Source organism: Pseudomonas sp. HB05 (assembly GCF_016756915.1).
In the GTDB taxonomy this organism is placed as follows: Bacteria; Pseudomonadota; Gammaproteobacteria; order Pseudomonadales; family Pseudomonadaceae; genus Aquipseudomonas; species Aquipseudomonas alvandae.
Genome location: NZ_JAESPG010000019.1, coordinates 1 through 56,173 on the forward strand (window position 1 = coordinate 1; position 56,173 = coordinate 56,173).

At 60.6% G+C, this 56,173-nt stretch carries 54 protein-coding genes, 2 tRNA genes and 1 riboswitch (1 of these 57 cut by a window edge); of the genes, 25 read left to right on the forward strand and 31 right to left on the reverse strand.

The features are described from left to right. On the reverse strand, window positions 1–616 hold a 616-nt coding region (locus tag JMN22_RS17290), incomplete at its 3' end, for a helix-turn-helix transcriptional regulator (RefSeq protein WP_237403213.1). A 125-nt stretch (window positions 617–741) separates the two neighbouring features. Here JMN22_RS17290 and JMN22_RS17295 point away from each other — a divergent pair. Next, on the forward strand, window positions 742–1,563 hold the full coding sequence (locus JMN22_RS17295; RefSeq protein ID WP_198796233.1) for a carbon-nitrogen hydrolase family protein: 822 nt from the start codon (window positions 742–744) through the stop codon (window positions 1,561–1,563). A 221-nt stretch (window positions 1,564–1,784) separates the two neighbouring features. Then, a complete protein-coding gene (locus JMN22_RS17300; RefSeq protein ID WP_198796234.1) occupies window positions 1,785–3,110 on the forward strand; it encodes an APC family permease in 1,326 nt (441 codons plus the stop codon). Between the two features lie 128 nt (window positions 3,111–3,238). On the opposite strand, the gene JMN22_RS17305 is transcribed toward JMN22_RS17300, so the two are convergent. After that, window positions 3,239–3,315, reverse strand: a tRNA-Met gene (locus JMN22_RS17305). Between the two features lie 103 nt (window positions 3,316–3,418). Continuing rightward, window positions 3,419–5,476: a methyl-accepting chemotaxis protein gene (locus JMN22_RS17310; protein WP_198796235.1), complete on the reverse strand. Its 2,058-nt coding sequence runs from the start codon at window positions 5,474–5,476 to the stop codon at window positions 3,419–3,421. Between the two features lie 322 nt (window positions 5,477–5,798). Here JMN22_RS17310 and JMN22_RS17315 point away from each other — a divergent pair, with 322 nt between their 5' ends. From JMN22_RS17315 to JMN22_RS17330, 4 genes are all read left to right on the forward strand, one after another. Continuing rightward, entirely contained in the window at window positions 5,799–7,016 is a 1,218-nt protein-coding gene (locus JMN22_RS17315; RefSeq protein ID WP_198796236.1) for an MFS transporter, read from the forward strand. Window positions 7,017–7,494: 478 nt separating this feature from the next. Beyond that, a complete protein-coding gene (locus tag JMN22_RS17320) occupies window positions 7,495–9,660 on the forward strand; it encodes a methyl-accepting chemotaxis protein (RefSeq protein ID WP_198796237.1) in 2,166 nt (721 codons plus the stop codon). 70 nt (window positions 9,661–9,730) lie between these two features. After that, window positions 9,731–10,174, forward strand: a complete 444-nt coding sequence (locus JMN22_RS17325) for a DUF3592 domain-containing protein (protein WP_198796238.1) — start codon at window positions 9,731–9,733, stop codon at window positions 10,172–10,174. 4 nt (window positions 10,175–10,178) lie between these two features. Further along, window positions 10,179–10,766 carry a hypothetical protein gene (locus JMN22_RS17330; protein ID WP_181289747.1) on the forward strand — a complete coding sequence of 196 codons (588 nt, stop codon included), beginning with the start codon at window positions 10,179–10,181 and terminating at the stop codon, window positions 10,764–10,766. Window positions 10,767–11,078: 312 nt separating this feature from the next. Here the strand turns inward: JMN22_RS17330 and JMN22_RS17335 are convergent, their stop codons facing one another. From JMN22_RS17335 to JMN22_RS17355, 5 genes are all read right to left on the reverse strand, one after another. Beyond that, window positions 11,079–13,460: a T6SS phospholipase effector Tle1-like catalytic domain-containing protein gene (locus JMN22_RS17335; protein WP_198796239.1), complete on the reverse strand. Its 2,382-nt coding sequence runs from the start codon at window positions 13,458–13,460 to the stop codon at window positions 11,079–11,081. Beyond that, window positions 13,448–13,945 (reverse strand): DUF3304 domain-containing protein, encoded by a 498-nt coding sequence (locus tag JMN22_RS17340; RefSeq protein WP_030138676.1) that lies wholly within the window; start codon window positions 13,943–13,945, stop codon window positions 13,448–13,450. Before JMN22_RS17340 ends, JMN22_RS17335 begins: the two co-directional genes overlap by 13 nt. 38 nt (window positions 13,946–13,983) lie before the next feature. Next, a complete protein-coding gene (locus JMN22_RS17345) occupies window positions 13,984–14,496 on the reverse strand; it encodes a DUF3304 domain-containing protein (RefSeq protein ID WP_198796381.1) in 513 nt (170 codons plus the stop codon). 123 nt (window positions 14,497–14,619) lie between these two features. After that, on the reverse strand, window positions 14,620–15,378 hold the full coding sequence (locus JMN22_RS17350) for a DUF4123 domain-containing protein (protein ID WP_198796240.1): 759 nt from the start codon (window positions 15,376–15,378) through the stop codon (window positions 14,620–14,622). An 18-nt stretch (window positions 15,379–15,396) separates the two neighbouring features. Next, a complete protein-coding gene (locus tag JMN22_RS17355; protein ID WP_198796241.1) occupies window positions 15,397–17,787 on the reverse strand; it encodes a type VI secretion system Vgr family protein in 2,391 nt (796 codons plus the stop codon). Window positions 17,788–18,175: 388 nt separating this feature from the next. Between JMN22_RS17355 and JMN22_RS17360 the strand changes: the two genes are divergently transcribed. Beyond that, a complete protein-coding gene (locus tag JMN22_RS17360) occupies window positions 18,176–20,251 on the forward strand; it encodes a calcium-binding protein (RefSeq protein ID WP_198796242.1) in 2,076 nt (691 codons plus the stop codon). Window positions 20,252–20,305: 54 nt separating this feature from the next. Here the strand turns inward: JMN22_RS17360 and ychF are convergent, their stop codons facing one another. The 8 genes from ychF to JMN22_RS17400 all read right to left on the reverse strand — a co-directional run bounded on the left by ychF (window position 20,306) and on the right by JMN22_RS17400 (window position 27,222). Continuing rightward, window positions 20,306–21,406 (reverse strand): redox-regulated ATPase YchF, encoded by a 1,101-nt coding sequence (ychF, locus tag JMN22_RS17365; protein ID WP_198796243.1) that lies wholly within the window; start codon window positions 21,404–21,406, stop codon window positions 20,306–20,308. A 22-nt stretch (window positions 21,407–21,428) separates the two neighbouring features. Next, window positions 21,429–22,013: an aminoacyl-tRNA hydrolase gene (pth, locus tag JMN22_RS17370; protein ID WP_030138575.1), complete on the reverse strand. Its 585-nt coding sequence runs from the start codon at window positions 22,011–22,013 to the stop codon at window positions 21,429–21,431. A 165-nt stretch (window positions 22,014–22,178) separates the two neighbouring features. Beyond that, window positions 22,179–22,781 (reverse strand): 50S ribosomal protein L25/general stress protein Ctc, encoded by a 603-nt coding sequence (locus JMN22_RS17375; RefSeq protein ID WP_030138576.1) that lies wholly within the window; start codon window positions 22,779–22,781, stop codon window positions 22,179–22,181. Window positions 22,782–22,921: 140 nt separating this feature from the next. Then, window positions 22,922–23,863: a ribose-phosphate pyrophosphokinase gene (locus tag JMN22_RS17380; RefSeq protein ID WP_003171603.1), complete on the reverse strand. Its 942-nt coding sequence runs from the start codon at window positions 23,861–23,863 to the stop codon at window positions 22,922–22,924. A gap of 47 nt (window positions 23,864–23,910) precedes the next feature. Beyond that, a tRNA-Gln gene (locus JMN22_RS17385) sits at window positions 23,911–23,985 on the reverse strand. A gap of 37 nt (window positions 23,986–24,022) precedes the next feature. After that, entirely contained in the window at window positions 24,023–24,874 is an 852-nt protein-coding gene (ispE, locus tag JMN22_RS17390) for a 4-(cytidine 5'-diphospho)-2-C-methyl-D-erythritol kinase (RefSeq protein ID WP_198796244.1), read from the reverse strand. Window position 24,875: 1 nt separating this feature from the next. Beyond that, complete coding sequence (gene lolB, locus JMN22_RS17395; RefSeq protein WP_030138578.1) at window positions 24,876–25,493, reverse strand: lipoprotein insertase outer membrane protein LolB; 618 nt, start codon at window positions 25,491–25,493, stop codon at window positions 24,876–24,878. A 4-nt stretch (window positions 25,494–25,497) separates the two neighbouring features. Further along, window positions 25,498–27,222 carry a tetratricopeptide repeat protein gene (locus tag JMN22_RS17400; RefSeq protein ID WP_198796245.1) on the reverse strand — a complete coding sequence of 575 codons (1,725 nt, stop codon included), beginning with the start codon at window positions 27,220–27,222 and terminating at the stop codon, window positions 25,498–25,500. A gap of 181 nt (window positions 27,223–27,403) precedes the next feature. Between JMN22_RS17400 and hemA the strand changes: the two genes are divergently transcribed. From hemA to JMN22_RS17430, 6 genes are all read left to right on the forward strand, one after another. Beyond that, window positions 27,404–28,693, forward strand: coding sequence for a glutamyl-tRNA reductase (gene hemA, locus JMN22_RS17405; RefSeq protein ID WP_030138580.1), 1,290 nt, complete (start codon window positions 27,404–27,406; stop codon window positions 28,691–28,693). After that, a complete protein-coding gene (gene prfA / locus JMN22_RS17410) occupies window positions 28,690–29,772 on the forward strand; it encodes a peptide chain release factor 1 (protein ID WP_198796246.1) in 1,083 nt (360 codons plus the stop codon). Before hemA ends, prfA begins: the two co-directional genes overlap by 4 nt. A 14-nt stretch (window positions 29,773–29,786) precedes the next feature. Continuing rightward, on the forward strand, window positions 29,787–30,617 hold the full coding sequence (gene prmC, locus JMN22_RS17415; protein ID WP_198796247.1) for a peptide chain release factor N(5)-glutamine methyltransferase: 831 nt from the start codon (window positions 29,787–29,789) through the stop codon (window positions 30,615–30,617). Next, window positions 30,611–31,363 (forward strand): molybdopterin-synthase adenylyltransferase MoeB, encoded by a 753-nt coding sequence (locus JMN22_RS17420; RefSeq protein ID WP_030138583.1) that lies wholly within the window; start codon window positions 30,611–30,613, stop codon window positions 31,361–31,363. Before prmC ends, JMN22_RS17420 begins: the two co-directional genes overlap by 7 nt. After that, complete coding sequence (gene murI / locus JMN22_RS17425; RefSeq protein ID WP_030138584.1) at window positions 31,360–32,151, forward strand: glutamate racemase; 792 nt, start codon at window positions 31,360–31,362, stop codon at window positions 32,149–32,151. Before JMN22_RS17420 ends, murI begins: the two co-directional genes overlap by 4 nt. Before the next feature lie 113 nt (window positions 32,152–32,264). Continuing rightward, window positions 32,265–32,783 carry an acyloxyacyl hydrolase gene (locus JMN22_RS17430; RefSeq protein WP_030138585.1) on the forward strand — a complete coding sequence of 173 codons (519 nt, stop codon included), beginning with the start codon at window positions 32,265–32,267 and terminating at the stop codon, window positions 32,781–32,783. 114 nt (window positions 32,784–32,897) lie between these two features. On the opposite strand, the gene JMN22_RS17435 is transcribed toward JMN22_RS17430, so the two are convergent. The 6 genes from JMN22_RS17435 to JMN22_RS17460 all read right to left on the reverse strand — a co-directional run bounded on the left by JMN22_RS17435 (window position 32,898) and on the right by JMN22_RS17460 (window position 38,670). Further along, window positions 32,898–33,203 (reverse strand): YkgJ family cysteine cluster protein, encoded by a 306-nt coding sequence (locus JMN22_RS17435; RefSeq protein ID WP_030138586.1) that lies wholly within the window; start codon window positions 33,201–33,203, stop codon window positions 32,898–32,900. Window positions 33,204–33,231: 28 nt separating this feature from the next. Then, window positions 33,232–33,993, reverse strand: a complete 762-nt coding sequence (locus tag JMN22_RS17440) for an SDR family NAD(P)-dependent oxidoreductase (RefSeq protein ID WP_030138587.1) — start codon at window positions 33,991–33,993, stop codon at window positions 33,232–33,234. A 167-nt stretch (window positions 33,994–34,160) separates the two neighbouring features. Further along, a complete protein-coding gene (phrB, locus tag JMN22_RS17445; RefSeq protein ID WP_030138588.1) occupies window positions 34,161–35,594 on the reverse strand; it encodes a deoxyribodipyrimidine photo-lyase in 1,434 nt (477 codons plus the stop codon). Window positions 35,595–35,606: 12 nt separating this feature from the next. Continuing rightward, the gene (locus tag JMN22_RS17450; RefSeq protein WP_198796248.1) at window positions 35,607–36,545 is read right to left on the reverse strand and encodes a MerR family transcriptional regulator; all 939 of its coding nucleotides are present in this window, start codon (window positions 36,543–36,545) and stop codon (window positions 35,607–35,609) included. Beyond that, window positions 36,545–37,507, reverse strand: a complete 963-nt coding sequence (locus JMN22_RS17455) for a YbgA family protein (RefSeq protein ID WP_198796249.1) — start codon at window positions 37,505–37,507, stop codon at window positions 36,545–36,547. Before JMN22_RS17455 ends, JMN22_RS17450 begins: the two co-directional genes overlap by 1 nt. A 176-nt stretch (window positions 37,508–37,683) precedes the next feature. Next, window positions 37,684–38,670 carry an NAD(P)/FAD-dependent oxidoreductase gene (locus JMN22_RS17460; RefSeq protein WP_198796250.1) on the reverse strand — a complete coding sequence of 329 codons (987 nt, stop codon included), beginning with the start codon at window positions 38,668–38,670 and terminating at the stop codon, window positions 37,684–37,686. A gap of 196 nt (window positions 38,671–38,866) precedes the next feature. Between JMN22_RS17460 and JMN22_RS17465 the strand changes: the two genes are divergently transcribed. Together JMN22_RS17465 and hemH are read left to right on the forward strand one after the other, a co-directional pair. Further along, the gene (locus tag JMN22_RS17465) at window positions 38,867–39,766 is read left to right on the forward strand and encodes a TIGR01777 family oxidoreductase (protein WP_198796251.1); all 900 of its coding nucleotides are present in this window, start codon (window positions 38,867–38,869) and stop codon (window positions 39,764–39,766) included. A gap of 13 nt (window positions 39,767–39,779) precedes the next feature. Further along, the gene (gene hemH / locus JMN22_RS17470) at window positions 39,780–40,805 is read left to right on the forward strand and encodes a ferrochelatase (protein ID WP_030138592.1); all 1,026 of its coding nucleotides are present in this window, start codon (window positions 39,780–39,782) and stop codon (window positions 40,803–40,805) included. 142 nt (window positions 40,806–40,947) lie between these two features. Here hemH and JMN22_RS17475 read toward each other — a convergent pair whose 3' ends face one another. Both JMN22_RS17475 and upp read right to left on the reverse strand, forming a co-directional pair. Next, window positions 40,948–42,222: a uracil-xanthine permease family protein gene (locus JMN22_RS17475; protein ID WP_198796252.1), complete on the reverse strand. Its 1,275-nt coding sequence runs from the start codon at window positions 42,220–42,222 to the stop codon at window positions 40,948–40,950. 2 nt (window positions 42,223–42,224) lie between these two features. After that, window positions 42,225–42,863 (reverse strand): uracil phosphoribosyltransferase, encoded by a 639-nt coding sequence (gene upp / locus JMN22_RS17480; protein WP_003185330.1) that lies wholly within the window; start codon window positions 42,861–42,863, stop codon window positions 42,225–42,227. 162 nt (window positions 42,864–43,025) lie between these two features. Here upp and JMN22_RS17485 point away from each other — a divergent pair, with 162 nt between their 5' ends. Beyond that, window positions 43,026–43,583: a hypoxanthine-guanine phosphoribosyltransferase gene (locus tag JMN22_RS17485; RefSeq protein ID WP_030138595.1), complete on the forward strand. Its 558-nt coding sequence runs from the start codon at window positions 43,026–43,028 to the stop codon at window positions 43,581–43,583. A gap of 3 nt (window positions 43,584–43,586) precedes the next feature. Then, entirely contained in the window at window positions 43,587–44,060 is a 474-nt protein-coding gene (locus JMN22_RS17490) for a WbuC family cupin fold metalloprotein (protein WP_198796253.1), read from the forward strand. Window positions 44,061–44,229: 169 nt separating this feature from the next. Here JMN22_RS17490 and dauA read toward each other — a convergent pair whose 3' ends face one another. Next, window positions 44,230–45,957 (reverse strand): C4-dicarboxylic acid transporter DauA, encoded by a 1,728-nt coding sequence (gene dauA, locus JMN22_RS17495; protein WP_198796254.1) that lies wholly within the window; start codon window positions 45,955–45,957, stop codon window positions 44,230–44,232. Window positions 45,958–46,250: 293 nt separating this feature from the next. On the opposite strand from dauA, the gene JMN22_RS17500 reads away from it, so the two are divergent. Both JMN22_RS17500 and JMN22_RS17505 read left to right on the forward strand, forming a co-directional pair. Beyond that, complete coding sequence (locus JMN22_RS17500) at window positions 46,251–46,736, forward strand: hypothetical protein (RefSeq protein WP_198796255.1); 486 nt, start codon at window positions 46,251–46,253, stop codon at window positions 46,734–46,736. A gap of 61 nt (window positions 46,737–46,797) precedes the next feature. Beyond that, window positions 46,798–47,085 (forward strand): PA4642 family protein, encoded by a 288-nt coding sequence (locus JMN22_RS17505; protein ID WP_030138598.1) that lies wholly within the window; start codon window positions 46,798–46,800, stop codon window positions 47,083–47,085. Between the two features lie 111 nt (window positions 47,086–47,196). On the opposite strand, the gene mqo is transcribed toward JMN22_RS17505, so the two are convergent. Beyond that, window positions 47,197–48,705 (reverse strand): malate dehydrogenase (quinone), encoded by a 1,509-nt coding sequence (gene mqo, locus JMN22_RS17510; protein WP_198796256.1) that lies wholly within the window; start codon window positions 48,703–48,705, stop codon window positions 47,197–47,199. Between the two features lie 736 nt (window positions 48,706–49,441). Then, window positions 49,442–49,675, reverse strand: coding sequence for a hypothetical protein (locus JMN22_RS17515; RefSeq protein ID WP_030138600.1), 234 nt, complete (start codon window positions 49,673–49,675; stop codon window positions 49,442–49,444). A gap of 206 nt (window positions 49,676–49,881) precedes the next feature. Here JMN22_RS17515 and JMN22_RS17520 point away from each other — a divergent pair, with 206 nt between their 5' ends. Continuing rightward, a complete protein-coding gene (locus tag JMN22_RS17520) occupies window positions 49,882–50,466 on the forward strand; it encodes a YajG family lipoprotein (RefSeq protein ID WP_030138601.1) in 585 nt (194 codons plus the stop codon). 130 nt (window positions 50,467–50,596) lie between these two features. Here JMN22_RS17520 and JMN22_RS17525 read toward each other — a convergent pair whose 3' ends face one another. Continuing rightward, entirely contained in the window at window positions 50,597–50,803 is a 207-nt protein-coding gene (locus JMN22_RS17525) for a hypothetical protein (protein WP_030138602.1), read from the reverse strand. A gap of 215 nt (window positions 50,804–51,018) precedes the next feature. Here JMN22_RS17525 and JMN22_RS17530 point away from each other — a divergent pair, with 215 nt between their 5' ends. Continuing rightward, window positions 51,019–51,300: a hypothetical protein gene (locus tag JMN22_RS17530; RefSeq protein WP_030138603.1), complete on the forward strand. Its 282-nt coding sequence runs from the start codon at window positions 51,019–51,021 to the stop codon at window positions 51,298–51,300. A gap of 162 nt (window positions 51,301–51,462) precedes the next feature. On the opposite strand, the gene JMN22_RS17535 is transcribed toward JMN22_RS17530, so the two are convergent. Continuing rightward, window positions 51,463–52,629 (reverse strand): 1-acyl-sn-glycerol-3-phosphate acyltransferase, encoded by a 1,167-nt coding sequence (locus tag JMN22_RS17535; protein ID WP_033864426.1) that lies wholly within the window; start codon window positions 52,627–52,629, stop codon window positions 51,463–51,465. 139 nt (window positions 52,630–52,768) lie between these two features. Between JMN22_RS17535 and JMN22_RS17540 the strand changes: the two genes are divergently transcribed. From JMN22_RS17540 to JMN22_RS17555, 4 genes are all read left to right on the forward strand, one after another. Further along, entirely contained in the window at window positions 52,769–52,951 is a 183-nt protein-coding gene (locus JMN22_RS17540) for a CPXCG motif-containing cysteine-rich protein (protein ID WP_030138605.1), read from the forward strand. A gap of 10 nt (window positions 52,952–52,961) precedes the next feature. After that, window positions 52,962–53,222 (forward strand): putative signal transducing protein, encoded by a 261-nt coding sequence (locus JMN22_RS17545; RefSeq protein WP_030138606.1) that lies wholly within the window; start codon window positions 52,962–52,964, stop codon window positions 53,220–53,222. 36 nt (window positions 53,223–53,258) lie between these two features. Beyond that, entirely contained in the window at window positions 53,259–53,882 is a 624-nt protein-coding gene (locus JMN22_RS17550) for an SOS response-associated peptidase (RefSeq protein WP_030138607.1), read from the forward strand. A 153-nt stretch (window positions 53,883–54,035) separates the two neighbouring features. Then, complete coding sequence (locus JMN22_RS17555) at window positions 54,036–54,851, forward strand: M48 family metallopeptidase (protein WP_030138608.1); 816 nt, start codon at window positions 54,036–54,038, stop codon at window positions 54,849–54,851. A gap of 128 nt (window positions 54,852–54,979) precedes the next feature. Here the strand turns inward: JMN22_RS17555 and JMN22_RS17560 are convergent, their stop codons facing one another. Both JMN22_RS17560 and JMN22_RS17565 read right to left on the reverse strand, forming a co-directional pair. After that, on the reverse strand, window positions 54,980–55,564 hold the full coding sequence (locus JMN22_RS17560) for a TMEM165/GDT1 family protein (RefSeq protein WP_030138609.1): 585 nt from the start codon (window positions 55,562–55,564) through the stop codon (window positions 54,980–54,982). Window positions 55,565–55,654: 90 nt separating this feature from the next. Continuing rightward, window positions 55,655–55,776, reverse strand: a riboswitch (yybP-ykoY riboswitch). A 51-nt stretch (window positions 55,777–55,827) separates the two neighbouring features. Then, window positions 55,828–56,173 carry the final stretch of a class I SAM-dependent methyltransferase gene (locus JMN22_RS17565; RefSeq protein WP_030138610.1) on the reverse strand. The gene runs 653 nt beyond the window's last position, so the window shows 346 of its 999 coding nt (coding positions 654–999); the start codon falls outside the window, past its right edge — the gene reads right to left on this strand; its stop codon occupies window positions 55,828–55,830.

A 56,173-nucleotide genomic window follows, 5' to 3' on the forward strand; every position in this document is an offset into this window, starting at 1 on the left:
TTTGTGTTTGTTTGTGCGGTGTCCCCGCGGCGCCCCCCGGGGGGGGGGGGGGGGGGGGGGGGGCCCCCCCCCCCCCCCCCACCACTTCGTTGATTTCGTAAGGCAGGCGCTGGCGCAACAGGCCGAGCACCCAAGGCTGGATCAGCGACAGCAAGGCAAGCTGCTGGCCACTGAACCGCTGCTTGCTGCCCAACGACAGGCACAGCGTGCGATCGCCTTCGAGCTGGCAATTGAACTGGACTTCGTCGGATACAACGTTCAGGCGAAAGTAACGCTGGTAATACTCGGTCAACTCGAAATGTTCCGGTGCCACTTCCGACAGGCGATACAGCCCGGTGCGCGACTGCTCGCGACAAGCGATGTAGAACGGATCGAGCAGGTACAACCCGCGCAGATAGTCCTGGAACAACTGATCGGGGCTGCCATCCGCGCCCGGGCATTCGGCAAAAACCTGCGGGCGTTGATCGGCGCTGAAAAGCAGTGCCACCCAACTGTCGAAGGGTACGTACTGATCCAGCAAACGGACCAGCTGCGTCCAGAAATTGGGCTTGTCCAAGGCGTCGATCAGTTGCCCGACCGAGCGGTGCCACGCGATGTCGTCTAATGAAAGTGTCATGCCTCTACCCCTATCGGGTTACCCCAGCGGCGTGATTTCCCGGCCCTGGGCTTGCTGCGCATACTGGCGCACAGACACCGTCCGGGCAATCTTTCCGCCAGCCTGGTCAAGAACAAGGAATACCCATGAAAGTCGAACTCGCCCAATTGGCGGGCCGTGATAACGACACGACCTACAACCTGGAACGCGCGCTTGCGGCGATTGCCGCCTGTGCTGCCGACACGCAAATGATCGTGTTTCCCGAAACCCACCTGATGGGCTTTCCGTCGGTCGAGACGTTGGCCGAAACCGCCGAGCCGCTGGACGGACCGACCGTCAGTGCGGTGCTTGCTGCGGCCCGGGAACGTGATATTGCCGTGGTGATCGGCGTGGCCGAGAACGATCGCGGCCGTTTCTACAACACCACGCTGTTGATCACACCAGAGGGCATTGCCCTGAAATATCGCAAGACGCATCTCTGGGCGTCGGATCGCGGAGTATTCGAGGCCGGTGACCGTTACGCGACATGCGAGTGGAATGGTGTGCGGGTCGGCCTGCTGATCTGCTACGACATCGAATTCCCGGAAACTGCCCGCGCCCTGGCGCAATTGGGGGCCGAGCTGCTGATCGTCACCAACGGCAACATGGACCCCTATGGCCCGACTCACCGCACCGCGATCATGGCCCGCGCCCAGGAAAACCAAGCGTTTGCGCTGATGGTCAATCGCGTGGAAGAGGGTGATGGCGGGTTGGTGTTTGCAGGCGGCAGTGCGTTGGTCGACCCGCTCGGCACCTTATTGTTCGAGGCGGGGCGTGATCAAGGCCAGTTCTCGGTGGAACTGGACCTGAACCAGCTGACGGCGGCGCGGCGTGATTACCGGTACCTCGATGATCAGCGGCTGAAGATGCCAGGGGAGATTGTCGAGCATGCCTGCGGAGTGCGGGAGCTACTGATTCCTTCGCGTTGATCCTGATCCTGTGTTGCCGGGGCTGACGCCTTCGCGGGCAAGCCCGCTCCCACCCGGTTGTAAGAATGCCCGAGATCCAATGTGGGAGCGGGCTTGCCCGCGAAGAGGCCCTGACAAGCAACACATTCCTGTTGGCCAAAACCAGAACAACAACGTAACACCCGAAAACCTTGTGCCGAACTCGGCTCTGCCATAAATCTAATAATTCGGAGTAGTCGCTCATGGCTCATTTGCAACGCACCCTGTCACTGGGGTCGGTGGTGCTGTTCGGCATCGCTTACATGACACCGATCATTGTTCTCGGTACCTTCGGCATCCTCGCGCAATCCACTACAGGCATGGTCCCCGCCGCTTACCTGGCGGCATTGGTGGCGATGTTTTTCACCGCGATGAGCTACGGCCGAATGGCTGCGGCGTTCCCCGTCGCCGGTTCGGCCTATAGCTACGTGCGCAAGGCGATCAGCCCGAAACTGGGTTTCATCGCCGGTTGGGCGGTATTGCTCGATTACCTGTTCCTGCCCATGGCGATCTGGCTGATCGGCGCGGCCTACCTGCACTCCGCGTTCCCGGCCTTGCCACAGTGGCTCTGGGTGCTGGTGTTCATCGGCGTTACGAGCGCGATCAATATTGTCGGTCTGAAATTGGCCAATGGCATCAACGCGCTGTTGATGCTGGTGCAGTTCCTGGTCCTGGTCGCCTTCGTTGCGCTGTGCGTCCATTACGTCGCAGGGGACGCGAGCACACCGTTGTGGTCGATCAAGCCGTTCTTCAACGGTGACATGCAGATGCCGCTGATCATGAGCGGTGCAGCTATCGCTTGTTATTCGTTCCTCGGGTTTGACGCGGTCAGTACCTTGACCGAGGAAACCCGCGACCCGCGCCGTACCATCCCGCGAGCGATCATGCTGATTACCCTGATCGGCGGATTGATCTTCGTCAGCGTGTCGTACTTCGTGCAGATCGCGCACCCGTCGTTCCAGTTCGACAGCGTCGACGCGGCGGCCTACGAAATTGCCCGCAACATCGGTGGCGACCTGTTCGTGTCGATCTTCCTGATCGGCCTGATCGTCGGCCAGTTCGCGTCGGGGCTGTCAGCCCAGGCCAGCGGCTCGCGGCTGTTGTTCGCCATGGGCCGTGATGGCGTGCTGCCAAAATCGTTCTTCGGTACCTTGCATGAGCGCTTTGGTACGCCGGTCAACAGCATTCTTTTATGCGCCGTGGTCGCTTTGCTGGCGCTGAAACTGGACGTCACTACATCAACCTCATTCATCAACTTTGGCGCGTTCCTCGCGTTCAGTCTGGTGAACCTGTCAGTGATTTTTCATTACTGGATTGGAGCAGAGAGGAAGGGGCTGCGTGAACTCGTGCTGTTCCTGCTGTTCCCGTTTATCGGCCTGGCGGCGGATGTATGGCTGATGGTCAGCCTCGATCACTCAGCAATCTACCTGGGCCTGAGCTGGCTGGCGATTGGCGTGGTGTACCTGGCGGTGCTGACCGGAGGCTTCCGTCGCCAGCCACCGGAGATGGATTTCCAGGAAGCCGCGTAACTCCTTGCGCCCCGTGGGATCAGTTGAAATCTTGCGGGGGCATTCAGGGAACCCCAGAAACAAGAAAGCCCGCACTAGGCGGGCTTCTTGTTGTTCAAAGACATTCAAGAATGTCTTTGAACAGGACTTGGTGGCTACACAGGGACTTGAACCCCGGACCCCAGCATTATGAATGCTATGCTCTAACCAACTGAGCTATGTAGCCAAGTGGCGCGCATTATTCCCTTGCGGTGGAGATGTGTCAAGCGCAAATCAAAAATATTTCTCTGCACTTTCAACCGCTTATCCATCCCTGCGACAAACGCCCATCAACCGAGTTGAAATCTCCCTGTGTTTGCACTCAAGGCCTGGCTGCCTTGGCTCAAGGTATCCGCCGCCAGGTTCACGGCGCGGGCGCCTTCGAGCAGGCGCATGGCGGCCTGGTCGACCTGCTGGATATTGCCGCTGACTTCGTCAGCCGTGCTGGCTTGCTCATCAACCGCAGTGGCGATTTGCGCCAGGGTATCGGTCACGCTTTGCACGGCGCTGGCAATTTCGCCGAGGCGTTCGCCAAGGCCGGTGACCGCTTGGGCGTCGGTCTGGGCCTGGCCGCAGGCCGCTTCCATCAGGCTGACGGCTTCGTTGACCGTCGCGCGCAGGCTGTCGACGGTGCCGGCGATCTGCTGCGTGGAGGACTGGGTGCGTTGCGACAGGCTGCGCACTTCGTCGGCCACGACGGCGAAGCCGCGGCCCTGTTCTCCGGCGCGAGCGGCTTCGATGGCGGCGTTGAGCGCCAGCAGGTTGGTCTGCTCGGCCACGCCACGAATGGTGTCGACCACCAGTTGGATCTGCTGGCCCTGTTCGCTGACCCGGCCCAGCGCGGCGGCGGTCTCGTTGAGCCGCTGGTTGAGCTGCTGGATGCTCGCCGTGGTGCGTTGGCTGTCGCGGCTGCTGTCGGCCGCGATGCGGCGGGTCTGCTGGGCGCTGTCTGACGCCTGTTCACAACTTTTCGCGACGCCTTGGGAGGTCGCGGCCAGTTGTGTCGCGGCGGCGGCAATCTGGCTGATCTGCATCTGCTGCGCCTCGACTTCACCCAGGGCGCCGCTGGAATGCGTGTTGAGGGTGCGCACGGCGTCGCTCAGTTGCAGTGTTTCGTGATCCACGCCCAACAGGCTGTTGCGCAACTGGACCACGGCGACATTGAGGGCGGTGCTGATCGCTGCCAGTTCGTCCCGGCCCTGCACCGGCACTTGCAGGCTCAGGTTGCCATCGCGCAAGGCTTCGGCCAGCAGGGTGATGCCACTGGCGCTGCGGCGGATAGAGGCTTGCAGGCAAACGAAGAGATACAGCGCGGCCAGCAGCAGGCAGCCGAGCACAATGGCCACCAGAGTGAACTGACGGATGGCCGAGCCATGGTATTGGTCCAGGCGGGTATCCAGCGCGACCAATGATTGTTGGCGCAAGGTCGCCAGATCGACGAGGAGGGCGTCCATGTGTTTCTCGAAGCCTTCCGGCTTGAGGTTGATGGAACCGCCGAACACGCCGTCATCCAAGACTTTCAAACCGCTGTCGAGATTCTTGAGGCTGCCTTGGAATTGACCAGCCCAGCTTTGCAATTCGCTCGGCAGGCGGGTTTCCAGAAGTGCACCGGTCTTGACCAGTTGGTCCCGTGCGTCGCCAATGCGGCTGCGCAGGTCACGCAGTTGCAAGCGGCTCTGCAGCGTGAATTGGCCTGACACCACCGAGGCTTGGCCAACGCTGGCCAGGCGCCCGACACGTTCGATCAGGTCGGGTGTCTGCTGGGTCGAGATTTGTGTCAGCAGGTAGGTTTCCAGCCAGGACGCGAGCGTCAGGCGATTGTCCATGACGATCTGTTCGCGCAGGGCTTGCAACGCGCCCAGGGCGGCGGTGAAACGGTCATAGCCGTCCGGCCACCAGCCCACGCTGCCCAGGCTTTTGGAATCCAGGCCGTTGAGGCAGGTTTGCAAAGCCTGGTAGCGGGCGAGGGTGTCGGCTTCGGCGCCTTCGGTTTGCAAAGTGGCGCCCAGGTCGGTGGCGGCCTGGTTGAGCGCCGGCTGCACGGCGTCGAACGCCGCCATGGCGGCCAGCGTCGCGGGAGTGGGTTGTCGATTGGTTTCGGTGGCGCGCCAACGGGCCGCGCGATTGCGCTGGGCGGTCAGCAGATTGTCCAGGTTATCCAGCGCCAGCAATTGACGCACCCCGGCGCGCTCCCCGGAAATCAGGCTGAGCTTGTCGCGGTAATCCTGGCCGATGAGCCACAAGCTGCCCATGAGCGGCAGGATGAATAACAGGAACAACAGCTGGAATTTACGGGCGAAACCAAAATGCCCCAGCAACCGGATCCCCGGTGATAGAAAAGCCTGCATGCCCATACTCCCCTGAACACCCTTGCACCGAATTTGTGCGTTTTTACACAGGTGCTGAAACAGGTGTTCTCTTAAAAGGCCTCGAAAGCTTGTCCAGGCCGGCTCTGTAGGCCTGCTCTGTAGCGAAACTTCCCATTCTCGATCCCCTTTGTAAGGGGATCACGTCTTAGAGCATTAGCAAGGCAAGATTCAGACCATGGCGTTGCGCTATCACCTTGTTTTTTATAGGTCGATAGCAAGCTAAGGGGATAGCCTTGCCATGGTGAAAAATGGCACATTGATGCGCCTGCCTTGTGCACCCACCCGCCGTATGGAAACTCCCATGGCTATCAGCAATACCCAGGCCGACATGACGTCGGCAGCCGCGACGCCCCAAAGCAGCCCACTGGTCATGCGCATCATTGGTGCGGTGGCGCTGGCGCATCTGATCAACGACCTGATCCAGGCGGTCTTGCCGTCGATCTATCCGATGCTCAAGGACAGCTACGGCCTGACATTTACCCAGGTTGGCCTGATCACGTTGACCTTTCAGCTCACCGCTTCGCTGCTGCAACCCTGGGTGGGTTATCACACCGATCGGCATCCCAAGCCATGGCTCCTGCCGGCGGGAACGGTATGCACATTGGTCGGCATCGTGATGATGTCGATGGTCGGCAGTTTTGCCTTGATCCTGCTGGCCGCCGCGTTGATCGGCATCGGCTCGTCGACCTTCCACCCCGAAGCGTCGCGGGTGGCCCGGCTGGCTTCCGGGGGCCGCTATGGCTTGGCCCAGTCGACTTTCCAGGTGGGCGGTAACGCCGGCTCTGCCTTCGGCCCGCTGTTGGCGGCGGCGATCATCATCCCTTACGGGCAAGGCAACGTGGCCTGGTTCGGCCTGTTCGCGCTGTTTGCCTTGTTCGTGCTGTACCGCATCAGCCGCTGGTACGCCAATCACCTGAACCTGTTCAAGCTCAAGCAAGGCCAGGCAGCGACCCACGGGTTATCCAAGGGGCGCGTCCTCGGTGCGCTCGTGGTGCTCGGGCTGTTGGTGTTTTCCAAGTACTTCTACATGGCCAGTTTCACCAGCTACTTCACGTTCTACCTGATCGAGAAGTTCGACCTGTCGGTGGCCTCTTCGCAGTTGCACCTGTTTCTGTTCCTGGGCGCGGTGGCGGCGGGAACGTTCTTTGGCGGCCCGATCGGCGACAGGATAGGGCGTAAGGCGGTGATCTGGTTCTCGATCCTCGGCGTGGCGCCATTCACCCTGATCCTGCCTCACGTCGACCTGCTGTGGACCAGCATTCTCAGCATAGTAATCGGCTTCATCCTGGCCTCGGCGTTCTCCGCGATCGTGGTGTATGCCCAGGAACTGGTGCCAGGCAACGTCGGGATGATCGCAGGCGTATTCTTCGGCCTGATGTTCGGCTTCGGCGGGATTGGCGCCGCGCTGCTGGGGCATCTGGCAGATATTCGTGGCATTGAATACGTGTACTGGCTGTGCTCGTTCCTGCCGTTGTTTGGGGTGTTGGCGATCTTTTTGCCCAGGACAAAAAAAGCCTGAGCAATCTCCAGCCAGACGGCTCGGTGTTCCTGGGGAAACACCGAGCTCTTGGCGGCCCGAGTCATGAATAACCGGTACTAAAGTCTCGATCTGTATGAGCCTTAAGTTGGCTCTTGTACAAATACCGCTCGTGCTAATTTGCCTGCGTGGCAAATGGTTGGAATGGACTCTGCGGCAAATATCCAGGGGTCGCTTTACGGTGACTGGATAGCGGATTCACATTCTTTCCGCGAAGGCCTTCGTTTCCGGAGGTCTTCGGCTCCTGACGTTGAATGTCCTTTATCGTCCCTCGGACGCATAGAGTGAATCTGCGCGCCATCTCCCCACGTTCAACCAATAACCAGCTGTATCGCCATGCCCGGCCATCCACTTCGGTGCATGACGTAAGCAGCGTCAGTCGTATTCGCCGAGTCGTGCACGCGGTGGCTGCCGGCGTTCTTCATGGCGGCGCGAAAAATAGAATCGGGTGGGGAATGATATGAAGTTCACGTCGTTGCAGGCACGCATTTGTGTCACGGCGGGCGCATGCCTGTTTGTTTCGTCTGTCAGCCTGGTTGTCTACGGGCTCTTTACTGCCCGGTCGAATGAGCAATATGTCGCGAGCGAGGTCAGTGCGCTGGTTGAAAAATCAACCATCCGGGAAATCCAGAACCTGGCCGAATCCCGTGCCAACGCCATCCAGGCCAAGCTGCAGAATGCATTGGATGCAGCACGCACAATGGCCAATACTTTTGCCGCCAGCAAGGCTTCGCAAAGCCCCCTGGCATTGGGCCGTGAACAGATCAACAGCGTGCTGCTCAATGTGCTCAAGGACAACCCTGACTTCAACGGCACCTATTCCTGCTGGGAGCCAAATGCGCTGGACGGGCAGGACCCCGGGTTCCGCAACGCACAAGACGGCAACAACCCCGTGACCGGACGTTTTACGCCTTACTGGACGCGCAGCGCCGATGGTCATGTCGCGGTGCAACCGTTGGTCGAGTATGACTCGGCCGACCGCCATGCCAATGGTGTGCTCAAGGGCGGGTGGTACAGCGGCCCGCGCGACACCCTGAAGGAAAGCGTGTTGGACCCCATTCCCTACGTGGTGCAGGGGAAAAATGTCTGGCTGACCACCTTGTCGGTGCCCATCGTCTCCGAAGGGAAATTCTACGGGGTGGTTGGCGCTGACTTCGACATCGCCTTCATCCAGAAACTCAGCGAGCAGATGTCTGCCGACCTCTATGGCGGCAAAGGCACGGTATCGATCCTGAGCAACCAGGGGCTGGTGGTCGCGGACAGCCAGCGTACCGACTTGATCGGCCAGCCTATCAAGGCCCTCTTGCCCGATTCCTGGGAAAAGGTGCTGGGCGATATCCAGGGCGGTCGAGGGGATGGCCTGCTGAATGCGCAAACCCAGAATATCGAAGTGCTGATGCCGATTGTGCTCGGCCGTACCGGCAAACCCTGGGCGGTGTTGATTCGCCTGCCCAAGGCCGTGGTCATGAGCCAGGCCATCGCCTTGGAGCAGGAGCTGCAGGCGCGCAGCCTCGACAACAGTATCTGGCAGGTGTCGGTAGGGTTGGTCATTTCATTGTTGGCCCTGGCCGCCCTGTGGTATGCCGCCGCCAAGATCGTCGGGCCGATTCGCGAGGCGGCTGCCTTGGCCGCGACCATCAGCCTCGGGGATTTTTCGCGCCGACTGGTGCAGCAGTCCGAAGATGAAGTCGGGCAGTTGTCGGCCGCCCTGAACGATATGTCCGAGAGTCTGCAACGGCAGGTGAGGGTGGCGGAGCGCATTTCCGAAGGTGACCTGGATCTGCAGGTCCGGCTGTCTTCGCCCCAGGACACGTTGGGCAAGTCGCTGGAGAAAATGGTCAGCAACCTGAACCAGTTGATTTCCGAAGTTCAGGCCAGCGCCACCCAGATCACCGGCAGCTCGACGCAGGTGACCGACCTGAGCCAGTCACTGTCCGAGGGCGCCTCCAATTCCGCCTCGTCCATCACCGAGATCAGTGCGGTGATGACGCAAATGGCCGCCCAGACCCGGGACAACGCCGCCAATGCCAAGAAAGCCGATGAGCAATCCCAGGCTTCACGCGCCGATGCGGGGGAGAGCGATAAGCTGATGAGTGAGCTGATCGCCGCCATGGCCGAAATCGATAACTCGGGCAAGGACATCACGGCCATCATCACCACCATCGATAACATTGCCGCGCAAACCAACCTCCTCGCGCTCAATGCGGCGATCGAGGCTGCGCGGGCAGGTGAACTCGGCCGTGGTTTCGCGGTGGTGGCGGACGAAGTGCGCAGCCTGGCCGCCCGCAGCGCCGAGGCGGCCCAGCAGACAGCTGCGCTGATCGCCGATTCCTCGAGCAAGACCCAGCGCGGCATGATCATCGCCGGCCGTACCGCCGAATCGCTGAAGAATATCGTCAGCGGGACCAGCGAAGTCTCCAGCCTGGTTTCGCTGATCTACCAGGCCTCCAGCGAGCAGGCTTCAGGCTTGCAACAGGCGAGCATCGGGCTCGAACAGATCGACGAGGTGACCCAGAAGAACCAGTCGAACTCCCACGAATGTGCCATCGCCGCCAAGGATCTCTCCGAGCGAGCCTCGTTGATGCAGCGTGTGCTTGGGCGGTTCAAGGTGAAAGTTTCAAGGTAAAAAAAGGTCAGCGGGGAGGCTTTTTGCTATCCTGCGGGCCCTTCTTCACGGACGAATACCGAGACCTGCCATGGCTAACGACACGCCGTCACGCATCGGACAGACACTGCTGGGATTGCTTTTCGCGCTGATTGGCATTGGTTTGTTGGGCGCCGCCTTCAATCTGGCGCTCGATCGGCGCGAGTTTCTTGCTCGCGCCGAAATGGCTGATGGCATTGTCAGCCACTTGAATGCCGGTGGTTCGCATCCCGAGATCGCCTTCACCACCGCAAGCGGCGAAAAGATTTCCTACCCTCAGGGCGGCTTTATCTTCGGTTATCAGAAAGACCAGCCGGTGCGGGTGCACTATTCGCCCGAGCAGCCGGCCGGCAGCGCCATCGTCGATGATCGGGGTGCCTTGTGGGGGACCTCGGCATTATTGGGCGGCATCGGTTTGGTATTCACTCTGGTAGGACTATTGAAAGTCACCCGCCAGCGCGGTCGCGGCGCGGCTCATTCACTTAAAGGACTTTGAACGCATGAGCTACAACATCCCTATTCCGGTCAATGAAAGTCGTTGGCAATACCAGACCGCCAGCGGTGGCGGTCTGACCGTGGTCATGGTGGCGGGCAGCGGCGGGTCGATCATCCTGCGTTCGCCCCAAGGCGAGGACGTCAGCTACCGCTATGGCGGCGTCGGCGTGGGTGTCGGATTTGGTGCGCGGCTGCCGCGTTTCGGCAAGATCAATATCCAGATCAAAGGCAAGGGCGTAAGTGGGGCGGGTGCGGCAGAGGCGTTCCCCAGCACCGGCAAGGTGTTTGTCAGCGATGCCCTGGTCGATCGCGACCTGACCAGCGACGACATCACCGGCCCTTGCATGTACACCGAAGTGGGCGTGGGCCTGGTGGTCGGTGGTTCGGCCACAGCGCTGCTGTTCGGACTCGATCCCAAGCTGTTGGCACTGTCGGTGGCCTTGAGCTCCAATCCGGCGACCTCGCTCATCGCGTCGACCACGGTCAACCGGCAACTGGCACGTTCGGCCAAGGGCGCGGTGGTCATGGCCGGCGTGAACGCCGGTTTGCAGGCCGGTGGCGGCGCGGCGATCTACATGGGCTATCTGTTCTAGTTGCGGCTGGGCGCAGGTAACGTTTGGAGAGGACTCAGTGCGTCTGATTAGAGCACTGAGTCTTGGTGCTCGGCCTAGCCGTTCATAACGGATCGTTGTGCACGGCGGGCAGAGCTGCGGGGTCTGGCGTGGGCAAGTCCTCGCCGACGAATGTCGGCCTATCCCTCTGCGTCCCTCCAGGAATATGCGCACGCCGCACCTGCAGCGACGCGTCCCCTGCGCAGGACAGCCGTTTGCCGAAGGCCAGGAAGCGGCCTTCGAGCACTTCGCCGCCGAAGGGACGCAGGGGGGCGCCCAGGCGTATCAAGGGCATCATGAGGCGACCTCCCCATCAAACTCCACCAGCACGCCGGCCAGCCGCAGTATTTCGTCGGTCCGCTCGAGGCGCCGCAGATGGTCGTCCAAGGCGATCTGTTTCTTCTGCTCGATCACCACTTCGCCAATATGACGCGTCGGCTGCAGGATCTTTTCCGCGCCCGGCAGGAACGGCACCACCGCACCGCTGACCTTGTCGATCACCTGATAACCAATGGTCGCCGCACCCATGCCGGCGGCCAGCCCGCCCACGGCGCCCAGCGTGCCGCTGCGCTTGATGCCATACACCGTGGCGCCCGCCAGCACCGCCACGCCCAGCATCCGCCCGGCGACCACCACCGGCGACAGGGCACGGCTGTTCTCGTTGCCGAAATAGGTCATTCGATAGAAAAAGTAACCGGCCCACAGCTCTCGGGACGCCAACTTGTCGTGCATGAACCAGGCCCGCGAGTCGTGGATGTGGTCATCGAACAACGCCACCAGCAGCGCCAGGCCCGGCTTCCGGCTGGGCAAACCGAACCTGTCCAGGAACAGCTGCTCCTTGCGCAGCTCGCCCGCCGCCTTGATGCTCGCGTGGTCACGCACCTCATCGTTCTCGTTGAGCAGGTACATCGTGTCGCGCAGAACCACGTCCAGGACAGAGCCCTTCCAACTGGTCTGCTCGCGACCGATGTCCAGGTAGTCGTGCTTGAATTCAGTGGCAGCCTGGCTGAGCTGGGTCTGATCGATCTGCGGCTCGTAGATCGGCGGGCCGGGATGATTCATCGCTGCGGTGGGTGCTTTCTGGCGGTTTTTCAGCGCGGCCCGTTTCTGGTCTTCATATTCGCGACGCTGTTCGGCCGTATCGTAGGCGGTGGCTTCGTTGGCCTCGGTGAAGAAAGGTTGATGCTTGTAGCTGTCGTTGTATTGATAGCGGTCGCCGATCTTGTTGAGGTCGTTGGCAAAACGGCCGATGCGCCAGCCGGTGATCCAGCCCAATTGATCGGCCAGGGTGTCTTCGACGGTGGTGGTGAGGAGCAGAGGGTGGTAGCCGTCGGTGGAGGGGCTGCTGTTCTGATCTTCGGGTGGAACGGTATGCAGGGTTTGGTGGTGCCAGGCGTTGAAGCGTTCGATGACTAGAGGGCTTATATCGAATTCTTCTGTCACGTCCAGCCCCAGGACCCGCCAATTTTTCTGACTTTTCAGGCTGTCCGGCAATACTGCCTCCGGTACCTTTAATGGCGCTCCGGCAGCGAAGGCTGCGGCATACAGATCGTGCAGGACGATCTGCGACACCAGTTCATTCGTACCGCCACGTGCCTTGCCCTGATCATTTTTCGGGTAGCCACCGCCCACGTCGGAGTGCACGCCGGGGTACACCACTTCATAAGTATTGGGCGGGTACTTGCCATCCTCGTTACGGACCGAGTCCAGCGGGAAACAGGCACGTTGTTCGAACGCCGCGACAAAATGCCGACAGCATTTGACGAAGTCGGGAAACGTTTTTGCGTCCGGCAATAGCTGGGTGTCATCCGCCCAATCCATGTGCCCGGCAAAAAACGGCGTGACATGGGCAATACCTACCGACGCCACGGTGTCCAGCAGGCCGAGGAACTCGATGCTTACCGGCAGCCCCAACAGTGTCTGTTCCGGGTTTTCGGCCCCGTCCGGCGTGTCGAACAACTGGCTCAACCAGCTCACGAAAGTGCGTGCTTCCGCCGCGCCGCGGGAAAAACCATAGACGAAGAGCTTGACGCCCAGCACTTCAGGTCTGGTTTTGGGGACGTAGGGCCTCAATGGTTCCAGCAGGCCCTTCATGACTTGGCGCCGCCGACCGGCGCCGAAAATGCTCATCATCGGAGCTTTGTACGTATCCATGGATTCGACGGCTTTCGCCCGTCGATCTTGTGACAAAGGCGTTTTGATCAGGGCTGTGTGCAAGGCATCAGCCAAAGAGACCAAGGCCCAATTGATACGGTCTTCGCCACCCGTGGCGAACTTCAATCCATCCTCGCTGTAATCCAGTTCGCCAATTTCTGGAAAGGGAGTGCCGACACCGGGCATGTAGTACGAAAAGTAGCCACGCTCTTTTGCTAACGTACCTCTAAGTGAGGCGTGGAACAGCTTCGCAATATTGCTTGGATGCTCTTTCTTGGTATCGTTGTCCTCGTTGTTGTTGGTCCCGTCAAAAAAGAGGCTGATATGCAAACTGTGGCAGCACGCAGAGTGCCGTTTTTGCCCTCGGGCGTTGAACGTTTGACGAAATAGATTCTTTTCCTCAAGCTGCTTATTGTAGTTTGCGGTCACCTTCCGTATGTCTGTGGGCAAGCGTCCACCGACGGGAAAGATAGGTGGTGCCCAGGCCTTGCTCTTCGAATTAGTATCTTTTATTTCGGACATACAACAGGCTCCTTCGCTTCCAAGGGATCATTTATCGGATAATTGGGCTGACCGTATACCGCGCACGCAGTAGTAACCTTCACCTGGTTACAAGTCAGAAAATGCACTTTCAAATCGCAGGACTCCGTTCCCGGCCATTGTGGAATTTCTACCGTAGCGTGATGCTGTTGATAATTAGTTTTATGCTTAACCATAAAGGCTCGGAACTCATCCGTTCCTAATGGTGGTGCATCCGCGAAAGGATCGGGATCCACCTCCCATTCGATATGAGCGATCAGACCGGGGCGCCATTTGGTCGGCATAATGATGCAACAGGAACTTCCTCCCCCTCCGTCAGCCCGATATCCGTTCACCGACAACCAATTAATCGCATTCAACGTATGATTAACGGCCTCTATGTTTCCTCCCGCCATTTCACTTTCCGCAGAAGAGCAGCCATACAACATCAATCCCAGCAATGCATATAGCCCCCGTTTCCTTAGCATCGACAACCCTAGGTCCTTGTCCGCCTTCGAGTTGTTTTCTATTTCGGGCATATGGCGGGCTCCTTCATTTCCAAGCGTTCTTTAATGGGGTTGTGAGGTGAACCGTACCCCCAACAAGAAGTAGTGACCTTGATTTGATTACAAACAAGGAAATGGACTTTCAAACCGCAGGAGTCCGTTCCTGACCACTCCGGAATTTCCACCGTGGCGCTGTGGTGCTGATAATTGGCTTTATGCTTTATCTGAGCCGCTCGATAACCGTCACTCCCCAACGGAGGCCATTTCGAATATGCGTAAGGATCTGTATCAACCTCCCATTCGACATCAGCCATCAAGCCGGGACGCCACTTCGTCGGCATGATGACGCAACAGGAACTTCCTCCCCCTCCGTCAGCCCGATATCCGTTGACCGACAACCAATTAATTGCATTCAACGTATGATTGACGGCTTCTATATTCCCTCCCGCCATTTCATTTTCCGCAGAAGAGCAGCCAGACACCATCAACCCCAGCAAGGCATAAGAGCCTCGCGCCATCGACTTACAGAACATCAACTGCCTCATGGCAAAGTCCTTTTCATTTGCATTTCAAACGCGGAACCGTCTCGTCCGCACGGTTCCTTCCATGCGATCTGTTACGCAGCAATATCTCTCGCTATCAACACCGAGCCGCCCTTAAGAGTTAACAAGCGAAGTTCCCTTCACGTAATCATCGAGTTTCCCGAAGTAATTCTCTTTGCCTGCCTGCACAGCCAACCGATATAACAAGGCGAAACGCTCTTCCTTACTGTCCTCAAGATGGTCAAATTCGCCGCCATTCAACATCTGCTGCGCATCGGAAATGCAGCCAATCAGGTCGCATTGTTCATCGCTCAGTTCGACAAAGGGCGGCACTTCGATGCTGCCCCGTGCCTGACCGGCGCCCCGTCGCCATTGCGGCTGGTCATCCCGGTCCAGCCAAGTCCAATAGCTGACGGGGAGCAGGTACTGAATCCGTTGCTCCTCGCTCAAGATGGAGGAAATCAGCAGAGGAAAGATTCGGGGGTCGTAGTACCGCAACAAACCGGGTTGCCCGCCCCACTTCATTTGGGACAGGGCTTGCAGGGCGTGGCTGAGCGCATCGAAGGGCAATGGCGAGATCGCGACCAGCAACCGTGCATCGGTTGCACAGTGAGTCATGAGTTGTTCCAGCCAGGCGCGATGTTGCCAATGCGCCAGATTCAACCGAATCAATAGCGGCGCCTGCTCCAGCAGGTTTTCCTCCGGCGTACCGGTAAACAACGAGTGCCATGGAATCTCTGGGCTTATTTGCTTCAGGGCCGGGATGGCGCAATGGCCCCAATCAGACTGATCCAGCAGAAGGTCCACTCGCGGTATGTCCGAAGCCATACAGACGTGTTCAATCTGTTTTTGCCATTCGCTTGGCGTTGCCATATGCGTGTACTCCTTTTCTTAACTTTCGCGCGGAAGAATTCCAACAGCGTTTTCGCGGGCCACCTTGAGGCAGTCCTCACACACCGACTGCGGCAACTCCGGCAACGCAAAACTCTGCCCGGCCGGGAGTTCCCAGACATGCTGCCCCTTGAGGTTCAGCTTGCCGGGGCTGTGGATGTCGATCGCGCCGCTCGGGTTGATCCGGATGAACCCACCGCCACAGGCCAGGGTGATGCCGTTCTTGGCTGTCACCTGCACGTGCCCCTGCACCGACTGCACGCTGATGTCCTGCTGGGCTTTCATGGCCAGCACGTCGCCGTGGGATTCGATTTCCAGCGGGCCTTTGCCCGAGACGAGGCGCAGGCCTTCCTGTTGGGCGAGCAGCGAAATGGCCTGGTTGGCGTGGGCCGACAGGCGCTTGGCGGCCGCGAGGTTGATGTCGTCGTGGCTTTGCAGGTAGAGCGCGTCGCCGCTTTTGAGCAGCAGGCTGGCCGGGGTGACGGCGCCGATGCCCTGGGGGGCGCTGAGCAGGATGGCCGCGGCCTTGAGGTCCTTTGCGTTGGCCTGGAGTTGCTGCAAACCGTCGAGGTCAGGCGTGCGGCTGTGATGGGCCTGGGCGATGTGTTGCCACTCAGCCATCTGGCGCTTGGCGCCTTCGATCTGGGCGGTGGCCGGGTCCATGCTGAGGACGTCACCCTTAGCCTTGACCTGCTCATCCGCACTGATAAACACCCCCCTGCCACCCCGAATCGCCCCCCAGCCATCGGTGCGCAACTCAAACCCTTCCCCACGTTTCTTGCGCGCGGCGTCCACCAGATGCCCCAGGTTCAACTGGCTCTTGCCACTGTGTTCAGTGCTGAGCTTGATGTGCTCCTGCCCCCGCGTGTCGTCCAGGCGCAGTTTGTTGTTGGTCGGGGTGCGCAGGACGTTGCGGCGTTCGTTGCGGGCGGTGACCGGGTCGGGGTGGCGGTCATCGTGCAGGGCGTGGGCGATGTAGGGGCGGTCGGGGTCGCCGTGTTCGAAGGCGATGGCCACTTCGGTGCCGGCCTGCAGCGGGAGGTGCAGGCCGTGGGTGTCGCCGCCGTAGGGTCGGGCCAGGCGCAGCCAGGCGCTTTCGCGGCCGGGTTGCCAGGTGTCACGGTCGAACAGGAAGCGCACTTTGTAGCGGCCTTCGAAGTCGAGGTCGGCGTACGGCGGGTTGACGACCGGGTGGCTGACGCGGGCGGGGATGGTGCCGCTCATGCGCGGCTTGGGCAGCAGCGCTGGGCGAAAGCACACGGTTTCCGAGTAGGGAATGGCTTGGAAGTGGGCGACGAAGCTGCGGTCGCGGGCCGCTTCGGTGCGCAGGCTGACGATCACCGCGCCGGGCCCGAAGGCCTTCGGCGGGCCGCCGGTGATGTCGAGGCGCTGCGCCGGGGCCAGGATGGCGCTGCTGGTGGTGCCGCTGAGGCGGGTCTGGTCGTTGAGGTAGAGCTCATGGCGCAGACGGGCGTAGAAGAAACCGCTTTCGCTTTGCAGGTCTTCGTCCAGGGCGTAGCGCTCGCCCAGCACCGTGTAGGGTTCGCCGTAGTGATAGGCCTCGCCGTAGGTGCCCTTGGCACCTCGGGTGTGGTCGACTTCACCGTCCAGGAAGGCGTGGGCCTCGCGGTGATGGTAGGCGCGAAAGTTGATCCTTTGCTCGACCATCCGGTGGGCGGTCTGCAGGTTCCAGACGGCGTCCTGGCCATCGGCGGACAAGCCCGACGGCGGGCGGCACGGCAACGTGACGCCGCGCTGGTAGTGCCGCTGGTCGTCGTGAAATTCCACCACGTCGATGTTCAGGCGATCGTCGCTGGTGACGCGGTACCAGATGCCGACCTCGGCCAGCAGGCGCTCGACGAAGGCCAGGTCGCTCTCGTCGTATTGCATGACCTGTTCGCGCCGGGGGTACTGGCGCACCAGGTTGAAATAGAACTCCTCGCCACGAAAATCGTGGCGCGTGCGCAGGATGTGCTCGACGATCTCCGGCACCGACTGCTGCTGGTAGATGCGAAACTGCTTGCCGCGCCCAAGCCGCGCGAAACGCGGTTGCAAGGTGATTTCATAGCGGGCTTCGTCGTTGGAGCCGGACAGGCGCTTGAAGCCTGAGATCACCCCATGAAAGGCGCGCAACGGCTTGATCACCGGCGGCGTGAAACCCTTGGGCGTCGGCGGTGGCGGCACGGCGTACAGGTTGAAATAACCCCACCGGTTGAGCACGTCGGTGGCCGCCAGGTCGCGCTCGGTGCAGGTGAATTCGATGCGGTAGAGGTAGGGACGACTCAGGTGTTCTTCGCCGGTGAAGGCCAGGACGTCGAGGTGAGTGTCGACGCCGGAGATTCGCAGGGTGTGGCGGCTGTGGTCGAAGAAGGTCGGGAGTGGGTTAGTCATGGATGCCCCTGGAAAACCACGCTCATGGCGCGTGGTTTTTTGTTGTCGAGGGGACCAGATTGGCTCACGGCGAAGGGCAGATACCATAGGCAAACCGCCCGTTCTGAAAATTCAGAAACGTCCTATAAAGGCGCGTTCCTCTTCCTTAGGAAGTTGCCTACATATGGCCGATTACCTAGGCAAATAAGTGGGAAGGGGAGGGTTATTGTCCATCTGTCGTCATCCCCCAGCCAGAAGTGAACTTGCCGCTCGTTGATGCCTCCGAGCAAAAGGGCCATCCAGCCTGCTGACGGCTGCAAGCCACCGGTCAAGCCAATGATCGGAAGCGTGCAAAGCGTTGTGGCTCTTCCAGAGTGACGAATCCGGCATTTATTTAAAGGACTAAACCATGACAACCTTCGATAGTACGAAAGTGGATTCCCATACCGTGAGAACCGGCCCGGGCACTGTCCAGGTCGACCTCACCGGCCAGTTCGATGATGCCCAGAGCATCACTGTCCAGTCGGACGGCAAGATATTGATTGGCGGCTATACCGAGTACCTGGCATGGGGATACCCCGGGGCGCCAGGTGAGGAAAGCTACGGTTACGAACAGAACCATTCCGTTATCCGCCTGAATGCGGATGGAAGCCTGGATACCGGCTTTCATGACGGTGGCGTCGACATGGTACCGGCCACGACAGCGCCAGCGTCCCGCTATGAGCTGACGGCGGTGCAGTTCGATGGCAAGGTGCTTGTCGCTGTGGCGCTGAACACCGGCATACAGGTGGAGCGCTATAACAGCGACGGGACGCGCGATGCTGGCTTTGGTCAGAACGGCGTCATGACGGTCGACGTCGGCCATGACTTCAAGGATATCGACCTGACGGCCAATACGGACGGCACCTTTCAGGTCAGTGCCCGCGGGTTTGACCAGGCGACCGTGACCAAGGTTGGCAATGACGGCAGCTTGTTCGACGGCTTTGGCAACCATGGCGTGCTGACCGTCGATATTTCCGAAGATCCGTTCTTCAACGGCGGGATCTCCACTGCCGTGCTGGCGGATGGAAGCGTCGTGGTCGGGGCTGCCTACAACGCCGCTGGTGTGGGCGATCCGACGTTCGCGTTGCAGCGTTTCAACGCCGACGGTCAGTTGGATACCCGTTTCGGTGACGATGGCGTCCTGCATTTGAGCGCCGCCATGGGGTTTGGCGAAGACTCGGTGGTCACCGTGCAGGCTGACGGCAAGATTATCGTGATGGGCCATGGCGAGGGCGATAGCTTGGCTACCGTGGCGCGGCTCAACGCTGACGGATCCTTCGACAGCAGCTTTGGCAGCAATGGCTCGGTGACCTTCGAGGCCGACACGCCGGTGGCTTTGACGGTACAAGCGGATGGCCGGATTTTGGCTGCCGGCACGAACAGCGGAGATTTCAATGTCATCCGCCTGAACGCCGACGGCAGCCTGGACACCAGCTTCGGCAGCCAGGATGGCAAGCTCCACGTGGATGGGTACGCTGGCGAGGAAATCCTGCGCGGCACCGATGCCGCCGAAATCATCCATGGCCTGGCGGGCGACGATGTGCTCCAGGGCGACGGCGGACGTGACGTGTTGCAAGGTGGCGCAGGCGCGGACATTTTCCGTTTTGCCGAATTGGGCGACAGTTTCCGCACCGCCACATTGAACAACAGCGACCGCATCCAGGACTTCGATGTCTCTGAGGACCGCATTGACCTGATCGGCTTGGGCTTCACCGGGATTGGCGACGGGCATGACGGTACGTTGGCCATCCAGGCGAGCGCGGACGGCACTCGCACGTACCTCAAGAGCTTCGACGCCGATGCCGCCGGGCAACGTTTTGAACTGGCCCTGGACGGTAATCTGGTCGGGCAGTTGAACAGCACCAACCTGGTGTTTACCGCGCCCACCGTCGAAGGGACGTCTGCCAACGATACGATCAACGGTTCTGCCCTGTCGGAGATCATCCGTGGCCTCGACGGCAATGACCGTATCAACGGCGGCGCCGGAGCGGATGTCATCATCGGCGGCGCGGGCGCCGACCGTCTCAACGGCGGAGACCGGGCCGACATTTCGTTGTGGACGGACAACCGTGAAAACGCCGACGTATTCCGCTATCTCTCCACCGACGACAGCTACCGGACTGACAGCCAGAGCTTTGCCGACCTGATCGAAGGCTTCACGGTTGACGACAAGATCGATGTGTCGGCGCTGGGCTACACCGGTTTCGGAGAGGGTACGGACACTACGCTGAAGTTGGTTTACAACGAGGCACTGGACCGCACTTACCTGAAGGATGCGGAAGCGGACGCCCAAGGCCATTCGTTCCAGATCGCACTGGCTGGGGACTGGCGGGAAAGCCTTGGCGAAGACAACATGGTCTTTGCTCCCGCAGCGGCGCCCGACGCCGAATTAGGCCTGATCGGGGTGGCGCCAGATGTCGATCAATGGCATTTGCTGAGTTGACGGGCACAAAAAAACCGCGTGGCAGACAGACGCTGCCACGCGGTTTTTTTCACTTCAGACGTTAAAGCGGAAGTGCATCACGTCGCCGTCCTTGACGATGTATTCCTTGCCTTCCAGACGCCATTTGCCGGCTTCCTTGGCGCCCGCTTCGCCCTTGTACTGGATGAAATCCGAGTAGGCGATGACTTCGGCGCGGATGAAGCCTTTCTCGAAGTCGGTGTGGATGACGCCGGCGGCTTGCGGGGCGGTAGCGCCCACGCGAACGGTCCAGGCGCGGACTTCTTCGACACCGGCGGTGAAGTAGGTCTGCAGGTGGAGCATTTCGTAGCCGGCGCGAATCACGCGGTTCAGGCCAGGCTCTTCCAGGCCCAGGGCCTCGAGGAACATGTCTTTCTCTTCACCGTCGTCCAGCTCGGCGATTTCCGCTTCGATCTTGTTGCAGACCGGAACGACCATGGCGCCTTCTTCTTCGGCAATGGCCTTGACCACGTCCAGGTGCGGGTTGTTCTCGAAACCGTCTTCAGCGACGTTGGCGATGTACATGACCGGCTTGGTGGTCAGCAGGTGGAAGCCCTTGATCACCTGTTTCTCGTCGGTGCTCATGTTCTTCATCAGGCTGCGCGCAGGCTTGCCTTCGGTGAAGTGGGCGATCAACTGTTCCAACAGGCTTTTCTGGACGACGGCGTCCTTGTCGCCACCCTTGGCGTTGCGAGCGACTTTCTGCAGTTGCTTCTCGCAGCTGTCGAGGTCGGCGAAAATCAGTTCCAGGTCGATGATTTCGATGTCGCGTTTCGGGTCGACGCTGTTGGAAACGTGAATCACGTTCTCGTCTTCGAAGCAGCGCACCACGTGGGCGATGGCATCGGTCTCACGGATGTTGGCCAGGAACTTGTTACCCAGGCCTTCGCCTTTCGACGCACCGGCCACCAAGCCAGCGATGTCGACGAATTCCATGGTGGTCGGCAGGATACGCTTGGGATTGACGATCGCCGCCAAGGCTTCCAGGCGTGGATCGGGCATCGGCACGATGCCGCTGTTCGGCTCGATGGTGCAGAAGGGGAAGTTCTCGGCCGCGATCCCGGATTTGGTCAGGGCGTTGAACAGGGTGGACTTGCCGACGTTAGGCAGGCCGACGATGCCGCAATTGAATCCCATGGTGTTTCCCCTCGGATAAGTGTCAGGCCTTCTGGCTGTGCAGGTTTTTCATCGCGCGGTTCCATTCACCGGCGAGGATATCCGGCAGCACGCCGAGGGCGAAGTCGATGCTGGCATCGAGTTTTTCCTGTTCGGCGCGAGGCGCACGACCCAGGACAAAGTTTGAAACCATACTGGCAACGCCCGGGTGGCCTATGCCGAGCCGCAGGCGGTGAAAGGTATTCTGATTACCCAGTTGCGCGATGATGTCGCGCAACCCGTTGTGACCGCCATGGCCGCCGCCCTGCTTGAGCTTGGCGACGCCCGGAGGCAGATCGAGTTCGTCGTGGGCCACCAGGATTTCTTCCGGCTTGATGCGAAAGAAACCGGCCAATGCCGCCACGGCCTGGCCGCTGCGGTTCATGTAGGTGGTGGGAATCAACAGGCGAACATCCTGACCCTGGTGCGAAAAGCGCCCGGTCAAGCCGAAATATTTGCGATCGGCGGCCAGGCTGACGCCTTGGGCGTGCGCGATGCGCTCAACAAAAAGGGCCCCTGCGTTATGCCGGGTCTGTTCGTATTCGGTGCCTGGATTACCCAGGCCAACGATCAGTTTGATGGCAGTCACGATAGGGGCCCTTCCTGGAGTGGTGGATAACATGTCGCGTCAGACGGTGTGGCGACAACGAACGAAAATTGCGGATCTACCGTTAAGTAAACTTCGCGTTCTTGCCCGTTGTCTCGCTACGTTCCAGTCCGCGATGTTTCCGGTCACTCCGGCGACAGAGTGAAATTACTCTGCAGCGCCTTCTTCAGTAGCTTCTGGAGCAACACGTGGAGCGTGGACGTTGGCAACAGCCTTGTCATCACCGTGAGCCAGGGCAACAAACTCAACGCCTTTAGGAGCCTTGAGGTCGGACAGGTGAATGATCGTGCCGACTTCGGCGTCAGCCAGGTCGACTTCGATGAATTCAGGCAGGTCTTTCGGCAGGCAAGAAACTTCGATTTCCGAAGTCACGTGCGAGATCTCGCCGCCTTTCTTGACCGGGGCAGCTTCGTTGATGAAGTGCACTGGAACAACAGCAGTCAGCTTCTGACCGGCAACAACGCGGACGAAGTCAGCGTGCATCACGTGGCCTTTGGCCGGGTGACGCTGCAGGGCTTTGATCACGACGTTTTGCTTGGTGCCGCCAATGTTCAGCTCGATGATGTGGCTGTAGGCCGCTTCGTTTTCGAGCAGTTTGGCAACTTCCTTGGCCAGCATGCTGATGGACTCAGGGGCTTTTTCGCCACCGTAGACTACAGCTGGAACCAGGCTTGCGAGACGACGCAGGCGGCGGCTCGCACCTTTCCCCAGGTCGGAACGCACTTCAGCATTCAGAGTAAAATCGTTCATGTTGTATCTCCAAAATAGCCATTTCCGAATGACGTCTGCGACCGACGCCAAAGCGGTATGGGCAAAAAAGCCCCGCCCCAACATGAGTGTTGGGGCGGGGCGCTTTTCGTCAACGAGACATTCAGGAAAGGGCAGGGCCCTTAGCGGAACATCGCACTGATCGATTCTTCATTGCTGATGCGGCGAACCGCCTCGGCAACCACCGGTGCGATATCCAGTTGACGGATACGCGCACAGGCTTGTGCTGCAGCGGACAACGGGATGGTGTTGGTCACCACCAGCTCGTCCAGCACGGAATTTTCAATGTTTTCGATCGCCCGACCGGACAGCACTGGGTGTGTGCAGTAGGCAAAGACCTTGGCAGCGCCATGCTCTTTCAGGGCCTTGGCCGCGTGGCACAGGGTGCCGGCGGTATCGACCATGTCATCGACCAGAATGCAGGTACGCCCTTCGACGTCACCAATGATATGCATCACTTCGGAGTGATTGGCTTTCTCACGGCGTTTGTCGATGATACCCAGATCAACGCCCAGGGATTTGGCAACGGCCCGTGCACGCACGACGCCGCCGATATCCGGGGACACGATCATGAGGTTTTCGAAGCGCTGATCTTCAATGTCATCCACCAGGACTGGGGAGCCGTAGATGTTATCCACGGGAATATCGAAGAAGCCCTGAATCTGGTCAGCATGCAGATCGACCGTGAGTACACGATCGATGCCGACTACGGTCAGCATATCGGCGACGACTTTCGCGCTGATAGCCACACGTGCGGAACGCGGACGGCGATCCTGGCGGGCATAACCAAAGTAAGGAATAACAGCAGTGATACGAGTAGCCGAGGAGCGGCGGAAGGCATCAGCCATCACGACGAGTTCCATCAGGTTATCGTTGGTCGGAGCGCAAGTCGGCTGAATAATGAAGACGTCTTTACCGCGAACGTTTTCATTGATCTCGGCAGTGATTTCGCCGTCGGAGAACTTACCGACAGAAATGTCACCGAGAGGGATATGCAGCTGACGTACGACACGCCGAGCCAGATCGGGGTTGGCGTTCCCCGTAAAGACCATCATCTTGGACACGCGCAGTACCTGAAGGCTGAGGGTATACCTGGATGAGTATAGGAAAATGGCAGGGGCGGCTGGATTCGAACCAACGCATGGCAGGATCAAAACCTGCTGCCTTACCGCTTGGCGACGCCCCTGTATCTGTTGCTGCGAGTGCCCAGCACTCGATTCCTTTTAGAGCAGGCTTTGCAGCTTGCGATGCAACATCGAAACGTTGCTTCCTTTTGCTACAAACCCTGTAAGGGTCTCTGTCAGAAGGGCCGAGACTTTATCAGCTTCAGCTTTGCTTGGGAAGCCCCCAAACACACAACTTCCAGTTCCGGTGAGTTTTGCTTCGGTAAAATTACCTAACAAATTCAATGCGTTACGAACATCTGGATAACGCCTTGCTACCACCGGTAAGCAGTCATTTCGACTGTTTCCCTTGGGAACGGGGCGCACTTTAATGGGAGGAGAGTTACGTGTCAACAGTGGATCTGAAAAAATTTCTGCTGTACTTACAGATACTTGCGGCACCAGCACCAAGTACCAGGGTTCTTCGGGTTCTACCGGCGTGAGTTTTTCCCCCACACCCTCGGCAAAAGCCGCGTGGCCACGCACGAAAACCGGTACGTCGGCGCCCAGCGTCAGGCCCAAGGCCGCCAAGCGATCCATGTCCCAGCCCAGTTGCCACAAATGATTCAGGCCCAGCAAAGTCGTCGCCGCATTCGAACTGCCACCACCGATGCCGCCGCCCATGGGCAGGATTTTTTCGATCCAGATATCGATGCCCAGCGAACAACCGGATTGTTCCTGGAGTTTTTTCGCGGCCTTGACGATCAGGTTGCTGTCGTGGGGAACGCCAGCGAATTCGGTGTGCAAGCGGATCACGCCATCGTCGCGCACGGCGAAAGTGATCTCGTCGCCGTAGTCCAGGAACTGAAAGATTGTCTGCAGCTCGTGGTAGCCGTCCGGTCGCCGGCCGAGGATGTGCAGCATCAGGTTGAGCTTGGCCGGGGAGGGCAGCGTCAAGCGTGTTGCGCTCATGTCATTGCCCCAGCTTGCGCGGCTGCCATTGCTTGATGACCAGCGTGACGTCGAGGTTGCTGCCGTGCAGCTTGATGCGCTCGGGCAACCAATAGCCGTTCTGCTGGGCATAGCTGAGGTATTCGATCTGCCAGTCGTCCTGCTCCAGGTTGGACAGGCGACTGTCCGCGTCGAGGGTCAAGCGGCTTTTGCTGTCCGGTGCCGGCAGGCCGCGAACCCACCAGGTCAGGTGCGACACCGGCAGTTTCCAGCCCAATTGCTCTTCCAGCAGCGCTTCAGGCGTCGGCGCCTCGTAGCGCCCCTGGTTGGCGACTTCCAGCGAAACCTGGCCCGGCCGGCCGGTCAAGCGTGCGGCGCCACGGCCCAGCGGCCCGGAGAGGCGAATGTCGTAGTAATCCTGGCGCTGCAGCCAGAACAAGGTGCCGCTGCCCGAATCCTTCGGCGCGCGAATACCGATCTTGCCGTCGATCTGCCAGCCATCGAGGCCACTCAATTGTTGCTTGTGCTCGCGCCACTGGGCCTGGTTGCCCTGGCCCTGGACGGATTCACGGGCGCCGAAGCCCGCGCAACCGGCGAGCAGGGCGATGAAACTGAAAACGATGAAATGGCGCAAAAACATAATCTTAAAGAGTCTCTGATCCGGTCAGGCGTTTGATGGTGCTGCGCAGGATGGGGCTGTCGGGCTGTTCCTTGAGGAACTTGTCCCAGATCTGCCGGGCTTCGCGTTGCTTGCCGTTGGCCCACAACACTTCACCCAGGTGAGCGGCGACTTCCTGATCGGGAAAGCGCTCCAGGGCCTGGCGCAACAGGCGTTCGGCTTCGTCGAGATTGCCCAGGCGGAAGTTCACCCAGCCGAGGCTGTCGAGTACCGCCGGGTCTTCCGGGTTGATCTGGTGGGCCTGCTCGATCAGCACCTTGGCTTCATCGTAGCGGGTGGTGCGATCCGACAGGGTGTAGCCAAGGGCGTTGAGGGCCATGGCGTTGTCCGGGTCGCGCTGGATGATCAGGCGCAGGTCTTTCTCCATCTGGGCCAGGTCATTGCGTTTTTCCGCCAGCATGGCGCGGGTATACAGCAGGTTCAGATCGTCCGGGTATTGCTTCAAGGCTTGTTGCAACACGCCCCAGGCCTTGTCGCCCTGGTTGTTGGCCGACAGGGTCTCGGCCTCGATCAGGAAAAGCTGGATGCCATAATCCGGCTGGGTGTCGCGCTGGATGGCCAGGCGACTCTGGGCCTCGGCCGTCCTGCCGTTGCCCATCAGGATGTCGGCCTGGCGCAACTGCGCCGGGAGATAATCATTGCCCGGGCCGACCTGGGCGTATTCGATCAGGGCACTCTCGGGGTCGTTGCGCTCCTCGGCGATGCGACCGAGGTTCAGGTGAGCCGAATCGACATGGCTTTCCCGCGCGATCAGGTCTTCCAGGTAGCCCTTGGCCTCTTCCCAGGCCTTGGCTTCCAGGCAGACCAGCGCCAGGGAATAACGCAGGTCGTCATCCTCCGGGTACTGCTGCACCAGGCTGGAAAATTCGACCTTGGCGTCGTCCATGCGGTTGTTCTCGACCAGCATGCGCGCATAGGTAAGGCGCAGGCGTTTGTCGTCCGGATATTTCTTGATGCTTTTTTCCATCAGCGGCAGGGCTTCGTCGCCGCGATTCATGCTTTGCAACAGCCGTGCACGCAACAGGATGGGCGCCACTTCGCCGGCCTCTGGCGGGTTGTCTTCCAGCAAGGTGAGGGCGCCCTGGGAGTCGCCGTCCTGTTGCAGCAGCAATGCCTTGCCGAAAATCAGCTGTCCATTGTTCGGATGACGCAGCAGCAGGCGGTCGAAGCTCTTCATCAGGCCGGCGCGGGTTTCCTGGTCGGTATCGGCGGCGGACAGCGCGAGGAAGTCGAAATGGGTATCGCCTTTGCCCTGCAGGACTTTTTCCATATACGTCATGGCGTCGTCATAGCGTCCGGCACGTGCCAGTTGTATGGCGGCGGCGCGTTGCGCTTCCAGATCGTCCGGGGCGTTCTTCGCCCAGATCAGCGCAGTATCCAATGCAGGCTGGTCAGCGCCCAGGTATTCGGCGATGCGAAACGCGCGCTCGGAAATCCCCGGGTCCTGGGTATTGATGGCCTGGGTGACGTAGTTGTCCAGCGCAATATCGAAGCGATTGCGCTGGCCCGCCAGCTCGGCACTCAGCAGGCTGAAGATGGTCTCCTCGCTGAACGAGCCGTAGACCTTGGGCTTTTCGGGGGTCGGGGAACTGTCTTCGACCGGTGGCGTACCGTCCGTCGAAACGGGGGCCATGGACTGGCAGCCGCCGAGGAAGGCAAAAGCGAGGAGCAACGCAAAGGATCTATTCATATAGGAAAAGGACGACTAACCTGCGGTCGGATCATCATGACACAAGCCATCGGTCAAACATAACCGAGTCTCGGCGGATGCTTTATAGGCACAGGTAATTGTGACAATAGTCGGGGGTGGTTGTTCTGGATCTGGCGAAGTAGGACAATTGCCGGCTTCACGTCACCATCAGCGACCTTGAATGGCCTTCCTTGCACTTGGTATTAACCACAAGACTGCTTCAGTAGACGTCCGCGAGCGCGTGGCCTTTACGCCTGAGCAGCTGGTTGAGGCCCTGCAGCAGCTCTGCCGACTCACCGACAGCCGCGAAGCTGCGATCCTCTCCACCTGCAATCGCAGCGAGCTTTATATAGAACAGGATCACGTTTCGGCCGATTCAGTGCTGCGCTGGCTGGCCGAATACCATGATTTGAGTCTTGAAGAGCTGCGCTCCAGCGCCTATGTGCACGAAGATGATGCGGCCGTTCGTCACATGATGCGCGTCGCCTCGGGGCTTGATTCGCTGGTGTTGGGCGAGCCGCAGATCCTCGGCCAGATGAAATCGGCGTACGCCGTGGCGCGCGAGGCAGGCACCGTCGGCCCGCTGCTGGGGCGGCTTTTCCAGGCCACGTTCAATGCCGCCAAGCAGGTGCGCACCGACACCGCCATTGGCGAGAACCCGGTGTCCGTGGCGTTTGCCGCGGTCAGCCTGGCGAAGCAGATTTTCAGTGACCTGCAGCGCAGCCAGGCGTTGCTGATCGGTGCCGGCGAGACCATCACCCTGGTTGCCCGCCACCTGCATGACCTGGGCGTGAAACGCATCGTGGTCGCCAACCGCACGCTGGAGCGCGCCAGCACCCTGGCCGAACAGTTCGGCGCCCACGCGGTGCTGCTGTCCGACATTCCCGCCGAGCTGGTACACAGCGACATCGTCATCAGTTCCACCGCCAGCCAGTTGCCGATTCTTGGCAAGGGCGCGGTGGAAAGCGCCTTGAAGCTGCGCAAGCACAAGCCGATCTTCATGGTCGACATTGCCGTGCCGCGTGACATCGAGCCGGAAGTCGGCGAACTGGACGACGTTTACCTCTACAGTGTCGATGACCTGCACGAAGTGGTTGCCGAAAACCTGAAGAGCCGGCAAGGCGCGGCCCAGGCGGCGGAAGAGATGATTACCGTCGGCGCCGAGGATTTCATGGTGCGCCTGCGCGAGCTGGCGGCGGTGGACGTGCTCAAGGCGTATCGTCAGCAAAGTGAACGGCTGCGTGACGAAGAATTGCAAAAGGCCCAGCGCCTGCTGGCCAACGGTGGCAGTGCCGAAGAGGTGCTGGTGCAACTGGCCCGTGGCCTGACCAACAAGCTGCTCCACGCGCCCAGCGTCCAGCTCAAGAAACTGACCGCCGAAGGCCGCCTCGATGCGTTGGCCATGGCCCAGGAACTTTTCGCCCTCGGTGAGGCTTCACCGGATAGCTTTTCGGATAAAAAATCGCAATGAAAGCGTCACTGCTCAATAAGCTGGACATTCTCCAGGACCGTTTCGAGGAACTGACCGCCTTGCTGGGCGACGGCGAGGTCATTTCCGATCAGAACAAGTTCCGGACCTACTCCAAGGAGTACGCGGAAGTCGAGCCGATTGTCGCGACCTATAAACAGTTGCTCAAGGTGCAAGGCGATCTCGAGGGCGCCCAGGCGCTGCTCAAGGACAGCGACCCGGACATGCGCGAAATGGCGGTGGAAGAGGTGCGCGAGGCCAAGGAGCAACTGGTCGAGTTGGAAAGCAACCTGCAGCGCATGCTGCTGCCCAAGGATCCGAACGACGGGCGCAACGTGTTCCTTGAAATCCGCGCCGGCACCGGTGGTGACGAGGCGGCGATCTTTTCCGGCGACCTGTTTCGCATGTACTCGCGCTACGCCGAGCGTCGTGGCTGGCGTGTGGAAATCCTCTCGGAGAACGAAGGCGAACACGGCGGCTATAAAGAAGTCATCGCCCGGGTCGAGGGTGACAACGTCTATGGCAAGCTGAAATTCGAATCCGGCGCCCACCGCGTACAGCGTGTGCCGGCCACCGAATCCCAGGGCCGCATCCACACATCCGCCTGCACCGTGGCGGTGTTGCCCGAGCCGGACGAACAGGAAGCCATCGAGATCAACCCGGCGGACCTGCGGGTCGACACCTACCGTTCTTCCGGTGCGGGCGGCCAGCACGTCAACAAGACCGATTCGGCGATCCGTATCACGCACTTGCCGTCGGGCATCGTGGTCGAATGCCAGGAAGAACGCTCCCAGCACAAGAACCGCGCGCGGGCGATGTCCTGGTTGTCGGCCAAGCTCAACGACCAGCAGACCAGCGCCGCCGCCAACGCCATCGCCAGCGAGCGGAAATTGCTGGTGGGCTCGGGTGATCGTTCCGAGCGGATCCGTACCTACAACTTTGCCCAGGGCCGGGTCACCGACCATCGCGTCAACCTGACCCTGTATTCCCTGGATGAAATCCTTGCCGGTGGTGTCGACGCGGTGATCGAGCCCTTGCTGGCCGAATACCAGGCCGACCAGTTGGCCGCGATTGGCGAATAGGCACAGGTGAATAAATGACCATCATTGCCAGTCTGTTACGCGCCGCCGAGCTGCCGGATTCGCCCACGCCACGGCTGGACGCCGAGTTGCTGCTGGCCGCTGCGCTGGGCAAGTCCCGCAGCTTCCTGCACACCTGGCCCGAGCGGATCGTACCCAGCGAGGCGGCGCTGTTGTTTTCCGAGTACCTGCGTCGCCGGCGCTCCGGTGAGCCGGTGGCCTACATTCTCGGGCAGCAGGGCTTCTGGAAACTGGACCTGGAGGTGGCGCCCCATACGCTGATCCCGCGCCCCGACACCGAGCTGCTGGTGGAAACCGCGTTGGCCTTGCTGCCGGCCACGCCGGCCCGGGTCCTCGACCTCGGCACCGGCAGCGGCGCGATAGCCCTGGCGTTGGCCAGCGAGCGCCCGGCCTGGACAGTCACGGCGGTCGATCGGGTGCTAGAAGCGGTGGCCCTGGCCGAACGCAATCGCCAGCGCCTGGACCTGCGCAACGTGACGGTGGCGAGCAGTCACTGGTTCAGCGCCCTGGAGGGCAAACGTTTCGAATTGATCATCAGCAACCCGCCCTATATCGCCGCCAGCGACCCGCACCTGGCCGAGGGCGACGTGCGGTTCGAGCCGGCCAGTGCGCTGGTCGCGGGGCCGGACGGGCTTGATGACTTGCGCGCGATCGTTGACCAGGCCCCCAATCATCTCGAGACGGGCGGCTGGTTGATGCTCGAACACGGTTACGACCAGGCTGAAGCGGTGCGCGACCTGTTGAGCGGCCGAGGGTTCGCCGAAGTCCACAGTCGCAAGGACCTGGGCAATCATGAACGCATCAGCCTGGGACGCTTGCCGTGCTGAACGATCAGGAATTGCTGCGCTATAGCCGACAGATTCTGCTGCAACACGTCGACATCGATGGGCAGTTGCGCCTCAAGCAGGGCCGCGTGTTGATCATCGGGCTGGGCGGCCTCGGCGCTCCGGTGGCGTTGTACCTCGCCGCCGCTGGCGTTGGCGAGATGCACTTGGCGGACTTCGACACGGTCGACCTGACCAACCTCCAGCGGCAGATCATCCACGACACCGACAGCGTCGGCCTGAGCAAAGTCGAATCGGCGGTGCGGCGCCTGACCGCCATCAATCCCGAGGTCCGGCTGGTGCCTCACACGGCTGCGATGGACGAAGACAGCCTGGCAGATGCCGTGGCGGCGGTGGACGTGGTGCTGGATTGCTCGGACAATTTTTCCACGCGCGAAGCGGTGAACGCTGCCTGTGTGGCGGCGGGCAAGCCATTGGTCAGCGGCGCGGCGATTCGTCTGGAAGGACAGTTATCGGTGTTCGATCCGCGTCGCGCCGAAAGTCCGTGTTACCACTGCCTCTACGGTCACGGCAGCGAAGCTGAATTGACCTGCAGCGAGGCCGGCGTACTTGGCCCGCTCGTGGGGCTGGTGGGCAGCCTCCAGGCGCTCGAAGCCTTGAAGCTGCTGGCCGGTTTTGGTGAGCCGCTGGTGGGGCGCTTGCTGTTGATCGATGCCTTGGGCACGCGTTTTCGCGAATTGCGGGTCAAGCGTGATCCGGGTTGCAGCGTCTGTGGCAAGCCGACATGAGTGAAGCGCCGGTCGGTGTGTTCGATTCCGGGGTCGGCGGGCTGTCGGTGCTGGGTGAGATCCGTCGGTTGCTGCCCAATGAATCTCTCCTGTATATCGCTGACTGCGGGCATATCCCTTACGGCGAAAAGAGCCCGGAATTCATTCGCGAGCGATGCGCGATCATTGCGGGCTTTCTCCAGCGCGAAGGCGCCAAGGCGCTGGTGGTCGCTTGCAACACTGCGACGGTAGCCGGCGTGGCCGACCTGCGTCGCGATTACCCCGAGTGGCCCATCGTCGGCATGGAGCCAGCGGTCAAGCCCGCCGCCGCCGCCACACGAAGCGGCATCGTGGGTGTGCTGGCAACCACGGGCACCTTGCAGAGCGCCAAGTTCGCCGCGTTGCTCGATCGTTTTGCCACGGATGTGCGGGTCATCACGCAGCCCTGCCCAGGGCTGGTGGAATTGATCGAGGCCGGTGACTTGAACAGCCCGGCCTTGCTTCAATTGCTACAAGGCTACGTCACTCCCTTGCTGGCGGCCGGTTGCGACACATTGATCCTCGGCTGCACGCACTATCCATTCCTCAAGCCGTTGCTCAAGCAAATGGTTCCTGAACATATCAGCCTGATCGACACGGGCGCCGCCGTGGCTCGGCAACTTCAACGCCTGTTGGCCGAACGGAATCTACTGGCCCACGGGCCGGCCAGTGAAGCGCAATTCTGGACCAGTTCGGATCCGCTACATTTAAGAAAAATCCTACCGACTCTATGGGATTCGTCTGACATTGTGCGAAACTTCGAACTGTAAAAAAAACGTGAAAATTGTGTAAATCGAGCTGAACTTCTGTTTTGGCGCCGATTTCTATAGCTCTGTCTGTTGTAAGAAAAAACTAACTAGGCTGTCGGAAAAGGATGTTTCTAATGAAGCGCTTATTCTGCTTTGCCGCGTTTGCGGCTGCATTGCTGGGGCACACTTACACCGCGCAGGCAGCGGGCGTCGAGTTCGGGGTAGGCCAGACTGGCGACTCGACCATGACCTACCGCCTGGGCATGCAATTCGATTGGGACAAAAGTTGGTTGCAGAGCGACGTGGGGCGCCTGACCGGTTACTGGAGCGGTGCCTACACGTACTGGGAGGGGGATGAGACCTCCAGCAACCATAGCTTGTCGTTTTCGCCGGTATTTGTGTACGAATTTGCCGGTCAGAATGTGAAGCCTTATATCGAGGCGGGCGTGGGCGTTGCGTTGTTTGAAAACACCGAAGTGGAAAGCAACAAGCTGGGCACGGCGTTCCAGTTCGAGGATCGCATCGGTTTCGGCCTGCGCTTCAAGGGTGGGCATGAAGTGGGCATCCGCGCCACTCATTACTCCAACGCCGGCATCAAGTCGACCAACGACGGTGTGGAAAGCTACGCGCTGCACTACACGATGCCGTTGTAACACTCGATCCTGTGGGGGCGGGCTTGCTCGCGAATGCGTAGTGTCAGTCACATCAATGCTGGCTGAACCGCCGCTTTCGCGAGCAAGCCCACTCCCCCAATAAACGCGGATTTCCTACCGATACGCCGTCGTGATGCCCTGTCGCTCCTCCAGGCATTCCGGCGCACCCATTTCGAATTCCCTGCAAATCAGCGGACGCCTCTCGTAGATCGTGCACATCATGCTGTCGCGATCCAGCGCTGCGCACCAGCCATCGTCGAGCCGCAGCATGACTTCCCCTCCCCAATCGTCGGTGTCGATAAACCGCTCGGGAACGCCGGTGTCGGTGATGAGCATGACTTCGAGCTGGCAGCAGCACGCCGCGCAGGTCGAGCAGGTGACGACCGGCGCGGGGAGTTCAACGAGAGGGATGGTTTTCATGGGGCGCAGTGTAAGGCAACCGGGCCGATCAGGGTTGTCCCTTGATCGGGGATTGTCCTGCTTTTTGGCAGGCGGCGATGTCGCCTTGGGTGGGGTCGCTTGATGACGGTAACGGCCAGAGCTTCGTCATGGAGGCAGCAGGCAAGGCCATCTCGTGGGGGCGTTCCTCCAATTGCGTCAGTATGTGGCTCGCTGCCGTTTCAGCGGTCCATCGGGCCAGCACTGAAAAGTCCTCATCGACACCTGTCGCCGAATTGCCGAAGCCAGGGATGACCAATGTGAGGTCGATCCCCTTGGAGGCCAGGTCGGCACGCACTGACTCGAATACTTGGCGCATCGCGTTGCCGTCGCCCTCGGCTTGCGAGGGTCGCAAGTAAGTGACCGGGCTGGTGATGCCCACCAGATGCGGCTCGGCTCCCTGGTGTAACAATGGACGCGCCGTCTCGATGCAGAAACTCGCTGCAAGCAAATTGCTGCGAATGATGTGTTCAATCAGTGTGCTATCGGTGGGTTGGCCAGCAACGTATTCAGCCGTGCCTGCATTGATGATCACTGTATCCAGTGCTCCCCATTCCTGGGCAAGCCGCTGGCCGATCTCTCGAACGGTCTGGCTGTCGGTCAAGTTGCCCGGCACCATCAGCACCTGGCCGGGAAATTGTTGTGAAAGGGTCTCGCAAGAGGGCGCGACGCGGGAACTCACGGCCAACTGCCCTCCGGCCTGAAGAATCGCTTCGGCCAACGCAGCCCCCAATCCGTTACTGGCACCGGTCAGCCAATATTTTCGCGCCATCGTTCTCCCCTTTTTGCGCACAGCCTTGATTTGAAATGAACCACGCTTGGACCGTGCATCCTGCACAATGCTTTTAATGGCCCCTTCGATTAGTCAAACTACATAGCCTTCACAACTGATTGCATCCGGTCTTCAACAATTTCACGTTCGGTGATCGGCCATCCATGTCATCCCATGTCTTGTCGCGCTGGCAGATTCCTGAAGGCTGTCAGCGCACGTGCTCGGGATTCGGCCAGGTCGACGATCGGCCGATGGTATTGCACCGCGTCAAACAGATTGACTTGTGCATTTGGGCTATGGACCCGTAGCCCGTCTATATCGTTCAGTTCAGGTATCCACCGTTTGATAAACAGTCCCTCGCGATCAAATTTTTCCGATTGGCTCAAGGGGTTGAAGATGCGGAACCAGGGCGCGGAATCCGTGCCGGTGGAAGCACTCCACTGCCAGCCGCCATTGTTGGCGGCCAAGTCCCCGTCGATCAGGTGGCGCATGAAAAAACGTTCGCCTTCGCGCCAGTCGATCAGCAGGTTCTTGGTCAGGAACATGGCGACCACCATCCGCAGGCGGTTGTGCATCCAGCCGGTCTCCAATAATTGACGCATGGCCGCGTCGATAATCGGCAGGCCGGTACGGCCCTGCTGCCAGGCTTCCAATTCGTCGGGAGCCTTGCGCCAGGCCAGCGCTTCGGTTTCCGGGCGGAACGCGCGATGGCGCGAAACGCGTGGATAGCCCACAAGAATGTGTTTATAGAACTCGCGCCAGAGCAATTCATTGATCCAGGCCACGGTACCGGCACTTCCGCTCTCGAATTCGCCCTGGTTGGCTTGCAGCGCAGCGTGCAGGCACTGGCGTGGTGAAACAACGCCGGCCACCAGATAGGCCGAAAGCTGGCTGGTGCCGGGGTGGGCGGGGAAGTCGCGCTCTCGCTGGTATTCATCGATGTGTTGATCGATAAAGGCGTCCAGCCGCCGTCGGGCCTCGTTCTCGCCGGCAGGCCAGAGGGCACGTAGCGCCTCGCTGGGAGGTGCGAAACCTTCGACGTGTGCGGGCACCGGATCGCTGGCGATGGCCGTGCGGGCTTGTCCGGTCGGCGCGGGAACCAGATTGGGTAGCGAAAGGTTCAAGCGCTGGTAGCACACCTTGCGAAACTGGCTGAACACTTGGAAATAGTTGCCGGTCCTGGTCAGGACGCTGCCGGGCCGGAACAGCAGTTGATCAAGGTAACCGTGGAACGCCACGCCTTGATCCTTCAGGGTTCGAGCAACCTCGCCATCACGCCGGGTTTCGTTCACGCCGTATTCTTCGTTGGCATGCACGGCGCTGATATTCAATTCGCGACACAGTGTTGCCAGCACCTGGGGCGCCTGGTCCCAGTGCGAAGCGTGGCGAATCAGCAGCGGAATGTTCAATGTGTTCAGCGCCGCACTCAACGAGGCGAGGTTGCGCAGCCAGAAATCGATCTTGCAGGGAGCATCGTCATGGGCGCGCCATTGCCCGGGGCTCATCAGGTACACCGCCACGCAGGGTCCCGCGGCTGCGGCTGCCGCCAGGGCGGTGTTGTCGTGCAGGCGCAAGTCGCTGCGCAGCCAGATCAGTTGCATGCGGTCTTTCATCTACAGGAGTTCTCTGCGGCTCAGCTCGCGGTAAGCGGCCAGTGGGTCTTCGGCCCAGGACACGTCCAGCGTCGAGACGCCTGTGGATAACCTGGCTTGATGGATCGACGCGGCCGGGCCGGCGATGATGATCGGGCAGTCGATTGCATTCAGCAGCCTGGGCAGTTGGGACAGGTCCAGGGCGTGGTTGGAATACACCAGCACGGCGCGAACCTTGAGGCGTTCGACCGCCAGGGCCAACTCTCCGGCAGGCAGCGGCCCGTCAAGTATTTCCACGGGGCAATCGGCGCTGCTGGCGAGCCAGGCGGTGAGCCACAAGCAGGGTTCCTGATGTGATTGCGATTGATTGACCAGCAGCAACGGCGCGCCACGCAGCTGGCGGTTGTTGTGATAAATCCGGCTGCCGAATTTGCTGCGCAGCCAAGTGTGGAACAACACCTGCTCCAGTTGCGCGCCGAACTGGCCTTGCCAGCGCGTTTGCAACTCGGCCAGCAAGGGCAGCAACAACTGTTCGCAGACTGTCCGCGGCGGATACAGCGCCATCGCCTGGTTGATCAGGTCGTCGACCTGACGCTCGGCCAGTTGTGTCACGGCCAGCAGCAAGGCATGGCGCTGGCGTTGCCATTCGTCCTGCACGGGCTCTTCGGGTGGTTGCGGCGTCTCGAGCAACGGCTTGATCTTGCTCACCGCCACGCCGCGATTGATCCAGGTGAGGATGCTCTGGATCCGCTGCACATGCTCGGCATTGAACAGGCGATGACCCTTGGCGGTGCGGTGCGGCACGATCAAGCCGTAGCGTCGCTCCCAGGCCCGCAGCGTGACGGCATTGACGCCGGTTTGCCGGGCCACTTCGCGGATGGGAAGCCAGCCCTGCGCCAGTGCCTCGGCAAAATCGACGCCGAGGTCTTCGCTGGCGCTTGAATCAGGTTTCGTGTTCATCAAATGGCGTTTCGCAAGCTGAGATTTTCCGGGTGAGGTTGCAGGTACACCTGCTGCGCCAGATAAGGGTCGGGGTGCTGGCGCAGGTGGTGCTTGAGCAGTGTCAGCGGTACCACCAGCGGCACGATGCCGAGGCGATATTGCGCGATGAGGTGTTGCACTTCCTGCTTGTCATCGGCATCGATGGCGCGCTTGAGATAGCCGCTCAAGTGCTGGAGTACGTTGGTGTGGGTACGGCGGGTAGCGCATTTTTTCAAGGCGGCCATCAAGGCGCTGAAATAACGTGCGCCCAGTTCGTCGGGATCGCCCTTGCCCATGTTGCCCAACAAATTGCCCAGTGCCTTGTACTGCACTGGGTTGTGGGCCATCAGCAGGTATTTGTAGCGCGAGTGAAATTCGATGAGGTCACGTCGGGTCAGGCCTCGCTGGCGCAGCGGTTGCCAGGCCGCATAGGCGAACACGCGCGTCAGGAAATTCTCCCGCAGCACCGGGTCATTCAGGCGGCCATCTTCCTCCACCGGCAGGTCCGGATGACGCTCGCAAAAAGCCTGGGCATAGATGCCTCGTCCACCGCCGTCCTGGGGCACGCCGTTGTGATCGTAGACCTTGACCCGTTCCAGCCCGCAGGAAGGGGATTTCTGCATGAAGATATAGCCACAGATACCCTCCAACTCCCCGGCCATCTGCCGTCCGTATTCGGCCAACGGTCCCGTCACGTCGAGGTCGCGATTCACCGTGCCGACCGCGTCAGGATGCTCTGGGTTGCCCACCAGGCGAATCGGCTCGCGGGGAATGCCCAGGCCGATGGCGACCTCGGGGCACACCGGGACGAAATCGAAGTATTCCGTGAGCGTGCGACTGCACAGTGGCGATTGTTTATGCCCGCCGTTAAAGCGAACTTCAGCGCCCATCAGGCAGGCGCTGATGGCAATTCTGGGTTTGGCATGGGCTTCGCTGGGCATGGGCGACCTCTGATGGCTTAATCTTGTACAGTTTTTGTTTTCTGTACAATATTTTCATCATAGGTCCGAACGGGCACAAGTCAACCGCGAATTGAACGAGCGGAGTTCATGACACATTGGCGCGGGATGGGCTGCTGTCTTTTGCGACAGCAGCGAGCGGTACGGGATGACACGATTCACTGAAGACTGGCGTGCAAGCGGCGAGCGGCCTCCTGGCCGCTGAGCCAGGCGCCTTCGACCCGGCCGGACAGGCACCAGTCGCCACACACATACAAACCCAGGTCCGCGTCCGCCAGTGCGCCCCATTCATGACTGCCGGCAGGGCGCGCATACAGCCAGCGATGGGCCACGCTGAAGCTCGGCGCTGGCATCGCGCTGTGCAACAGTTCGGCGAAGGCACCGTGCAAATGTTCGATAACCGCTTCCTTGGGCATGTCGATGTGCTGGCGGCTCCAGTCACTCGTGGCGTGCAGCACCCACGTGTCGAGCTTGCTGTCGCGCCCCGGTTTGCTGCGGTTGCGCGCCAGCCAGTCGAGGGGGCTGTCTTGTACGAAGCAGCCTTCCATAGGTGTATCCAGGGGATGTTCGAAGGCCAGCGCCACGGCCCAGGTAGGGTCCATTTTTACCCCGGCGGCCACCCCGGCCAGTTTCGGCACGGCCGCCAGCAACGCGGTTGCCTGGGGCGCCGGCGTGGCGATGATCACCTGGCCGAAGGGGCCATGGGTGAACCCTTCCGCGTCCTGCAGGTGCCAGTGTTCCTGGCCGCGAAACACCTCGGTGATGCGGCAGGCGAATTGCACCTGCAGTTCGCCGAGCAGGGCGCGGGTAATGGCGCTCATGCGAGGGGTTCCGACCCAGCGGGTCTGTTCGTCGGGGGAGGGGCTCATTTGCCCCTCCTGATAATGATAAAGCTGCGGGTTCCACTCCGCCGCCCAGCCGTTGGCTTGCCAGCGCTGGACTTCCGTGACGAAGCGCCGATCGCGGGCGGTGAAATATTGTGCGCCCATGTCCAGGGCGCCAGCGTCACTGCGCTTGCTCGACATGCGACCGCCGCTGCCGTGGCTTTTGTCGAAGAGTTGGATGACGTGCCCGGCCTCCGTCAGGGCCTGGGCGGCTGATAACCCGGCGATGCCGGTGCCGATGATTGCGATAGGTACAGTCATGAGGGCCTCGTTTAACTTTCTGTACAGACTACGCCGTCGTTTAATCCTGTACAATTTTGATTTTTGGTATAAGTTTTACCGTTCGCGTTTCGACAGGTTGTCCTATTGTTAAAAACAGACCCTGTCCGATATGAACAATCTCTACCTATAAAAATAGACTAATGGGCCGGGTAAAACGCGATGAGAGGTACACCTCATGCACATATTGCTGACCGGCGGTACTGGTTTGATCGGACGGCAGCTCTGCCGGCACTGGTTGGAGCAGGGGCATCACTTGACGGTCTGGAGTCGTCGACCTGAACAAGTGGCTGAAATTTGCGGCGCGCAGGTACGCGGCGTCGCCAAGCTCGACGAGATCAGCGAGCCCGTGGACGCGGTGGTCAACCTGGCGGGGGCGCCCATTGCCGACCGCCCCTGGAGTCATAAGCGCAAGATGTTGCTGTGGAGCAGCCGCGTCACGCTGACCGAGGTTTTGCTCGCATGGTTGGAGCGTTGCGAACAGAAGCCGCAGGTACTGATTTCCGGTTCCGCGGTGGGTTGGTATGGCGACGGCGGCGAGCGAGAGTTGACCGAGGAATCGGGGCCGGTCAGCGAGGACTTCGCCAGCCAGCTGTGCATTGCCTGGGAAGAAACCGCGCAGCGGGCCGAGGCCATGGGCCTGCGTGTGGTGCTGGTTCGCACCGGCTTGGTCCTGTCTGCCGAGGGCGGCTTTTTGTCGCGGCTGTTATTGCCCTTCAAGCTGGCGCTGGGCGGGCGTATCGGCGATGGTCGGCAGTGGATGCCGTGGATTCATATCGACGATCAAATCGCCCTGATTGATTTTCTTCTGCACCGCGATGATGCCAGCGGTCCTTATAATGCCTGCGCGCCGAATCCGGTGCGCAACCGCGATTTTGCCAAGGCCCTGGGGCGCGTATTGCATCGGCCGGCGGTGGTGCCGATGCCAGAGCTGGCGTTGAAAGTCACGTTGGGTGAGTTGTCATTACTGTTGCTGGGCGGCCAGCGCGCCACGCCGGCCCGATTACAGGCGGCGGGTTTTTCATTCCGGTTCACTGATTTGCCTGCGGCCCTGGAAGATTTGTCGGGTCGCCTTTGAAATAGGATGTTGCATGACCGATCACGCGTTGCTTCTGGTGAATCTGGGTTCGCCTGCCTCCACCTCGGTGGCCGATGTGCGCCGCTACCTCAATCAATTCCTGATGGATCCGTACGTTATCGACTTGCCTTGGCCGGTGCGTCGGTTGCTGGTGTCGCTGATCCTGATCAAGCGCCCCGAGCAGTCGGCCCATGCCTATGCGTCGATCTGGTGGGAGGAGGGCTCGCCGCTGGTGGTGCTCAGCCGGCGCTTGCAGCAAGCCATGACCCGTCAATGGACTCAAGGCCCGGTGGAACTGGCGATGCGTTATGGCGAGCCCTCCCTCGAATCCACCCTGGTACGGCTGGCGAGCCAGGGCCACAAGAACATCACGCTGGCGCCGTTGTATCCGCAATTCGCGGAAAGCACCGTGACCACAGTGGTTGAAGAGGCCAAGCGGGTCGTGCGCGAAAAGAAGCTCGATGTGCAGTTCTCGATTCTCCAGCCGTTCTACGACCAGCCGGAATACCTCGATGCGCTGGTCGCCAGCGCCAAGCCGTACTTGATGCAGGACCATGATCACTTGCTGCTGAGTTTCCATGGCCTGCCCGAACGGCACCTGACCAAGCTCGATCCCACGGGTTTCCACTGTTTCAAGGATGCCGACTGCTGCAAGAACGCGCCGCCGGAAGTCATGGCGACGTGTTACCGCGCCCAGTGCATCCGCACCGCCGAGCTGTTTGCCCATCGCATGGGCCTGGCGGATGGAAAATGGTCGGTGTCGTTCCAGTCGCGACTGGGCCGTGCCAAGTGGATCGAACCGTACACTGAAGCGCGCCTGGAGGAACTGGCCAAGAGCGGCGTGAAGAAGGTCCTCGTGATGTGCCCGGCGTTCGTCGCCGATTGCATCGAGACGCTGGAGGAAATCGGCGACCGTGGCCGTGAACAGTTTCGCGAAGCGGGAGGGGAGGAGTTGGTGTTGGTGCCGTGTCTCAATGACGATCCGCAGTGGGCGCAGGCGTTGAGTACACTCTGCGAACGGGCGCCGATTGCTTTGTGAGGTTCAAGGGCCTCATCGCGAGCAAGCTCGCTCCCACATGGGCCTGCGGTGTACACAAATTTTGTGACCACTCGAGATCCACTGTGGGAGCGAGCTTGCTCGCGATGGCTATTTAAGGGTCAAAAAAGCCTTCAAGCCTGAGTCAGATCAACGGCTCATCCGCCTTCTTCTGCTTCCAACCGTCATTGCCCGGCAGCAACAGGTTCAACGCGATCGCCACCACGGCGCACAGCGCGATGCCCTTGAGACCGAAGTCGTCCGGGCCGGTGCCGGTGCCCACCAGCACGCCGCCGATGCCGAACACCAAGGTCACTGAAACGATCACCAGGTTGCGGGCTTCGCCCAAGTCGATCTTGTGGCGGATCAGCGTGTTCATGCCCACCGCCGCGATCGAGCCGAACAGCAGGCACAGGATCCCGCCCATCACCGGTACCGGGATGCTCTGCAGCAGCGCGCCGAACTTGCCGATGAACGCCAGGCTGATGGCAAAGATTGCCGCCCAGGTCATGATCTTCGGGTTGTAGTTCTTGGTCAGCATCACCGCGCCAGTCACTTCGGCGTAGGTGGTGTTGGGCGGGCCGCCGAACAGGCCGGCGGCGGTGGTGGCAATGCCGTCGCCGAGCAGTGTGCGATGCAGGCCGGGTTTTTTCAGGTAGTCACGACCGGTCACGCTGCCCACGGCAATCACGCCGCCGATGTGCTCGATGGCCGGCGCCAGGGCGACCGGCACGATGAACAGGATTGCCTGCCAGTTGAACTCCGGTGCGGTGAACGCCGGCAGGGCGAACCATGGCGCGGCGGCGATTTTTGCGATGTCCACGACACCGAAGAAAAACGCCATGGCAAAACCCACCAGCACGCCGGAAATGATCGGCACCAGGCGGAAAATGCCTTTTCCGAACACCGCTACGATCAAGGTGGTAAGCAGGGCCGGCATGGAAATCATCATCGCGGTCTGATAATGAATCAGCTCAGTGCCATCGCCGGCCTTGCCCATCGCCATGTTGGCGGCAATCGGCGCCATGGCCAGGCCGATGGAGATGATCACCGGGCCGATCACCACCGGTGGCAGCAGCCGGTCGATGAACCCGGTGCCCTTGATCTTTACTGCCAGGCCCAGGAACGTGTAGACGAAACCGGCCGCCATCACGCCGCCCATGGTCGCCGCCAGGCCGAACTGGCCCTTGGCAAGGATGATCGGCGTGATGAAGGCAAAACTCGAGGCGAGAAACACCGGCACCTGGCGTCCGGTGACGACCTGGAACAGGATCGTTCCCAGGCCGGCGGTGAACAGCGCCACGTTCGGGTCCAGCCCAGTGATCAGCGGCATCAATACCAGCGCGCCGAAGGCGACGAACAGCATCTGGGCGCCGGACAGCACCTGGCGCCAGAGCGGATCGTTGAACTCGTCCTGCATGCTCAGGCGTCCTTCTGCTTGGTGCCGAAAATCTTGTCGCCGGCATCGCCCAGGCCCGGGATGATGTAGCCATGTTCGTTGAGTTTCTGGTCGATGGACGCGGTGTAGATGGTCACATCCGGGTGGGCGTCCTGCACGGCCTTGATGCCTTCGGGGGCCGCGACCAGCACCATGGCGCGGATGTCCCGGCAACCGGCTTTTTTCAGCAGGTCGATGGTGGCGACCATGGAGCTGCCAGTGGCGAGCATCGGGTCGATGATCATCGCCAGGCGCTCGTCGATTTCCGGCACCAGTTTTTCCAGGTAGGTATGCGCTTGCAGGGTCTGCTCGTTGCGAGCCACGCCCACGGCGCTGACCTTGGCCCCGGGGATCAGGCTCAGGACGCCCTCGAGCATGCCGATGCCGGCGCGCAGGATCGGCACCACGGTGATTTTCTTGCCGGCGATTTTCTCGACCTGGACCGTACCGGCCCAGCCGTCGATTTCATAGGACTCCAGCGGCAGGTCCTTGGTGGCTTCGTAGGTGAGCAGGGCACCGACTTCCTGGGCGAGTTCGCGAAAGTTCTTCGTGCTGATGTCGGCGCGGCGCATCAGGCCGAGTTTATGTCTGATCAGCGGATGGCGGATCTCGAGGATGGGCATGGGGAAGGCTCCGGCGGCGGGCAAAAAAACCGGCCTAGATTAATCTATCCGAGGGTGTTGTCCTATAGACAATACAGAACGTTAGTCCACAAATGCTTGATCTGGCCGGGCGGGATGCGTACCTTTGCCGGCTTTTCCGAACTGCCACCCCTGGAGAGCGCCATGTCCGCTGATCTCGAGCATATCCGTCAAGTCATGCGAGAGGCTGACTGCCTGTACACCGAAGCTGAAGTCGAAGCGGCCATCGCCCGTGTCGGTGCGCAAATCAACGATCAGTTGGCCGAAAGCAATCCGGTCGTGTTCTGCGTGATGAACGGCGGGCTGATTTTCTCCGGCAAGCTGCTGACCTATCTGAACTTCCCGCTGGAAGCGTCCTACCTGCACGCGACCCGTTATCGCAACGAAACCAGCGGCGGCGACCTGTTCTGGAAAGCCAAGCCGGAAGTCTCGTTCATCGACCGCGACGTACTGATCATCGACGACATCCTCGACGAAGGTCATACCCTGGGCGCGATCATCGATTTCTGCAAACACGCCGGCGCCCGCGCGGTGCACACCGCCGTGCTGATCGACAAGGATCACGACCGCAAGGCTCGTCCGGACCTGAAGGCCGACTTCGTCGGTTTGCCGTGCATCGACCGATACATCTTTGGCTATGGCATGGACTACAAAGGCTACTGGCGCAACGCCAACGGTATCTTTGCGGTCAAGGGGATGTAATAGATGACTGGGCCGGCGTTCCTGGATCAAGCCCTGTTCGATGAACTGGCCGGGAAAGCCGCGGCCAGCCCACGCGGGCGGCAGCATCACAACTTCCACCAGATGGACGAGCCTTGCCATCGCATGGCGGTGGGCTTGCAACCGTCGACCTACATCCCGCCACATCGCCACCTGAGCGCCGACAAGGCTGAGACCCTGCTGGTGCTCAAGGGCCGGCTCGGTGTGTTGATCTTCGACGAAAGCGGTACGGTGCTCGACAAGCGAATCCTGCAGGCCGGCGGCGATTGCCTCGGTGTCGACTTGCCGGCTGGCGTCTACCACGGCCTGGTGGTACTCGAAGCCGACAGCCTGATGTTCGAATGCAAGGCGGGCCCTTATCGGCCAGTGGGCGAGGGCGAACTGGCCCATTGGGCACCTCGCGAAGGCGAGCCCGGCGTGGCGCAATACCACGCTTGGATGCGCGCTCAGTTCGATTGATCGACCTGTGGTGAGGAGGCTTTTGTGGCGAGGGGATTTATCCCCGCTGGGTTGCGAAGCGACCCTAGAACAATCGACTCGATTAGCCTGACACTCCGAGTCGCCTGATTTTAGGGCTGCTTCGCAACCCAGCGGGGATAAATCCCCTCGCCACAGGTCGGGCGCGTCTTCAATGGGCCATACGACTGGCCAACCAATGCTCGCTCTTGACCCGCGCCTGTTCCAAGGTCTGCACATACGCCAATTGACGCTGTTCACGATGTATTCCAGCGCGGCGCAGTTTCAGGCGTACCCTCGGCGCGGTCGCGACCAGGATCAGGCCGATGCCCTGCTTGCGGTAATCCCTCAGGATATTTTCAAACGCGGCCAGGGCGGTCATGTCCAGCATCGGTACGGCGCTCATTTCCACGACCACCACCCGAACACCCGGGTCGAACTTGCGCAGCACGTCCAGGGCTTTTTCCGCTGCGCCAAAGAACAACGGCCCGCGAATGGCATAGCAGCGAACATGCTCGGGCATGTCCAGCAAGGCTTTATGGACATGGCGCGGCAGCTCGGCGCTGTCGGTCAGTTCGCTCATGCGCTTGATAAACAGTCCGGCCGCCAGCAACAGGCCGACGGCGACGGCCATCACCATGTCGAACAGCACGGTCAGGCTCAGGCAGGTCAACAGGACCAGCACATCGCTGCGCGGCGCTATACGCAGCGTGTGCAGCACATGCCCGGCCTCGCTCATGTTCCAGGCCACCATCACCAGCAATGCCGCCAGCGCGGCCATGGGCAAGTAGCTGAACAGCGGTGCCAGCAGCACAATCGCCACCAATACCACCAGGCTGTGGATGATCGCCGCCAGCGGTGAGGTCGCGCCGCTGCGCACGTTGGTGGCGCTACGGGCGATGGCGGCGGTGGCGGTGATGCCGCCGAACAGCGGCGCAACCAGATTGCCCAGGCCCTGGCCCATCAGCTCGGCGTTCGGGTCATGTTTGCTGCCGGTCATGCCGTCCGCCACTACCGCGCACAACAATGATTCGATGGCACCGAGCATGGCGATGGCAAACGCCGGCCCCAGCAATTGGCGGAACAGGTCATAGGAAAGCACCAGCCCATGACCTTGGCTGTCCGACAGGTTCCACGGCCAGTCGAAGCTCGGCAGGAAAGGCGGGATGCCGGGATAGGCGATGCCATCGACGACATAGCTGAAGCGCTCGCCCAATGTTGCGATCGGCCATCCGCCACGCTCCATCGCCAGCCCCAGCAGCGCGCCCACGAGCAAGGCCACCAGGTGCCCGGGAACCCGTGGTACCCAGCGCGGCCAGGCAATCAGCACGGCCAGGCACGCGACGCCGATGATGCCGTCGCCAAGATGGGCGCTGGGCAACGCGACGACCAGCTCGCCGAGCTGTTCGATGTAGTGCTTGGCGTGGCCTGCGGTGGTCAGTCCCAACAGGTCCTTGAGTTGCAGCGTGGCGATCACGACGCCGATCCCGGCAGTGAAACCGAGGATCACGGGATAGGGGATGTATTGGATCAGCCGCCCGGCGCGCATCAATCCCAGGGCGATCAGGATCAAGCCGGCGAGCATCGTGCACAGCAGCAGGCCGCCCAATCCGTATTGCTGGGTGATGGGCAGCAGGATGACGACAAAGGCAGCCGTCGGCCCACTCACGTTGAAACGCGAGCCGCCGGTCAGGGCGATCAGTGGCGCCGCCACCAGCACCGTGTACAGGCCATGCTGGGGCGGGACGCCAACGGCGATGGCCAGTGCCATGGCCAGGGGGATGGCGATGATGCCCACGGTGAGCCCGGCCACCAGATCGCCGCGCAGGCGTTCAAGGGTGTAACCGGCACGCCAGGCTTGGCGCCAGGCGGCAAACAGCGGTGGGGCGGAGAAGGACATGGATACTCCACATGACGTAAATGGAACATGGGGTCCTGTGGCGAGGGGATTTAGCGAAACGTCGCACCGCCCCGCTGGGTCGCGAAGCGGCCCCGGCTTTTTGTATCGCCAGGCTGAATGCAAGTGCTACGCACTTGAGCGGGGATAAATCCCCTCGCCACGAAAGCGTACCTCAGTGAGGTCACGCAGATTGCCCTCTGAGTATGCCGCGCCAGACACCTGGATGTATTGACCCGGGTCGCTTATTTTTTCCACGGATGCTAGCGTGCCCAGCCAAGTCTCTGGAGCCTGTCATGCGTGTATCGATCCACCGCTGCGCCACTCTGCTATTGATAGCCAGCCTGCCTATGACAGCCATGGCCGCGCCGATGCACAGCCAGTTCCTGCCCCCCGATGACCTGGTGGCGCGCCAGGAACAGCCCGAACAGCAGCAGTTGCTGCAAGTCACGGAGTATTCGGTGGTGCTGGGCAACCAGCGACCGTCCAATCAACAACCGATCCCGGTCACCTCGCCCTTGATGGTGCGGCTCAAAGGCAAACCCCTGAACAAGGGCGCGACCATCAACCAGGTCATCCTCAATTTCGATGGCGAAAGCAAAAGCCTGAAGAAACCGGTGTTCGACGAGGTAAGCAAGACCCTGACCCTGTCTTATCCACAGGCCCAGTACCGAGTCGTCATCGATCTGCTGCGCAACGACACGGTCTACGTGCAGTTTCTCAGCTACGCCAACGGTCACATCTGGGCCGACCTGCACACTGGCACCGCACGCCCGCGTTGAGCCGCGACGCCCGGCAGGGGTAAACTGCCCGCCCCGTGAACTGTGCGAGCTGGAGCCGGCAATGCGTAAAGACAAGAAACAGGTGATTGGTGACGAGATTGGCGATGAACAGATCAAGCTGTTCCTCAATTTTGAACCGATCGATGCCACGTCGCCGTCGCTGCACAAACTGATCAAGGCCTACCGTGGGCTGCGTGTCGATGATTTCGAGCGCTTCCTGGTGTTTTTTGCCGAGGCGGGCTACGACCTTAACGGCAAGGACGAACATGGCAATGATTTCGTGACGCTGGTTCGCGATCAGCGCAATGCCCAGGAATACATTGAATTGATCGAGAAGGCGCGTGGCTGATTGATTCAGGGGCCTGCTTCGCAGGCCAGCGGGAGCAAGCTCCCTGGCCACGAGGTCCTAAAAAAACGCCCCGCTCTCATGGAGAACGGGGCGTTTTTTTAGCCGATCGAATCAAGCGTAGCTTTGGGTCTCGCTGCTTTCTTCAACCAACTCCAGCGCGATGTTGTTCTGCGCATTGATCTTGCGATACAGCGCCGCGTCGGTTTCCAGCACTTTTTCCCGGGCCGGGAAGATTTCCGCGAGCTTGGTGGCCCATTCGCCCTTGGCTTTTTCCGGGAAGCAACGCTCGATCAGTTCCAGCATGATCGACACGGTTACCGAAGCACCTGGCGAAGCGCCGAGCAAGGCGGCGAGGCTGCCGTCCTTGGCCGCCACCAGCTCGGTGCCGAATTGCAGGATGCCGCCTTTCTTCGGGTCTTTCTTGATGATCTGCACCCGTTGGCCGGCCACTTCCAGGCGCCAGTCTTCGGCTTTCGCCTCGGGGTAGAAGCGGCGCAAGGATTCCAGGCGCTGTTCCATGGACTGCATCACTTCGCTGATCAGGTACTTGGTCAGGTCCATGTTGTCCCGGGCCACGGCCAGCATCGGGCCGATGTTGCCGGCGCGTACCGACAACGGCAAGTCCATGATCGAGCCGTGCTTGAGGAACTTGGTGGTGAAACCGGCGTATGGCCCGAACAGCAGGGACTTCTTGCCGTCGACCACGCGGGTGTCCAGGTGCGGCACCGACATTGGCGGCGAGCCCACGGCGGCCTGGCTGTAGACCTTGGCCTGGTGGTGCTTGACCACTTCCGGGTTGTCGCAACGCAGCCACTGGCCGCTGACCGGAAAGCCGCCGAAGCCCTTGCTCTCTTCGATGCCTGAGGCTTGCAGCAGTGGTAACGCGGCGCCACCTGCACCGAGGAAGACGAACTTGGCGTCGACTTCCCGGGTATTGCCGGAATTGACGTCCTTGATGCTCACGGTCCAGCCATCACCGTTGCGCTTGAGGCCGGTGACGCGCTTGCAGTATTTGATCTGGGTGTCCGGCGCACTGCCCAGGTGCTTGAGCAACTGGTTGGTCAAGGCGCCGAAGTTGACGTCGGTACCGTTCATGACGCGGGTGGCGGCGACAACTTCGTCAGCCGGCCGGCCTGGCATCATCAGCGGCATCCACTCGGCCATCTGGCCCTTGTCTTCGGTGTATTCCATGTCGGCGAAGGCGTGATGCTGGCGCATCAGTTCGAAGCGCTTCTTCAAAAACTCCACGCCTTTCTCGCCCTGCACGAAGCTCAAGTGCGGCACGGGGGCGATGAAGGATTTCGACGAGCCGAACGTGCCCTTCCTGGTCAGGTACGTCCAGAACTGCTTCGATACTTCGAACTGGGTGTTGATGTGCACGGCTTTCTTGATGTCGACGGTGCCGTCGGCGGCCTGGGGCGTGTAGTTCAGCTCACACAGCCCGGCGTGGCCGGTACCGGCGTTGTTCCAGGGATTGGAACTCTCCGCGGCACCGGAATCCATCAGCTCGACGACTTCCAGCGAGATCGCGGGGTCGAGCTCCTTGAGCAGCACGGCCAGGGTGGCACTCATGATGCCGGCCCCTACCAGAACTACATCGACTGCTTCGTTATGCGCCATTTAACGCGTCTCCAAAAATCTGCAGCACCAAATTGTCGGCATAGCGGCCAGGAAGCGGGGCAAGTCAGTTGCGCCCCAGGAATCCATGGCCAGGAATCGCCATGTCCGAATCTTCGCAATTTTTCGCAACACTGCGGATGCATGCAGCACGGCCTCAAGAGTCACATGAACTCATTTAAGCGCCGGGCAGGCAATTCGACTTATGGCCGAGACATCCGTTCGTGCAACCAAATCCGTAGCGGACAGGCTTCAGGCGCCGGTTATTGAACGATATCCGGTCCTGTGTCGTTGGGCTGTTCCAGACGCTAATGGTGCTTGTTCAGACGCAAAACTCTTCATTTGCTCGCCACACTCTTGTGAAGTTGTGAAAACCCGTTTTTTCACGCTCTTTTGAAGACGTGAACCTCAAAAAAGGGCTGTCCCAGCCTGGCACCGCGCCCGGTTTGGTTGCCCTCATGCAGTACATGACAGGCAAAACGGGCAGACAGCTCAGTGACCGAGCGTAATGACAGCTCTGCAGATTCGTGAAAAGCGGAGATTTTGCCCGGGAACAGCAAGCGCGCCAGCTTCACTCGATCTGTGTGGGCGGCTCTCTGTGGGCGGTGCGAAGTGCCAATACAAGCGCATCAGCGATGTTGCGAGGCCCGATCAGGAGACGTCCTTATAATCGGGGGGAGATTGTAACGAAGAAACGCGTGGAAATGGTCGTGTTTTATGACTTTTATTAGCCTTCCGGTCAGACGGCCAACAGTTGCCGGCTACGGGCGCGTGCGCGGGGCGGTTGCACTCGCGCTTCGACGGGCAGGGGCTGGTGCAGCCAGTTGAGGCGGATCTCTTCGATTTCCACCCAGCCTTCGCCCATGGGTTGCAAGCTGCATTGCTTGAACGCCTGGCAGCGACCGGCGCGGTCCAGCAGGGCAAAGCAGCGATGATGGGGACGGGGGGTAAACAGATCGATCAGAAAACGCATGGTCGGATACCGTGTCGAGGGAACTTGTGGACAGCCTGACAGCCGGCCATGACATGCTGGTTTAAGGAAGGTGACAACGGGGTGACAGGAACCGCCCACGGTGGCCCTTGTCAGACATCTCGGTATTCATGCTGCGACGCTGGTTCGCCGCGATGGCGCACCGCTATACTGCCGGCCTGTTTGTGCCCGATTCTGGAGAGAAGAGCATGTTGCAACGCCTGTTGTTCGGTTTGATCGCCGTGACCAGTCTGACCCTCGTCGGCTGTGCCCACAGCCCGCAGCAACTTAACCCGGAACCCAAGCTCAACGCCCAATTGGCGCCGGTGGGCCGTGGCCAGCCGGTCGTGGTGCGTGTCGTGGACGGTCGTCCGTCGCCGACCCTCGGCACCCGCGGTGGGTTGTACCCTGAAACCAGCGTGATCACGGTGCAGGGCGCGCAGATCCTGCCGAAGTTGCAGGCCCAGGCCGAGGCGGCCGTGCGCCTGCTGGGCTTCACCCCGACCGCGAACGCCATGAACGCGCCGCAACTGACCGTGACCCTGGCGGAGCTGAAATACCAGTCGCCCAAGGAAGGCATGTACGTGACCGAAGCAACGATCGGCGCGACCTTCCGCTCCGACGTGCAGAACGCGAACCGTCGCTACAGCGGTCGTTACGGCGCTTCGCTGGACCAGCGCTTTGGCATGGCGCCGAACCAGGACACCAATACCAAGCTGGTCAGCGACGTGTTGAGCGATGCCCTGACCCGTCTGTTCAAGGACCCGACCATTGGTCAGGTGTTGGCAGAGTAAGTAACAAGCCCCATATCCCTGTGGGAGCGAGCTTGCTCGCGATAGCGGAATGTCAGCCACTTTGATGTTGGCTGATCACTGCCATCGCGAGCAAGCTCGCTCCCACAGGTTTTTTTTATGGATGAGATATTCAGGCGGCCTGGGAATAAAGCTCCAGCACGCTGATCCCGGTCAGCAGGTCTGTCTCCGGAAGATCAGCATGTGGATGGCCGCCGAGGGCGCAATACACCAGCCAGTGCCGGTCCTGGACGTTGAAGGACAGGCTGTCGACGAGGTTCTGTTGTTCGTCGCTCGGGCTGATGAGGTAGAGGCGATCCTGGTTTTCGGCGTGCAGCATGACGGGTTCCGTGCAGGTTTGGAGGGCGACAGGGTGGCCTATCCTTATGACGAAACCGTGACGGATGAAATTAATCCGCCACAAACGCATTCAGTATTGAACGACATCGTTACCGGTCGGAAAAAGCCGCGCAGCGCGCCAGGCTTTCGGTAGAATCCGCGCCCTGATTTGTAGGTCTTGGGCGCAAGGCGTCCGTTTTTCGCTTGAGGTTCGTGATGTCGTTGCAACTGTTTTCGTTGTTCGCTGCCCACCCCGCCAAACTGATCAACCTGCTCGCGCTGCTGTTTGCCTGCCCGGGTGGCTGGGTATTGCACGCAACGCGCCGCCGCGAGCAGCGGGCGCGGGCCTGTCTCGAAGCGCGTGGCGGCGAAAGCAATGAACGATTCGAAGCGCTGCTGGACCTGGCGACGCAACGCATGAACCGGTTTTTCTACCGCTTCGGTTTTGCTTGCCTGGGCGTTGCGCTGTTGATGTCGTGGTTCAGCACAAAGCTCTGATGAAGCAATCTGTGGCGAGGGGATTTAGCGAAACGTCGCACCGCCCCGCTGGGCTGCGTAGCAGACCCGATATCTATGGCTAGCCCAAGGGCTTGCGAGTGCTGTGCACTCGAGCGGGGATAAATCCCCTCGCCACAGGTCACTCGCTCTAAGGGCTGTCGCTTAAAGCGCCAGCCCCGCCTTGACCCGATACTGGTTACGCACCGGCGTTGCATATTGCAGCACCAGGAACGGTCGCTGTTCCACCGGACACTCATCCAGTCGACGCTGCCATTCCTCTTGGGCCTTCGCCAGTTCTTCGGCACCGAACACCTCGGCGGCCGTCGGGACCTGTAGCTGCGGGTCGGCGTCGGCCCATTGGGCATAGGCCAGGTAATGCACCGGGAACAGGCGATAACCGCCGAGGATCTGCCGGTCCATCTCCGCTGCCAGTTGCTTGGTGTCCTCGAACAGCTCGGTGATCGGCGCGGCAAAATTCACATGGACCCGGCCTTTATAGCCAGTGATGCCCTTGGCGATGCTGACGTCATCCTCGCCCGGTGCCTTGGTGTAGGTCCCGGTAGTGGCGCGGATGTACAACTCGCGGGCCTTGGCCTGGTCACACGGATCGTATTCGTAGCTGATCGACACCGGCGTCAGGTTCAGCGAGCGGATCACCTCGCCGAACGGTTCGTCCTTGCGGCTCATGTGGAACATCTTGAGGATCGCTGATTCGGTGCGATCGTCACCGTCCTTGGCCCTACCTTCGGCCTGGGCGATCCAGATCGAGGCGCAATCGTTGCGGATCGAGTGGTTGATGTACGCCGACAGCAACTGGTACGCCGCCATTTTTTCCCGGCGACCGGTGATCGAGCGGTGCACGATAAAACTCTTGTTCAGGCGCATCAGGTCGCTGACGAACGGCTTCTGCAGCAGATTGTCGCCAATGGCGATGCGCGGGGTCGGCAGGCCGGCGTGGTACACGGCGTAGTTGACGAACGCCGGGTCCATCACGATGTCGCGGTGGTTGGCGATGAACAGGTAAGCGTTGCCGGATTTGAATTGCTCCACCCCGGTGTACGTCACGCCATCGGTGGCGCGCTCGATGGTGTGGTCGACATAGAACTCCACTTTGTCCTGCAACGTGGCGACCGATGTCACACCGGCGAACTCTCGACGCAACTTCTGCGCTATAAGGGGTTTGAGCATCCAGCCGAACGCGCCGGCCAGGCGCGGGAAGCGGAAGTGGGTGAGGATATCTAGAAACGCCTTGTCGCTGAGCAGCCGTGCCAGCACTGCTGGGACTTCACTGTCGTCGTAAGGTCGGATGGCATCGAATTCGCCCATCATGCTCTCTTGTTGGAAACGGCTAGGGTAAGTAAAGGTTCGATCGAAAATACGACAGGGCACGGCCTGGAAAATAAGCCAGACGAAAATAGCCCTGCAAATAGACCGGCGATTATACGCACAAGTCACTTGGGAGACCGCGATGCTGGAAGCCGCTGAGTATGAATGTCCGTATTGTGGGGAAGAGGTAGAGACTTCATTGGATCTTTCCGGTGGCGACCAGACCTATATCGAAGACTGTCAGGTCTGCTGTCGGCCGATTACCTTCGTACTGCAAGTCCACGGTGAGGAGTGGCACCTCGAGGTCTTCAGCGAAAACGAATGATGGGGTGGCCATGCAGCGAATCTACGAGTTGGAAAACCTGATGGAAGGCGAATTGCTCCAAGGCATGCTCGCCAGCGAAGGCATCACGGCACATCTGGTGGGCCGTGACCTGGTGGGTGGCGCGGGGGAGCTGCCGATGCACGGGCTGTTGGGGCTGGCGGTGGACGATGAACAGGCGCAATACGCCCGGGAGTTGATCGCCGCCTACAATGCCGCGCTGCCGGTGCCCGGCGATGAACCGGACAGTTACCCCGGAACGCTGGTCTGTTAGGCTGGCCGCCGTTTGATATGAGAGCCGTATTTCCCCATGTGTGGACGTTATGCCCTGTTTCGCTGGAATCCCGCCTTCGCGGCCTTGCCCGGCTTCCCCGTCGATCAGAAGGCCCAATGGAACATTTCGCCCAACGATTCGGTGCTGATGCTGCGGGTTGGCGCCGACGGCCAGCGCGAATTGGCCCGGGCGCGCTGGGGGCTGACGCCGCCGTGGCTGACCGATCTGTCCCGTACTCCCGCCCACGCCCGGGCCGAAACCGTCGCCGAGCAACCGATGTTCCGCGAGGCCCTGCGTTTGCGCCGGTGCCTGCTGCCGGCCAACGGATTCTACGAATGGCGCGGTGGATCGCGTAAACGCCCGTACTGGCTGACGCCAGGAGAGGGTTCGTCGCTGTTTTTCGCGGCGATCTGGGAAGCGTATCCGGTGCAGGAACAGGTGTGGTTGAGCACGGCAGTCATCACCCAACCGGCGGCTGGCCAGCGTCGGCCATTGATTCTGGACGAAGAAGGCCAACGCCTCTGGCTTGATCCCGAGACACCGTTGCATGCCTTGCAAGGGCTGCTGGCGAGCGAGCCGGGGCAATTGCGCGAGCGGGTGTTGGCGAACATGGTCAACGACCCGAAACTCAATGGGCCGGAGTGCCTGACGCCGGCTTGAGGGTTGTGGCGACAGTCCCAACCCCTTCGCGAGCAGGCTCGCTCCCACCGGGAGTCGGGCCTTTCAGAAAAATCTGTAATCCTCGCGCTGTGTATCTGGCGCCGATACAAATCAACGCCTAGGATACGCGCACGTTTCCAGGGAGCTTCATAGATGAACAAGATTTTGATGGTAAGTGCGCTGAGTGCGGGTCTGCTGCTTGCCGGTTGCCAATCGGTCAACACCACCAGCGGCGGAGCCGTGGGGGTGGAGCGCAAGCAGTACATGTTCAGCATGCTGTCGACCGCCGAGGTCAACCAGATGTACGCCCAGTCCTATCAGAAAACCATGGGCGAGGCGAAAGCCCAGGGCGCTTTGGACAAGACCAGCAGCGATGCCAAGCGTCTCCAGGTCATTGCCGACCGCCTGATTGCCCAGGCGCCTGTGTTCCGCCCGGATTCGGCGCAGTGGAACTGGGAAGTCAACCTGATCAAGAGTGACGAGCTCAATGCCAACTGCGGGCCTGGCGGCAAGATCATGTTCTACTCCGGCTTGATCGACCAGCTGAAACTGACCGACGCTGAAATCGCCGCGATCATGGGCCATGAAATCGCCCATGCCTTGCGCGAGCATGGCCGTGAAGCCATGTCCAAGGCCTATGGTATCGAAATGGCCAAGCAGGGCGCCGGCGCGATATTCGGCCTGGGCCAGGACAGCCTGGCGCTGGCCGACACCGTGGCCAACTACGGCATGACCTTGCCCAACAGCCGTGGCAACGAGAACGAAGCCGACCTGATCGGCCTCGAACTGGCCGCCCGCGCCGGCTACGACCCGAACGCCGCGATCACCCTGTGGAACAAGATGGCCAAGGCTTCGGAAGGCGCTCCGCCGGAATTCATGAGCACCCACCCATCGTCGAGCAGCCGGATCGCCTCGTTGCAAGCGGCGATTCCGAAGGTGATGCCGCTTTACCAGCAGGCCAAGAAGTAAGCATCGTCACGCGGTGAGGCGGCTGGCCTCATCGCGAGCAAGCTCGCTCCCACAAGGACAACGAAGTCCCCTGTGGGAGCGAGCTTGCTCGCGAAGAACGATAACGCGGCAAGTCTGATTCAAATCAATCAAACCCACCCACTGCTCTGCATTGCCTTGTATACCGCCACGATTGCCAGGATGAAAAACGCCGAGGCGGCCAGGCGGCGGATGAGGGCCAGGGGCAGTTTCTCGGCGGCGAAGTTGCCAGCCAATACCACCGGCACGTTGGCAATCAACATGCCCACGGTGGTGCCAATGATCACCAACCACAGTTCCGGGTATTGCGCGGCGAGCATCACCGTGGCGATCTGGGTCTTGTCGCCGATTTCCGCCAGGAAGAACGCGATCAGCGTGGTCAGGAACGGCCCGAACCTGCGAGCCGTATTGGCCTCTTCATCGTCCAGCTTGTCCGGGACCAGGGTCCACAATGCCGTGGCCGCGAAGCTTGCCGCCAATATCCAATGCAACACCGAGTCGGAGAAGAACCCACTGACCCAGGCACCCACCGCGCCCGCTGCCGCGTGGTTGGCCAGGGTCGCGGCGACGATGCCGGCGATGATCGGCCAGGGTTTGCGAAAGCGAGCGGCAAGGATCAGCGCGAGCAGTTGCGTCTTGTCGCCGATTTCGGCCAGCGCAACGATGGCGGTAGGTACGAGTAGAGAGTCCAGCATCAGGAAATTCCTAAGAGGGGCGGGTCGACACGGCTATGACACGTACAGCCTTCCCGCCCCGGGTAAGGTGTGCGTGTCATAGGTCTTGTCAAACCCAGCGACCATCTGCGTGGACGCTTGGGCCGCATACGCCATGGTCTGCTGACCAAGTATGTTGACGTATGCCGGGCGAGCAGAGCGCTCGCGGGAGACTACTCCCCTAGGACGGTGCGGATTCTGCCTAGGCAAATCCGATTGGGCAAGCGCTGTTTTTCAAGGATGCTTCAGCCGCGCTTGGCCCGGTAGATGCGAAAACCCTGGCCTTCGGCCTTGATGGTGCACGTGCCGAGGTGCTCTTCGATCAGCGGCTGGTATTTGAGGAAACTGTTGGCAACCAGCCGCAGTTCGCCGCCATTTTTCAGATGTTTGGCGGCTTTTCGCAGCAGGTTTTCCGTCGCGTGATAATCGGTGTGCACCCCGACATGGAACGGCGGATTGCTCAGGATCGCGTTCAGGCCCATGGGCGCGGCGTCGATCCCGTCACCGGTCAGTACGTCGGCTTCCAGGCCGTTGGCGGCCAAGGTCAGGCGACTGCTGGCGGCGGCGAAGGCATCCACATCCAGCAGCGTC

Coding starts and splice junctions, on each gene's coding strand:
- JMN22_RS17295 (WP_198796233.1), top strand. CDS start 742: ATGAAAGTCGAACTCGCCCAATTGGCGGGCCGTGATAACGACACGACC.
- JMN22_RS17300 (WP_198796234.1), top strand. CDS start 1,785: ATGGCTCATTTGCAACGCACCCTGTCACTGGGGTCGGTGGTGCTGTTC.
- JMN22_RS17310 (WP_198796235.1), bottom strand. CDS start 5,476: ATGCAGGCTTTTCTATCACCGGGGATCCGGTTGCTGGGGCATTTTGGT.
- JMN22_RS17315 (WP_198796236.1), top strand. CDS start 5,799: ATGGCTATCAGCAATACCCAGGCCGACATGACGTCGGCAGCCGCGACG.
- JMN22_RS17320 (WP_198796237.1), top strand. CDS start 7,495: ATGAAGTTCACGTCGTTGCAGGCACGCATTTGTGTCACGGCGGGCGCA.
- JMN22_RS17325 (WP_198796238.1), top strand. CDS start 9,731: ATGGCTAACGACACGCCGTCACGCATCGGACAGACACTGCTGGGATTG.
- JMN22_RS17330 (WP_181289747.1), top strand. CDS start 10,179: ATGAGCTACAACATCCCTATTCCGGTCAATGAAAGTCGTTGGCAATAC.
- JMN22_RS17335 (WP_198796239.1), bottom strand. CDS start 13,460: ATGTCCGAAATAAAAGATACTAATTCGAAGAGCAAGGCCTGGGCACCA.
- JMN22_RS17340 (WP_030138676.1), bottom strand. CDS start 13,945: ATGCTAAGGAAACGGGGGCTATATGCATTGCTGGGATTGATGTTGTAT.
- JMN22_RS17345 (WP_198796381.1), bottom strand. CDS start 14,496: ATGTTCTGTAAGTCGATGGCGCGAGGCTCTTATGCCTTGCTGGGGTTG.
- JMN22_RS17350 (WP_198796240.1), bottom strand. CDS start 15,378: ATGGCAACGCCAAGCGAATGGCAAAAACAGATTGAACACGTCTGTATG.
- JMN22_RS17355 (WP_198796241.1), bottom strand. CDS start 17,787: ATGACTAACCCACTCCCGACCTTCTTCGACCACAGCCGCCACACCCTG.
- JMN22_RS17360 (WP_198796242.1), top strand. CDS start 18,176: ATGACAACCTTCGATAGTACGAAAGTGGATTCCCATACCGTGAGAACC.
- ychF (WP_198796243.1), bottom strand. CDS start 21,406: ATGGGATTCAATTGCGGCATCGTCGGCCTGCCTAACGTCGGCAAGTCC.
- JMN22_RS17375 (WP_030138576.1), bottom strand. CDS start 22,781: ATGAACGATTTTACTCTGAATGCTGAAGTGCGTTCCGACCTGGGGAAA.
- ispE (WP_198796244.1), bottom strand. CDS start 24,874: ATGAGCGCAACACGCTTGACGCTGCCCTCCCCGGCCAAGCTCAACCTG.
- lolB (WP_030138578.1), bottom strand. CDS start 25,493: ATGTTTTTGCGCCATTTCATCGTTTTCAGTTTCATCGCCCTGCTCGCC.
- JMN22_RS17400 (WP_198796245.1), bottom strand. CDS start 27,222: ATGAATAGATCCTTTGCGTTGCTCCTCGCTTTTGCCTTCCTCGGCGGC.
- hemA (WP_030138580.1), top strand. CDS start 27,404: ATGGCCTTCCTTGCACTTGGTATTAACCACAAGACTGCTTCAGTAGAC.
- prfA (WP_198796246.1), top strand. CDS start 28,690: ATGAAAGCGTCACTGCTCAATAAGCTGGACATTCTCCAGGACCGTTTC.
- prmC (WP_198796247.1), top strand. CDS start 29,787: ATGACCATCATTGCCAGTCTGTTACGCGCCGCCGAGCTGCCGGATTCG.
- murI (WP_030138584.1), top strand. CDS start 31,360: ATGAGTGAAGCGCCGGTCGGTGTGTTCGATTCCGGGGTCGGCGGGCTG.
- JMN22_RS17430 (WP_030138585.1), top strand. CDS start 32,265: ATGAAGCGCTTATTCTGCTTTGCCGCGTTTGCGGCTGCATTGCTGGGG.
- JMN22_RS17435 (WP_030138586.1), bottom strand. CDS start 33,203: ATGAAAACCATCCCTCTCGTTGAACTCCCCGCGCCGGTCGTCACCTGC.
- JMN22_RS17440 (WP_030138587.1), bottom strand. CDS start 33,993: ATGGCGCGAAAATATTGGCTGACCGGTGCCAGTAACGGATTGGGGGCT.
- phrB (WP_030138588.1), bottom strand. CDS start 35,594: ATGCAACTGATCTGGCTGCGCAGCGACTTGCGCCTGCACGACAACACC.
- JMN22_RS17450 (WP_198796248.1), bottom strand. CDS start 36,545: ATGAACACGAAACCTGATTCAAGCGCCAGCGAAGACCTCGGCGTCGAT.
- JMN22_RS17455 (WP_198796249.1), bottom strand. CDS start 37,507: ATGCCCAGCGAAGCCCATGCCAAACCCAGAATTGCCATCAGCGCCTGC.
- JMN22_RS17460 (WP_198796250.1), bottom strand. CDS start 38,670: ATGACTGTACCTATCGCAATCATCGGCACCGGCATCGCCGGGTTATCA.
- JMN22_RS17465 (WP_198796251.1), top strand. CDS start 38,867: ATGCACATATTGCTGACCGGCGGTACTGGTTTGATCGGACGGCAGCTC.
- hemH (WP_030138592.1), top strand. CDS start 39,780: ATGACCGATCACGCGTTGCTTCTGGTGAATCTGGGTTCGCCTGCCTCC.
- JMN22_RS17475 (WP_198796252.1), bottom strand. CDS start 42,222: ATGCAGGACGAGTTCAACGATCCGCTCTGGCGCCAGGTGCTGTCCGGC.
- upp (WP_003185330.1), bottom strand. CDS start 42,863: ATGCCCATCCTCGAGATCCGCCATCCGCTGATCAGACATAAACTCGGC.
- JMN22_RS17485 (WP_030138595.1), top strand. CDS start 43,026: ATGTCCGCTGATCTCGAGCATATCCGTCAAGTCATGCGAGAGGCTGAC.
- JMN22_RS17490 (WP_198796253.1), top strand. CDS start 43,587: ATGACTGGGCCGGCGTTCCTGGATCAAGCCCTGTTCGATGAACTGGCC.
- dauA (WP_198796254.1), bottom strand. CDS start 45,957: ATGTCCTTCTCCGCCCCACCGCTGTTTGCCGCCTGGCGCCAAGCCTGG.
- JMN22_RS17500 (WP_198796255.1), top strand. CDS start 46,251: ATGCGTGTATCGATCCACCGCTGCGCCACTCTGCTATTGATAGCCAGC.
- JMN22_RS17505 (WP_030138598.1), top strand. CDS start 46,798: ATGCGTAAAGACAAGAAACAGGTGATTGGTGACGAGATTGGCGATGAA.
- mqo (WP_198796256.1), bottom strand. CDS start 48,705: ATGGCGCATAACGAAGCAGTCGATGTAGTTCTGGTAGGGGCCGGCATC.
- JMN22_RS17515 (WP_030138600.1), bottom strand. CDS start 49,675: ATGCGTTTTCTGATCGATCTGTTTACCCCCCGTCCCCATCATCGCTGC.
- JMN22_RS17520 (WP_030138601.1), top strand. CDS start 49,882: ATGTTGCAACGCCTGTTGTTCGGTTTGATCGCCGTGACCAGTCTGACC.
- JMN22_RS17525 (WP_030138602.1), bottom strand. CDS start 50,803: ATGCTGCACGCCGAAAACCAGGATCGCCTCTACCTCATCAGCCCGAGC.
- JMN22_RS17530 (WP_030138603.1), top strand. CDS start 51,019: ATGTCGTTGCAACTGTTTTCGTTGTTCGCTGCCCACCCCGCCAAACTG.
- JMN22_RS17535 (WP_033864426.1), bottom strand. CDS start 52,629: ATGATGGGCGAATTCGATGCCATCCGACCTTACGACGACAGTGAAGTC.
- JMN22_RS17540 (WP_030138605.1), top strand. CDS start 52,769: ATGCTGGAAGCCGCTGAGTATGAATGTCCGTATTGTGGGGAAGAGGTA.
- JMN22_RS17545 (WP_030138606.1), top strand. CDS start 52,962: ATGCAGCGAATCTACGAGTTGGAAAACCTGATGGAAGGCGAATTGCTC.
- JMN22_RS17550 (WP_030138607.1), top strand. CDS start 53,259: ATGTGTGGACGTTATGCCCTGTTTCGCTGGAATCCCGCCTTCGCGGCC.
- JMN22_RS17555 (WP_030138608.1), top strand. CDS start 54,036: ATGAACAAGATTTTGATGGTAAGTGCGCTGAGTGCGGGTCTGCTGCTT.
- JMN22_RS17560 (WP_030138609.1), bottom strand. CDS start 55,564: ATGCTGGACTCTCTACTCGTACCTACCGCCATCGTTGCGCTGGCCGAA.